At 69.8% G+C, this 56,909-nt stretch carries 51 protein-coding genes (1 of these 51 running past the window's edge); 25 read left to right on the top strand and 26 right to left on the bottom strand.

Annotated elements, in window-relative coordinates; translation table 11 throughout:
- Positions 1-88: 88 nt before the first annotated feature.
- The 4 genes from ACLZOT_RS28295 to ACLZOT_RS28310 all read right to left on the bottom strand — a co-directional run bounded on the left by ACLZOT_RS28295 (position 89) and on the right by ACLZOT_RS28310 (position 4,819).
- On the bottom strand, positions 89-1,255 hold the full coding sequence (locus ACLZOT_RS28295) for a hypothetical protein (protein WP_416971922.1): 1,167 nt from the start codon (positions 1,253-1,255) through the stop codon (positions 89-91).
- A gap of 196 nt (positions 1,256-1,451) precedes the next feature.
- Positions 1,452-3,083: a phospho-sugar mutase gene (locus ACLZOT_RS28300; RefSeq protein ID WP_416971923.1), complete on the bottom strand. Its 1,632-nt coding sequence runs from the start codon at positions 3,081-3,083 to the stop codon at positions 1,452-1,454.
- Between the two features lie 359 nt (positions 3,084-3,442).
- Positions 3,443-4,279, bottom strand: coding sequence for a purine-nucleoside phosphorylase (locus tag ACLZOT_RS28305; protein WP_416971924.1), 837 nt, complete (start codon positions 4,277-4,279; stop codon positions 3,443-3,445).
- A 102-nt stretch (positions 4,280-4,381) separates the two neighbouring features.
- Positions 4,382-4,819 (bottom strand): gamma-glutamylcyclotransferase, encoded by a 438-nt coding sequence (locus tag ACLZOT_RS28310; protein ID WP_416971925.1) that lies wholly within the window; start codon positions 4,817-4,819, stop codon positions 4,382-4,384.
- Positions 4,820-4,873: 54 nt separating this feature from the next.
- Between ACLZOT_RS28310 and ACLZOT_RS28315 the strand changes: the two genes are divergently transcribed.
- Together ACLZOT_RS28315 and ACLZOT_RS28320 are read left to right on the top strand one after the other, a co-directional pair.
- The gene (locus tag ACLZOT_RS28315) at positions 4,874-6,412 is read left to right on the top strand and encodes an NAD(P)H-quinone dehydrogenase (protein WP_416972113.1); all 1,539 of its coding nucleotides are present in this window, start codon (positions 4,874-4,876) and stop codon (positions 6,410-6,412) included.
- A 167-nt stretch (positions 6,413-6,579) separates the two neighbouring features.
- Positions 6,580-7,548: a DeoR/GlpR family DNA-binding transcription regulator gene (locus ACLZOT_RS28320; RefSeq protein WP_416971926.1), complete on the top strand. Its 969-nt coding sequence runs from the start codon at positions 6,580-6,582 to the stop codon at positions 7,546-7,548.
- A gap of 221 nt (positions 7,549-7,769) precedes the next feature.
- Here the strand turns inward: ACLZOT_RS28320 and ACLZOT_RS28325 are convergent, their stop codons facing one another.
- Positions 7,770-9,542 carry an acetyl/propionyl/methylcrotonyl-CoA carboxylase subunit alpha gene (locus ACLZOT_RS28325; RefSeq protein ID WP_416971927.1) on the bottom strand — a complete coding sequence of 591 codons (1,773 nt, stop codon included), beginning with the start codon at positions 9,540-9,542 and terminating at the stop codon, positions 7,770-7,772.
- A 373-nt stretch (positions 9,543-9,915) separates the two neighbouring features.
- Here ACLZOT_RS28325 and ACLZOT_RS28330 point away from each other — a divergent pair, with 373 nt between their 5' ends.
- Entirely contained in the window at positions 9,916-10,386 is a 471-nt protein-coding gene (locus ACLZOT_RS28330) for a hypothetical protein (RefSeq protein ID WP_416971928.1), read from the top strand.
- Here ACLZOT_RS28330 and ACLZOT_RS28335 read toward each other — a convergent pair.
- The 4 genes from ACLZOT_RS28335 to ACLZOT_RS28350 all read right to left on the bottom strand — a co-directional run bounded on the left by ACLZOT_RS28335 (position 10,355) and on the right by ACLZOT_RS28350 (position 12,997).
- Positions 10,355-10,957, bottom strand: coding sequence for a Maf family protein (locus ACLZOT_RS28335; protein ID WP_416971929.1), 603 nt, complete (start codon positions 10,955-10,957; stop codon positions 10,355-10,357). The two genes, ACLZOT_RS28330 and ACLZOT_RS28335, sit on opposite strands and share 32 nt — an antisense overlap.
- A 32-nt stretch (positions 10,958-10,989) precedes the next feature.
- Positions 10,990-11,118, bottom strand: a complete 129-nt coding sequence (mmpB, locus tag ACLZOT_RS28340; protein WP_416971930.1) for a morphogenic membrane protein MmpB — start codon at positions 11,116-11,118, stop codon at positions 10,990-10,992.
- A gap of 62 nt (positions 11,119-11,180) precedes the next feature.
- On the bottom strand, positions 11,181-11,384 hold the full coding sequence (locus tag ACLZOT_RS28345) for an acyl-CoA carboxylase epsilon subunit (protein WP_416971931.1): 204 nt from the start codon (positions 11,382-11,384) through the stop codon (positions 11,181-11,183).
- An 8-nt stretch (positions 11,385-11,392) separates the two neighbouring features.
- Positions 11,393-12,997, bottom strand: coding sequence for an acyl-CoA carboxylase subunit beta (locus ACLZOT_RS28350; RefSeq protein ID WP_416971932.1), 1,605 nt, complete (start codon positions 12,995-12,997; stop codon positions 11,393-11,395).
- A 109-nt stretch (positions 12,998-13,106) separates the two neighbouring features.
- Here ACLZOT_RS28350 and ACLZOT_RS28355 point away from each other — a divergent pair, with 109 nt between their 5' ends.
- Together ACLZOT_RS28355 and ACLZOT_RS28360 are read left to right on the top strand one after the other, a co-directional pair.
- Positions 13,107-13,961, top strand: coding sequence for a biotin--[acetyl-CoA-carboxylase] ligase (locus ACLZOT_RS28355; protein WP_416971933.1), 855 nt, complete (start codon positions 13,107-13,109; stop codon positions 13,959-13,961).
- 301 nt (positions 13,962-14,262) lie between these two features.
- Positions 14,263-15,378, top strand: a complete 1,116-nt coding sequence (locus tag ACLZOT_RS28360; protein ID WP_416971934.1) for an adenylate/guanylate cyclase domain-containing protein — start codon at positions 14,263-14,265, stop codon at positions 15,376-15,378.
- 6 nt (positions 15,379-15,384) lie between these two features.
- On the opposite strand, the gene ACLZOT_RS28365 is transcribed toward ACLZOT_RS28360, so the two are convergent.
- Positions 15,385-15,951, bottom strand: coding sequence for a hypothetical protein (locus ACLZOT_RS28365; protein ID WP_416971935.1), 567 nt, complete (start codon positions 15,949-15,951; stop codon positions 15,385-15,387).
- Between the two features lie 191 nt (positions 15,952-16,142).
- Here ACLZOT_RS28365 and ACLZOT_RS28370 point away from each other — a divergent pair, with 191 nt between their 5' ends.
- From ACLZOT_RS28370 to hutH, 3 genes are all read left to right on the top strand, one after another.
- Positions 16,143-16,946: an enoyl-CoA hydratase/isomerase family protein gene (locus ACLZOT_RS28370; RefSeq protein ID WP_416971936.1), complete on the top strand. Its 804-nt coding sequence runs from the start codon at positions 16,143-16,145 to the stop codon at positions 16,944-16,946.
- Between the two features lie 196 nt (positions 16,947-17,142).
- On the top strand, positions 17,143-18,294 hold the full coding sequence (locus tag ACLZOT_RS28375) for a diguanylate cyclase domain-containing protein (protein ID WP_416971937.1): 1,152 nt from the start codon (positions 17,143-17,145) through the stop codon (positions 18,292-18,294).
- Between the two features lie 57 nt (positions 18,295-18,351).
- Complete coding sequence (hutH, locus tag ACLZOT_RS28380; protein WP_416972114.1) at positions 18,352-19,890, top strand: histidine ammonia-lyase; 1,539 nt, start codon at positions 18,352-18,354, stop codon at positions 19,888-19,890.
- 78 nt (positions 19,891-19,968) lie between these two features.
- Here hutH and ACLZOT_RS28385 read toward each other — a convergent pair whose 3' ends face one another.
- Positions 19,969-20,751 (bottom strand): hypothetical protein, encoded by a 783-nt coding sequence (locus ACLZOT_RS28385; protein ID WP_416971938.1) that lies wholly within the window; start codon positions 20,749-20,751, stop codon positions 19,969-19,971.
- Between the two features lie 44 nt (positions 20,752-20,795).
- Positions 20,796-21,080, bottom strand: a complete 285-nt coding sequence (locus tag ACLZOT_RS28390) for an LPXTG cell wall anchor domain-containing protein (RefSeq protein ID WP_416971939.1) — start codon at positions 21,078-21,080, stop codon at positions 20,796-20,798.
- Positions 21,081-21,188: 108 nt separating this feature from the next.
- On the opposite strand from ACLZOT_RS28390, the gene ACLZOT_RS28395 reads away from it, so the two are divergent.
- From ACLZOT_RS28395 to ACLZOT_RS28435, 9 genes are all read left to right on the top strand, one after another.
- Positions 21,189-21,533, top strand: coding sequence for a hypothetical protein (locus ACLZOT_RS28395; RefSeq protein ID WP_416971940.1), 345 nt, complete (start codon positions 21,189-21,191; stop codon positions 21,531-21,533).
- A gap of 207 nt (positions 21,534-21,740) precedes the next feature.
- The gene (locus tag ACLZOT_RS28400) at positions 21,741-23,006 is read left to right on the top strand and encodes a L,D-transpeptidase (RefSeq protein WP_416971941.1); all 1,266 of its coding nucleotides are present in this window, start codon (positions 21,741-21,743) and stop codon (positions 23,004-23,006) included.
- Between the two features lie 142 nt (positions 23,007-23,148).
- Positions 23,149-24,609, top strand: a complete 1,461-nt coding sequence (locus tag ACLZOT_RS28405; protein ID WP_416971942.1) for an ABC transporter permease — start codon at positions 23,149-23,151, stop codon at positions 24,607-24,609.
- 44 nt (positions 24,610-24,653) lie between these two features.
- Entirely contained in the window at positions 24,654-25,337 is a 684-nt protein-coding gene (locus ACLZOT_RS28410) for an ABC transporter ATP-binding protein (RefSeq protein WP_416971943.1), read from the top strand.
- Between the two features lie 140 nt (positions 25,338-25,477).
- On the top strand, positions 25,478-36,073 hold the full coding sequence (locus tag ACLZOT_RS28415) for a LamG-like jellyroll fold domain-containing protein (RefSeq protein ID WP_416971944.1): 10,596 nt from the start codon (positions 25,478-25,480) through the stop codon (positions 36,071-36,073).
- A gap of 24 nt (positions 36,074-36,097) precedes the next feature.
- The gene (locus tag ACLZOT_RS28420; RefSeq protein WP_416971945.1) at positions 36,098-36,697 is read left to right on the top strand and encodes a hypothetical protein; all 600 of its coding nucleotides are present in this window, start codon (positions 36,098-36,100) and stop codon (positions 36,695-36,697) included.
- Between the two features lie 145 nt (positions 36,698-36,842).
- The gene (locus ACLZOT_RS28425) at positions 36,843-37,466 is read left to right on the top strand and encodes a hypothetical protein (protein WP_416971946.1); all 624 of its coding nucleotides are present in this window, start codon (positions 36,843-36,845) and stop codon (positions 37,464-37,466) included.
- A 143-nt stretch (positions 37,467-37,609) separates the two neighbouring features.
- Positions 37,610-38,173, top strand: a complete 564-nt coding sequence (locus ACLZOT_RS28430) for a hypothetical protein (RefSeq protein WP_416971947.1) — start codon at positions 37,610-37,612, stop codon at positions 38,171-38,173.
- A 4-nt stretch (positions 38,174-38,177) separates the two neighbouring features.
- Complete coding sequence (locus ACLZOT_RS28435; RefSeq protein ID WP_416971948.1) at positions 38,178-38,732, top strand: hypothetical protein; 555 nt, start codon at positions 38,178-38,180, stop codon at positions 38,730-38,732.
- On the opposite strand, the gene ACLZOT_RS28440 is transcribed toward ACLZOT_RS28435, so the two are convergent.
- Entirely contained in the window at positions 38,719-39,087 is a 369-nt protein-coding gene (locus ACLZOT_RS28440) for an ATP-binding protein (RefSeq protein WP_416971949.1), read from the bottom strand. The genes ACLZOT_RS28435 and ACLZOT_RS28440 overlap by 14 nt on opposite strands.
- Positions 39,084-39,305 carry a hypothetical protein gene (locus ACLZOT_RS28445; RefSeq protein ID WP_416971950.1) on the bottom strand — a complete coding sequence of 74 codons (222 nt, stop codon included), beginning with the start codon at positions 39,303-39,305 and terminating at the stop codon, positions 39,084-39,086. The genes ACLZOT_RS28440 and ACLZOT_RS28445 overlap by 4 nt, the downstream gene beginning before the upstream one ends.
- 127 nt (positions 39,306-39,432) lie before the next feature.
- On the opposite strand from ACLZOT_RS28445, the gene ACLZOT_RS28450 reads away from it, so the two are divergent.
- Positions 39,433-40,296: a helix-turn-helix domain-containing protein gene (locus ACLZOT_RS28450; protein WP_416971951.1), complete on the top strand. Its 864-nt coding sequence runs from the start codon at positions 39,433-39,435 to the stop codon at positions 40,294-40,296.
- Entirely contained in the window at positions 40,268-40,483 is a 216-nt protein-coding gene (locus tag ACLZOT_RS28455; RefSeq protein ID WP_416971952.1) for a DUF397 domain-containing protein, read from the top strand. The genes ACLZOT_RS28450 and ACLZOT_RS28455 overlap by 29 nt, the downstream gene beginning before the upstream one ends.
- Positions 40,484-40,487: 4 nt before the next feature.
- Here ACLZOT_RS28455 and ACLZOT_RS28460 read toward each other — a convergent pair whose 3' ends face one another.
- A complete protein-coding gene (locus ACLZOT_RS28460; RefSeq protein ID WP_416971953.1) occupies positions 40,488-41,393 on the bottom strand; it encodes a helix-turn-helix domain-containing protein in 906 nt (301 codons plus the stop codon).
- A gap of 181 nt (positions 41,394-41,574) precedes the next feature.
- On the opposite strand from ACLZOT_RS28460, the gene ACLZOT_RS28465 reads away from it, so the two are divergent.
- Complete coding sequence (locus ACLZOT_RS28465; protein ID WP_416971954.1) at positions 41,575-42,615, top strand: NAD(P)-dependent alcohol dehydrogenase; 1,041 nt, start codon at positions 41,575-41,577, stop codon at positions 42,613-42,615.
- An 80-nt stretch (positions 42,616-42,695) separates the two neighbouring features.
- On the opposite strand, the gene ACLZOT_RS28470 is transcribed toward ACLZOT_RS28465, so the two are convergent.
- The 6 genes from ACLZOT_RS28470 to msrA (ACLZOT_RS28495) form a co-directional block, all read right to left on the bottom strand.
- A complete protein-coding gene (locus ACLZOT_RS28470) occupies positions 42,696-43,751 on the bottom strand; it encodes a FecCD family ABC transporter permease (protein WP_416971955.1) in 1,056 nt (351 codons plus the stop codon).
- The gene (locus ACLZOT_RS28475; RefSeq protein WP_416971956.1) at positions 43,748-44,740 is read right to left on the bottom strand and encodes a FecCD family ABC transporter permease; all 993 of its coding nucleotides are present in this window, start codon (positions 44,738-44,740) and stop codon (positions 43,748-43,750) included. Before ACLZOT_RS28475 ends, ACLZOT_RS28470 begins: the two co-directional genes overlap by 4 nt.
- Positions 44,737-45,789, bottom strand: coding sequence for an ABC transporter substrate-binding protein (locus ACLZOT_RS28480; protein ID WP_416971957.1), 1,053 nt, complete (start codon positions 45,787-45,789; stop codon positions 44,737-44,739). The genes ACLZOT_RS28475 and ACLZOT_RS28480 overlap by 4 nt, the downstream gene beginning before the upstream one ends.
- Before the next feature lie 131 nt (positions 45,790-45,920).
- A complete protein-coding gene (locus ACLZOT_RS28485) occupies positions 45,921-46,505 on the bottom strand; it encodes a hypothetical protein (protein WP_416971958.1) in 585 nt (194 codons plus the stop codon).
- A 64-nt stretch (positions 46,506-46,569) separates the two neighbouring features.
- Complete coding sequence (locus ACLZOT_RS28490) at positions 46,570-47,664, bottom strand: serine hydrolase domain-containing protein (protein WP_416971959.1); 1,095 nt, start codon at positions 47,662-47,664, stop codon at positions 46,570-46,572.
- Positions 47,665-47,733: 69 nt separating this feature from the next.
- On the bottom strand, positions 47,734-48,384 hold the full coding sequence (gene msrA / locus ACLZOT_RS28495) for a peptide-methionine (S)-S-oxide reductase MsrA (protein WP_416971960.1): 651 nt from the start codon (positions 48,382-48,384) through the stop codon (positions 47,734-47,736).
- 147 nt (positions 48,385-48,531) lie between these two features.
- Here msrA (ACLZOT_RS28495) and ACLZOT_RS28500 point away from each other — a divergent pair, with 147 nt between their 5' ends.
- Positions 48,532-49,197, top strand: a complete 666-nt coding sequence (locus ACLZOT_RS28500) for a hypothetical protein (RefSeq protein ID WP_416971961.1) — start codon at positions 48,532-48,534, stop codon at positions 49,195-49,197.
- A 19-nt stretch (positions 49,198-49,216) separates the two neighbouring features.
- On the opposite strand, the gene msrA (ACLZOT_RS28505) is transcribed toward ACLZOT_RS28500, so the two are convergent.
- Positions 49,217-49,882: a peptide-methionine (S)-S-oxide reductase MsrA gene (gene msrA / locus ACLZOT_RS28505; RefSeq protein WP_416971962.1), complete on the bottom strand. Its 666-nt coding sequence runs from the start codon at positions 49,880-49,882 to the stop codon at positions 49,217-49,219.
- Between the two features lie 235 nt (positions 49,883-50,117).
- Positions 50,118-51,236, bottom strand: coding sequence for a hypothetical protein (locus ACLZOT_RS28510; protein ID WP_416971963.1), 1,119 nt, complete (start codon positions 51,234-51,236; stop codon positions 50,118-50,120).
- 130 nt (positions 51,237-51,366) lie between these two features.
- Between ACLZOT_RS28510 and ACLZOT_RS28515 the strand changes: the two genes are divergently transcribed.
- Positions 51,367-52,521 carry a cystathionine gamma-synthase gene (locus ACLZOT_RS28515; protein ID WP_416971964.1) on the top strand — a complete coding sequence of 385 codons (1,155 nt, stop codon included), beginning with the start codon at positions 51,367-51,369 and terminating at the stop codon, positions 52,519-52,521.
- Between the two features lies 1 nt (position 52,522).
- Here ACLZOT_RS28515 and ACLZOT_RS28520 read toward each other — a convergent pair whose 3' ends face one another.
- The 3 genes from ACLZOT_RS28520 to ACLZOT_RS28530 form a co-directional block, all read right to left on the bottom strand.
- Entirely contained in the window at positions 52,523-52,774 is a 252-nt protein-coding gene (locus tag ACLZOT_RS28520; protein WP_416971965.1) for a hypothetical protein, read from the bottom strand.
- A complete protein-coding gene (locus ACLZOT_RS28525) occupies positions 52,771-53,220 on the bottom strand; it encodes a sigma factor-like helix-turn-helix DNA-binding protein (RefSeq protein WP_416971966.1) in 450 nt (149 codons plus the stop codon). Before ACLZOT_RS28525 ends, ACLZOT_RS28520 begins: the two co-directional genes overlap by 4 nt.
- A gap of 104 nt (positions 53,221-53,324) precedes the next feature.
- Positions 53,325-53,831 (bottom strand): MarR family winged helix-turn-helix transcriptional regulator, encoded by a 507-nt coding sequence (locus ACLZOT_RS28530; protein ID WP_416971967.1) that lies wholly within the window; start codon positions 53,829-53,831, stop codon positions 53,325-53,327.
- 163 nt (positions 53,832-53,994) lie between these two features.
- Between ACLZOT_RS28530 and ilvA the strand changes: the two genes are divergently transcribed.
- The 3 genes from ilvA to ACLZOT_RS28545 all read left to right on the top strand — a co-directional run.
- Positions 53,995-55,224: a threonine ammonia-lyase gene (ilvA, locus tag ACLZOT_RS28535; RefSeq protein WP_416971968.1), complete on the top strand. Its 1,230-nt coding sequence runs from the start codon at positions 53,995-53,997 to the stop codon at positions 55,222-55,224.
- A 208-nt stretch (positions 55,225-55,432) separates the two neighbouring features.
- Positions 55,433-56,431: an ATP-binding cassette domain-containing protein gene (locus ACLZOT_RS28540; RefSeq protein ID WP_416971969.1), complete on the top strand. Its 999-nt coding sequence runs from the start codon at positions 55,433-55,435 to the stop codon at positions 56,429-56,431.
- Positions 56,428-56,909, top strand: partial view of an ABC transporter permease gene (locus ACLZOT_RS28545; protein ID WP_416971970.1) — the 5' portion only. It continues 373 nt past the right edge of the window; 482 of the gene's 855 nt are visible here — the first part of the coding sequence; the start codon lies at positions 56,428-56,430; its stop codon lies off the right edge, out of view. The genes ACLZOT_RS28540 and ACLZOT_RS28545 overlap by 4 nt, the downstream gene beginning before the upstream one ends.

Genomic DNA, 56,909 nt, shown 5'->3' on the forward strand with positions numbered 1-56,909 from the left:
ACCTGCCCGGCCTCAGCCACCGACAACGAAATGGGCCCCCGACTCCGTCGGCGGCCCATCACGAAAGATCGAGGCTAGTACCACGGAGCTACGGCGCACTCGGCCACACAAGTGCCATGTACGCGCTGAAGTACGCCGATGCTGTTACCGCTGTTCCCAGGGTCAGCCAGCGGAAGCGTCGCGAGGCTTTCGTCAGGTGGACGGCGATCGGAAGGAGCAGCGGGAACGCCGGGAGGAGGAAGCGGGCCCGGGGGAAGTAGACGCCGCCGCTGCCCAGGACGATGGCCAGCATGGCGCCGGTGAAGATCAGGAGCGGCGGCGGTTGGCGGTCCCCTACCGAAAGGGTGTAGAGGGCGGTGGCCGCGATCAGGGTTACCGTCACGCCGATCAGGAACAGTTCCGGCGTCGAGTCCTGGCCCAGGAGTTCGCGGAAGCGGCGGAGGGTTTCCTGGCCGCCGGTCCATTCGTTGTGCCAGAGGCGTTGGACCGCGAAGTAGCCGTCCCAGCGGTGGAGGCGGAGGCCGACCCAGGTGACGTAGGCGCACCAGCCGAGGGGGGCGGCAACAAGAGCGAGGGCGGCGCCGTATGTGCGGTGCTTGCGCAGAGACAGCAGGGCCGTGATCGAGACCGCCGCCGCTACCGCGATGCCCGTGGGGCGGGTGAGGCCGGCCAGGGTCGCCAACGCTGCTGCGGGGAGCCAGCGTTGGGTCAGGGTCAAGTACAGGGACCAGGCCGCCAGGGCTGTGAAGAGGGATTCCGTGTACGCCATCCACTGGACCAGGGCGACCGGCCAGGCCGCCCACAGGACGGTCAGGAGGATGCCGGTGCGGTGGTCGTGGAGGTGGGCGCCGATCGCGTAGATGCCCCAGGCCGCGAGGAGGGAGGACGTGAGGGCTACGGCCAGACCCGTACTGGGGAGGGAGAGGTGGGTGAGCGTCGAGAGGGTTTTCACCGAGTAGGGGTACAGGGGGAAGAACGCCAGGTTGTTCGCGTCGTATGCCGTACCCAGGGTGTGCGTGTAGCCGTGGGTGGCGATACCCCAGTACCACTTCGCGTCCCACTCCTGGGACAGGATCGGGCGGACGCCGTGGTGGCGGCGGTGGGCCCAAGTCGCAAGGAAGGCAAGGGAGATGAGGCGGACCGCGAGGTACGCGGCGAGGGCCGGGGCCGCGTGGCGCAGGGCGGGGGTGCGGGGGCTCGGCGGGGGTTTCGGCGCCGTCGGTGGGGGTGGGGTGGGGGTGATGAGGGCGGTCACGGCGGCGGGCTCCAAGTCGGGCGGTCCGGTACTACCGGTCCACCGTTCACCCGGGGAGGCGCGGGGGGTGGGGCGCGCGGGGGCTGTCGCCGGGAAATCACCCTATGGGAGCAGATGGTTGTGTGAGGGGTGGGGTACGGGGGTCAGCCGCCGGTGCGGGTCTGAACCCCCGTAGTCCCCGTGTACGTCTCAGGTATTAGATGCCCGCCGCCGTCGAGAAGTCCTGCTTGATCTCCGTGAGGAGGCGTGCCGCCTGCTCGCGGGCCGCCGGGAGCGCCGCGTGGTCCGCGACCGGGACCACGACCTCCAGGTAGCACTTGAGTTTCGGCTCCGTGCCGCTCGGGCGGACGATGACGCGGGCGCCGTCCAGGGTGTAGCGCAGGCCGTCCGTGGGCGGGAGCTTGTCCGTGCCCTGCGTCAGGTCCTCCGCCTTCGTGATCGTGAGGCCCGCGAGCTGGGTCGGGGGGTGTTCGCGCAGGCGGGTCATCGCGTCCGCGATCAGGGTCAAGTCCTCGACACGGACCGAGAGTTGGTCCGTCGCGTGCAGGCCGTGCGCCACCGCCAGGTCGTCCAGGAGATCCAGGAGCGTACGGCCCCGCTCCTTCAGCTCCGACGCCAGTTCCGTGATCAGGAGCGCCGCCGTGATGCCGTCCTTGTCGCGGACGCCCTCCGGGTCCACGCAGTAGCCGAGGGCCTCCTCGTAGCCGTATCGCAGGCCCTCCACCCGGGCGATCCACTTGAAGCCCGTCAGGGTCTCCTCGTACGGGAGGCCCGCCTTCTCCGCGATGCGGCTCAGCAGGGACGACGAGACGATCGACTCCGCGAACGTTCCCCGCGCGCCTCGTGTCACCAAGTGGGCCGCCAGCAGGGCGCCGACCTCGTCGCCGCGCAGCATTCGCCAGTCCTCGCCGTCGCGTACCGCCGCCGCGCAGCGGTCCGCGTCCGGGTCGTTCGCGATGATCAGGTCCGGGAGGGTCTCCCTCGCCTTCGCGAACGCCAGGTCCATCGCGCCCGGTTCCTCCGGGTTGGGGAACGCGACCGTGGGGAAGTCCGGGTCCGGGTCCGCCTGTTCGGGGACCAGGACGGGGGTGGGGAAGCCCGCCCTCGCGAACGCCGCCAGCAGGACGTCCTTCCCTACGCCGTGCATGGGGGTGTAGACCGTGCGGGCCGTGCGGGGGGAAGTGGGGGACAGTACCTCGTCCGTACGGGAGAGGTACGCCTCAAGTACTGCCTCGTCCAGGGTCTCCCAGCCCGCCTCCGGGCGGGGGACGTCGTTCAGGGACGCGATCGACTCGATCTCCGCCGCGATCTCGCTGTCCGCCGGGGGGACGATCTGGGAGCCGTCGCCCAGGTACACCTTGTAGCCGTTGTCCCTCGGGGGGTTGTGGCTCGCCGTCACCTCTACGCCTGCCGCTGCGCCCAAGTGCCTTATGGCGTACGCCAGTACGGGGGTCGGGAGGGGGCGGGGGAGGACGGCCGCGCGGAGGCCCGCGCCCGTCATCACCGCGGCCGTGTCCCTGGCGAAGTCCGCGGACTTGTGGCGGGCGTCGTAGCCGATGACCACCAGTGCGTCGGTCTCGCCCTTGCTCTTCAGGTAGGCCGCCAGGCCCGCGGCGGCTCTGATGACGACCGTGCGGTTCATGCGCATCGGGCCGGCGCCGAGTTCGCCTCTCAGGCCGGCTGTGCCGAACTGGAGGGTGCCGGAGAAGCGGGCGGTGAGCTCCGCTACGTCGTTGGCCTCGATCAGTTTCGACAGTTCGTCGCGGGTGTCGGGGTCGGGGTCCTCCGCGAGCCACGTCCTGGCCCGGGCCATGAGGTCGTCTTGCACTGCGGGTCAGCCTCTCGTTGTACGTCGTGGGTGGTACGGCTGGATTTCCTCGCCCCCGCCGCCCCTACCCTCCCCCAAGCTCTTCGAGCAGGGGGGACCCCCACATCCTGAAGGGGTTCCACCCCTTCGACCCCGCCAGGGGCTCTGCCCCTGGACCCCGTTCGGCCCGAAGGGCCTCGTCCTCAAACGCCGGACGGGCTGGAATGTGTGGACCGGTGTTGAGGAAGCGCTGCCTGAGCGCCGGACGGGCTGGAATGTCCGGCCGGCGTTGAGGAGGTGCCGCTGAGTGGTTCTGCGCTCTCAGCCTCAGGTGCCGGACCACCCCCCGCCCGGCACCTCAAGCCACTCCCCCTCAGGTACTACAGCCGGCCCAGTACCTGCGTCAGCAGTTCGCCCATGCGGGAGGCGCTGTCCCGGCCCGCCTGGAGGACTTCCTCGTGGTTGAGGGGCTCGCCCGTCATGCCCGCCGCGAGGTTCGTGACCAGGGAGATGCCGAGGACCTCCGCGCCGGCCTCGCGGGCGGCGATGGCTTCGAGGACCGTGGACATGCCGACCAGGTCCGCGCCGATGACGCGGGCCATGCGGATCTCCGCGGGGGTCTCGTAGTGGGGGCCGGGGAACTGGGCGTAGACGCCCTCCTCCAGGGTCGCGTCGATCTCCTTGCAGAGGGCGCGCAGGCGGGGGGAGTAGAGGTCCGTGAGGTCGACGAAGTTCGCGCCGACGATCGGGGACGTCGCCGTGAGGTTGAGGTGGTCGCTGATCAGGACCGGCTGACCGGGGCGCATGCCCTCGCGGAGGCCGCCGCAGCCGTTGGTGAGGACGATGGTCTTGCAGCCGGCGGCGACGGCGGTGCGGACGCCGTGCGCGACGGAGGCGACACCGCGGCCCTCGTAGTAGTGCGTGCGGCCCAGGAAGACCAGTGCCCGCTTCTCGCCGATCTTGTACGAGCGGATCTTGCCGCCGTGGCCCTCGACGGCCGGCGGCGGGAAGCCGGGGAGTGCCGTGACCGGGAACTCCGCGTCGGGTGCGCCGAGCGCGTCGACGGCCGGCGCCCAGCCGGAGCCCATCACGAGGGCGACGTCATGCGTCTCGGCACCCGTCAGCTCACGCAGCCGCGCGGCGGCGGCGTCGGCGGCGGTGTAGGGGTTGCCCTGAATGTCGTCCGGGATGTCGTCCGGCAGAAGAGATGCGTTCACGCGGATGAGCGTAGCCGGTCTGTGCCTACGCGCGTAGATGACAGACCTTACGGTGCGACGATCGTTGTCTTGTCGTTTCCGGCCAACTCCGGTCGGAGTCGATCAGCAGGGACGCTTCCGCAGCTCCATCACATAGTCGTGCGGCGCCCCCGCCGACTCCGCCGCGTCCGCGATCTCCCCGAGGTAACGGGCGGAGGGGAGACCCCCCTCGTACCCGTTGAGAACGTATGTCCACGCCCCCTCCTCGCCTTCCAGGGTGTGGACGCGAATACGTGTACGGCGGTAGATCCCGAGGCCGGTGGCCTCCCAGCGGTCGAGGGACTCCTCATCCATGGGAGCTACGTCGTACAGGCCGACGAATACCTGAGAGCCAGGCTCCTCGACGATCGTCGCCAGCGCGCCCTCCCAGCCCATCTGCTCGCCGCCGAAGGTGAGCCGCCAGCCGTTCAGCCAGCCCGTCGCACGCAGCGGGGAGTAGGGGGCGCGGCGGGTCATCAGCCGCGCGTCGAGGTTGCCGGCGTACGCGGCGTAGAGCGACATGGGGGAGAGGGTACGGCAGTGGCGCCGGGGGTCTGATGCGATGCCGTGGTGGCTGTGGCTCCCCGGTATCAGCACCGCCGGTCATACCGGGGTCGTAGTCCACCCGGCCCCCCGAATCCCACCTCTCCCGTCGCGTACGGGACAATGGGGTATGTGACTCGGATCGTGATCATCGGTGGTGGGCCCGGCGGGTATGAGGCGGCGCTGGTGGCCGCGCAGCTCGGGGCGGAGGTGACCGTCGTCGACTGCGACGGTCTGGGCGGTGCGTCGGTGCTTACCGACTGCGTGCCGTCCAAGACGCTCATCGCCACGGCGGAGGTGATGACGACCTTCGACTCCTCGTACGAGGAGCTGGGGATCATCGTCGCCGACGACACCCCGCCCCTGGAGCAGGCGGCCCGGGTCGTGGGTGTGGACCTCGGCAAGGTCAACCGCCGGGTGAAGCGCCTCGCGCTGGCCCAGTCGCACGACATCACCGCGTCGGTGACGCGCGCGGGCGCGAAGGTGATGCGCGGCCGGGCCCGGCTGGAGGGCATGCAGTCCCTCGACGGCTCGCGCCAGGTCGTCGTCGCGACTCCGGACGGCAACGAGCAGACGCTGACCGCGGATGCCGTACTCATCGCGACGGGGGCTCACCCCCGAGAGCTACCGGACGCGCAGCCCGACGGCGAGCGGATCCTCAACTGGACGCAGGTCTACGACCTGACCGAGCTGCCCGACGAGTTGATCGTCGTCGGTTCCGGTGTCACCGGCGCGGAGTTCGCGGGGGCGTACCAGGCGCTCGGCTCGAAGGTCACCCTCGTCTCGTCGCGTGACCGGGTACTGCCCGGGGAGGACCCGGACGCCGCGGCCGTCCTGGAGGAGGTCTTCCGGCGGCGCGGCATGAACGTCATGGCCCGCTCGCGCGCCGAGTCCGCGAAGCGCGTCGGCGACCGCGTCGAGGTGACCCTCGCGGACGGCCGGGTCATCACCGGCAGCCACTGCCTGATGGCCGTCGGCGCGATCCCCAACAGCGCCGGGCTCGGTCTGGAGAAGGCCGGCGTCAAGGTCCGCGAGTCCGGGCACATCTGGACCGACAAGGTGTCCCGCACTACAGCTCCGGGGGTATACGCCGCCGGTGACGTCACCGGTATCTTCGCCCTCGCCTCGGTCGCCGCCATGCAGGGCCGTATCGCCATGTACCACTTCCTCGGCGACGCGGTGGCCCCCCTCAACCTCAAGACCGTCTCCTCGAACGTCTTCACCGACCCCGAGATCGCGACCGTCGGCTACAGCCAGGCCGACGTCGACGCGGGCAAGATCGACGCACGCGTCGTCAAGCTGCCGCTGCTGCGCAACCCCCGCGCGAAGATGCAGGGCATCCGCGACGGCTTCGTCAAGATCTTCTGCCGGCCGGGTACGGGGATCGTCGTCGGCGGCGTCGTCGTCGCGCCGCGAGCTTCGGAACTGATCCACCCCATCTCGATCGCCGTCGACAACAATCTGACGGTCGAACAGATCGCGAACGCGTTCACCGTGTACCCGTCCCTGTCGGGCTCGATCGCCGAGGTGGCACGGCAGCTGCACACGCGGAAGGCGGCGGGCGAGGGCTGACGGCCGAAACCAACTCCCCGTCGGTCACGGGGAGTTGCCAGGGTTGGTGACGGCGTGGGGTGGGTAGCCGAGCCCCTATACCACTTCACCCACTCCTGTGCGAACAACTTCGTTTATTCGGCGCAAACACCTGAAAACAGACGGTCGCCCGCGTTACTGTCAGTTTCGTGTTCGCTGCTGAACGTCGCCAATTGATCCTCGAAATGGTGCGAGCGAACGGGGCCGTGTCGCTCCGTGAGCTCGCCCGCGTCGTCCAGACCTCCGAAGTGACCGTACGGCGGGACGTGCGCGCGCTGGAGGCAGAAGGACTCCTCGACCGCCGGCATGGCGGTGCGGTACTGCCGGGTGGATTCACGCGAGAATCCGGCTTTCCGCAAAAGTCCCATCTCGCGACCGCCGAGAAGACGGCCATCGCCGATCTCGCGGCGGGATTCGTCCAGGAGGGCGAGGCCATCGTCGTCGGGGCCGGTACGACCACGCAGGAGCTGGCCCGCCGGCTCGCGCGGGTCCCCGGTCTGACCGTGGTCACCAACTCCCTGCTCGTCGCCCAGGCGTTGGCCCACGCGAATCGGGTGGAGGTCGTCATGACCGGTGGGACCCTGCGCGGGTCCAACTACGCGCTCGTCGGGAGCGGGGCGGAACAGTCCCTTCAAGGGCTGCGCGTCTCCCGGGCGTTCCTCTCCGGGAGCGGGCTCACCGCCGAGCGGGGGCTCTCCACGTCCAACATGCTGTCCGCGTCCGTCGATCGTGCGCTGGTGCAGGCCGCCGCCGAGGTTGTGGTCCTCGCGGATCACACGAAGCTCGGTACCGACACGATGTTCCAGACGGTGCCGACGGATGTCATCACCCGCCTCGTCACCGACGACCCTCCCGCCCATGACGACCGTGCGGCAACGGAGTTGCAGGCGCTCGCCGATCAAGGGGTGCAGATCGCTGTTGCCGGTTCCCCGGGAGCCTCCGGCGGGGAGGCGGTTCCTGCGCGTCAGCATCCGCCGCAACGGCGGGATGTCGCGCTGCCCACGCCCCGGAGGGGGCAACTGCCCGGTTCCGCCGGGGGGTTGAGGGCGGCTGCGGTGATGGGGGAGCAGCCGCAGAATGAGAGGGCAAGGGTCGCGGATCTCAGGCGGAGCAGGTAAGTGTGCGGCCGACCGTCGTGGGTGGCTGGTCGCGCAGTTCCCCGCGCCCCTAAAAGCCATGCAGTCACCTGAAGTTGAAACACTTCCCTGGGCAACACCTACGCCCCTGAAGGGGGCTGCGTAGCAGCCATCCTTCAGGGGCGCGGGGAACTGCGCGACCAGCCACGACGGCGGGGCAGACTCGTACGAATCCGAGCCCACCCCCCGCCGGCGAGCCGTGCTCAGTCCTTGATCTCGCAGATCGCCGCCCCCGATGTCAACGACGCCCCGACCTCCGCCGACAGCCCCTTGATCACGCCCGCCTTGTGCGCGTTCAGCGGCTGTTCCATCTTCATCGCCTCAAGGACGACGACGAGGTCGCCCTCCTTGACCTCCTGCCCCTCCTCGACGGCGACCTTGACGATGGTGCCCTGCATGGGAGAGGCGAGCGTGTCGCCCGAGGCGACCGGCCCCGACTTCTTCGCCGCCCGGCGCTTCGGCTTGGCGCCGGCCGCGAGGCCCGTGCGGGCCAGGGACATGCCGAGGGAGACGGGCAACGACACCTCAAGCCGCTTGCCGCCGACCTCGACGACGATCGTCTCGCGGTCGGTGTCGTCCTCGGCCTCCGCCTCGGCCGGCGCCGAGAACGCGGGGATCTCGTTGACGAACTCGGTCTCGATCCACCGCGTGTGGACGGTGAACGGCTCGGCGGAGCCGGTGAGTTCGGGCGCGAACGCCGGATCGCGAACTACCGCGCGGTGGAAGGGGATCGCCGTGGCCATGCCCTCGACCTGGAACTCCTCCAGCGCGCGGGCGGCGCGCTGCAACGCCTGTTCGCGGGTGGCGCCCGTGACGATCAGCTTCGCGAGCAGTGAGTCCCACGCGGGGCCGATGACGGACCCGGACTCGACGCCGGCGTCGAGACGGACACCGGGGCCTGACGGCGGCGCGAACGTCGTCACCGTACCCGGCGCGGGCAGGAAGCCCCGGCCGGGGTCCTCGCCGTTGATGCGGAACTCGAAGGAATGGCCCCGGAGTTCGGGGTCGCCGTAGCCGAGTTCCTCGCCGTCGGCGATGCGGAACATCTCGCGGACGAGGTCGATGCCGGCGACCTCTTCGGTGACCGGATGTTCCACCTGGAGACGAGTGTTGACCTCCAGGAAGGAGATCGTGCCGTCGAGCCCGACGAGGAACTCGACGGTACCGGCGCCGACATAGCCGGCCTCGCGCAGGATCGCCTTGGACGACGAGTACAGCTCGGCGACCTGAGCCTCCGTCAGGAACGGCGCGGGCGCCTCCTCGACGAGCTTCTGGTGGCGCCGCTGGAGCGAGCAGTCACGGGTCGAGACGACGACGACGTTGCCGTGCGAGTCGGCGAGGCACTGCGTCTCGACGTGCCGCGGCTTGTCGAGGTACCGCTCGACGAAGCACTCCCCGCGCCCGAACGCGGCGACGGCCTCGCGGACGGCGGAGTCGTACAGCTCCGGCACCTCTTCGAGCGTACGGGCGACCTTCAGCCCGCGCCCGCCACCGCCGAACGCGGCCTTGATGGCGATCGGCAGCCCGTGCTCCTCGGCGAACGCGACGACCTCGTCGGCGCCGGAGACCGGGTCGGGCGTACCGGCGACGAGCGGGGCGCCCGCGCGCTGCGCGATGTGGCGGGCGGCGACCTTGTCGCCGAGGTCGCGGATGGCCTGCGGCGGCGGGCCGATCCAGACCAGGCCCGCGTCGAGGACGGCCTGCGCGAAGTCGGCGTTCTCGGAGAGGAAGCCGTACCCGGGGTGGATGGCGTCCGCGCCGGACTCCCGGGCGGCGTTCAGCACCTTCTCGATGTCGAGATAGCTGCTCGCCGGGGTGTCACCACCCAGGGCGAACGCCTCATCCGCGGCGCGGACATGCAGCGCGTCCCGGTCCGGGTCGGCGTAGACGGCGACGCTGGCGATACCGGCATCCCGGCACGCGCGGGCCACGCGGACTGCGATTTCGCCACGGTTGGCGATGAGCACCTTGCGCACGATTGAGGCTCCCTCCTGGAAACAAGCCGAGTTTAGGGACTGCCGACACGGCGCATCGACCCGTCCCCAAAGGTGAGCTTGCCCACACAGAGCGTGACGCCAGGCTCGCTCGACCCGCGAAATCCCTTGTCGTACGGCCGTACGCAGGACTCCTCGGAAAACCCTAGCCCGCTCATGTGGTCAAGGTCTCTGTGAAGGCGTGCTGCGGCCCACTCCGTTTCTTTGTTGGATCCCTACGAACGGCGCGGCGGATCTTTGCGCCGGCACGAACCATTGTCCAGAGCTTTACCAGTCAGTAGCGTCTCTGATGGCCCGAACGTACGTCGGGCCGGAGCAGAATCGCTCCAGCACGGGTCGAAAGCAGGTGGTGACGGTGGTCCGCAGACCGGTGGCATGGGTGGTCGCGGTCGTCCTCCTCGTGGAGGCGTTCGGCGTCGCCCTCCTGAACTGGATCCTCGGCACGTTCGTCGACCGCCAGCACATGTCCCTCGCGGGCCTCGACCCGGACGTGATGGCGAACTCCTCGAAGATCTCCGGCTTCGTCTTCGCCGCGTACTTCGCCTTCTGCGCGTTCGTCGCGCTCCTGGTCGCGGTCCGCGGTCACCGGCCGGCGGGCCTCGGCCGCGTCCTGCTGATCAGCGCGGCCGTCGTCCACGGCCTGCTGGCCGCCGTCTCCTGGGGCCTGCTCGGCGCCACGGCCTTCGTCGCGATGATCGCGGTCATGGCCCTGATCGTGTTGCTGCTGATGACGCACGACGAGTACGACGGGTACGAGGACGGCGTGCCGAAGGCCGAGAGCGGGCCGGGGCCGCTCACGCCTCCGTCGGTGCCCACAACTCCGTGATGCCGATGCCGAGTTCGCCGAGCAACCGGCGAACGAGCGGCAGGCTGAGGCCGATCACGTTCCCGTGGTCGCCGTCGATGCCGTCGATGAACGGCGCCGAGCGGCCGTCGAGCGTGAACGCCCCGGCGACGTAAAGGGGTTCACCCGTCGCGACGTACGCCGCGATCTCGGCGTCGGTCGGTTCGCCGAAGCGGACGACGGTGGAGGCGACGGCGGACGTCCAGCGGCCGTCCGCGTACACGCAGTGCCCCGTCTGGAGGGTGCCCGCGCGGCCGCGCATCGACTTCCAGCGGGCGGTGGCCTCCTCGGCGTCGGCGGGCTTGCCGAGTGCCTGGCCGTCGAGGTCGAGGACCGAGTCGCAGCCGATCACCACCGCCCCCTTGGTCTCCGGGCGGGCGGCGACCACCGACGCCTTCGCCTCCGCGAGGGCCCGCGCCAGCTCGGCGGGGGTGGGGGCGGTGATCGCGTCCTCGTCGACGCCGCTGACGATCTTCTCGGGCGCGAAACCGGCGTCCCGCAGCAGCTTGAGGCGGGCCGGGGACTGGGAGGCGAGGATGAGGCGGCGAGTCATGGGGGTCAGGTTATCCGTGGCCGGTCAGCCCCTCATCTCAGGCCGATGACGAACATCGCCAGCACCATCGCGACGGCCATGAGGAACCCCAGTCTGCGCAACATGCCCTGCATGTCGCGCAGTTCCTTGGGGGGTTCGTTCTCAGGGTCGGACCACAGCATGGTGTCCAGGGTGCGACGGAAAGGTGGAGAAGACCTGAGTACTAGTACTCAAGTCTTCCGTTTCACCTCGGCCAGTAGGTCCGCGCCCACGCCGTGGCCCCCGCTCGGGGTACCCCCCGCTCGGCGATCCGCGCCGGATCCGACCACGCGTCCTTCGCCTGCGCGACGTCGGTCTCAGGAGCTACCGACGCCCTCGCTCTCACCACCGCGAGTGCGGCGGCCAACTCCTCCGGGGTCGGGTTTCCCCGGACGACCCTGATGTTCATAGCGACTCCTACAGGGGGATGTTGCCGTGCTTCTTCGGCGGGAGCGACTCCCGCTTCGTACGGAGCTGACGCAACCCCCGTACGACGTGCCGCCGCGTGTCCGACGGCATGACCACCGCGTCGATGTACCCGCGCTCGGCGGCGATGTACGGGTTGAGGAGGGTGTCCTCGTACTCCTGGATGAGCCGCGCCCGTACCGCCTCGACGTCCTCGCCGTTCGCCTCCGCCTCGGCGATGGTCCGCCGGTGCAGGATGTTGACGGCGCCCTGTGCGCCCATGACGGCGATCTGCGCGGTCGGCCAGGCCAGGTTGAGGTCGGCGCCGAGGTGCTTGGACCCCATCACGTCGTACGCGCCGCCGTACGCCTTGCGGGTGATGACGGTGATCAGGGGGACCGTCGCCTCCGCGTAGGCGTAGATCAGCTTGGCGCCCCGGCGGATGATGCCGTCGTGCTCCTGGTCGACGCCGGGCAGGAAGCCGGGGACGTCGACGAAGGTGAGGACCGGGATGTTGAACGCGTCGCAGGTCCGCACGAACCGCGCGGCCTTCTCGCTCGCCTTGATGTCCAGGCAACCGGCGTACTGCATCGGCTGGTTGGCGACGATCCCGACCGGCTGCCCCTCCACCCGCCCGAACCCGGTGAGGATGTTCGGCGCGTACAGCGGCTGCGTCTCGAAGAACTCCGCGTCGTCCAGGACGTGTTCGACCACCGTGTGCATGTCGTACGGCTGGTTCGCGGAGTCCGGGACGAGGGTGTCCAGCTCCAGGTCCTCGTCGGTGACGGCGAGATCGGCCTCCTCGGGGAAGACCGGCGCCTCGGAGAGGTTGTTCGACGGCAGGTACGACAGCAGCTGCTTGACGTACTCGACCGCGTCCTTCTCGTCCCCGGCCATGTGATGGGCCACGCCCGACACGGAGTTGTGGGTCCGCGCGCCGCCCAGCTCCTCGAAGCCGACGTCCTCGCCGGTCACCGTCTTGATGACGTCCGGGCCCGTGATGAACATGTGCGAGGTCTGGTCGACCATCACCGTGAAGTCGGTGATCGCCGGGGAGTAGACCGCTCCACCCGCGCACGGGCCGACGACCAGGCTGATCTGGGGGATGACCCCGGAGGCATGGGTATTACGCCGGAAGATCTCCCCGTACGCCCCCAGCGAGGCGACGCCCTCCTGGATCCGCGCGCCGCCCGAGTCGTTGATCCCGATCACCGGGCAGCCCGTCTTCAGCGCGAAGTCCATGACCTTCACGATCTTCTGGCCGTACGTCTCGCCGAGCGCGCCGCCGAACACGGTGAAGTCCTGCGAGAACACGGCGACCGGACGGCCGTCGACCGTGCCGTACCCGGTGACGACCCCGTCCCCGTACGGCCGGTTCCGCTCCAGGCCGAAGTTGGTCGAGCGGTGCCGGGCGAACTCGTCCAGCTCGACGAACGAGCCTTCGTCCAGCAGGAGTTCGATCCGCTCACGGGCCGTCAGCTTGCCCTTGGAGTGCTGCTTCTCGACGGCCCGCTCCGACCCGGCGTGTGTCGCTTCCCCGACACGGCGCCGGAGATCCGCGAGCTTCCCCGCGGTCGTGTGGATGTCGGTCTCGTGACGCGTTTCCGGCTCGGACATCGGGATGCGGCTCCCTGCCTGCTCAAGAGGGGGACGGTTACTCGTTCGTAGAGTAGTGGTGCGCCTACGGGTCAGCAGTGCGGCGTTGGCCACACCTAGGGTGGGTGGTATGACACCCCGCGAGCCGGCAGACCCGAGCCCCTGGTCCGACCTCGAACGCCCCCCGCTGAACGCGACAGCCCTCCGCCGGGGGCTGATCCGCGAAGGGGGGCTGTGGCGCGAGGTGAAGGTCGTCCGCAGTACGGGCTCCACGAACACGGACCTCGCGTCCTCCGCAGACGGGACGGCCGAGGGCACGGTCCTCATCGCCGAGGAACAGACCGCGGCGCGGGGCCGCCTGGACCGCCGCTGGACGGCACCCCCGCGCTCGGGCCTCTTCTTCTCGGTACTGCTCCGTCCCTCTCAGGTACCGGTCCACCGCTGGGGCTGGCTCCCCCTGCTGACCGGCGTGGCCGTCGCGACGGGCCTCGCGAGGTCGGCCGGCGTGGACACGTCCCTGAAATGGCCCAACGACCTGTTGGTAAAGGTCGGGGGCGAGGAACGCAAGGCGGGCGGCATCCTCGCGGAGCGCGCGGGCAAGGACGCGGTGGTCATCGGCGTAGGCATCAACGTCACCCTCAAGGCTGACGAACTCCCCGTACCCCAGGCGGGCTCCCTGGCCCTTGCCGGAGCGGTGAGCACGGACCGTGACCCCCTCCTGAGGGCCGTACTCCGCTCCCTGGAGGAGTGGTACGAGAAGTGGAGGCAAGCGGAGGGCGACCCCGCGACGAGCGGCCTCCAGGAAACGTACGCGGCGGGCTGCGCGACGCTGGGCCGCACGGTGCGGGCGGAGCTGCCGGGGGACAGATCGGTGGTGGGGGAGGCGGTGGCGGTGGACGGGGACGGCCGCTTGGTCCTGGCGACGGAGGACGGGGTGAGGGAACCGGTGGGGGCGGGGGACATCGTGCATTTGAGGCCGGCGTAGAGGGCGGAACTTCTTGGCGGGCGCTGGGGAGACGTACCCAGGGGCGCGGGGCTGTATCGATATGCGGCTCCGCCGCGTGGGCGCGACAAGCCACAGCGGACCGGTGGTCGACAACGGACCCATCCCGGCGGGGGTTCAGGGGGCAGAGCCCCCTGACTGGACGCCCAGACCAACACCGGCCACCAGAAACCCGGCGTTCACTGTGCACCCGGTTCCTCCTCCCAGCGTGAGCTACCGCACATCTGCCGTAAAGTTGACCCCGGTCGATACCTGACCGTGGCAGACCGGAAGGGCAGCAGGCGTGACCGTCGACGACACCGGCTCCGACGTGGGCGAGGACGCTGCCGACCCCGGCGAGGACCCCCTCGCGCTGCGCCTGGAGGGCCTGATCCTGGGCGCGGAGCGTCGGTACACCCCGTTCCAGGCGGCCCGCAGCGCGGGCGTGTCGATGGAACTGGCGTCCAGGTTCTGGCGGGCGATGGGCTTCGCGGACATCGGCCAGGCGAAGGCGCTGACGGAGGCGGACGTCCTGGCCCTGCGCCGCCTCGCGGGCCTCGTGGAGGCGGGCCTGCTGAGCGAGGCGATGGCCGTCCAGGTGGCCCGTTCGACGGGCCAGACGACGGCCCGCCTCGCGGAGTGGCAGATCGACTCGTTCCTGGAGGGCCTGACCGAGCCCCCGGAGCCGGGCATGACCCGTACGGAGGTCACGTACCCGATCGTCGAACTCCTCCTCCCCGAGCTGGAGGAGTTCCTCGTGTACGTCTGGCGCCGCCAGCTCGCCGCGTCGGCGGGCCGCGTCGTGCAGACGGCGGACGACGAGGAGATGGTGGACCGGCGGCTGGCCGTCGGCTTCGCCGACCTCGTCGGCTTCACGCGGCTGACCCGCCGCATGGAGGAGGAGGAACTCGGCGAACTGGTCGAGGCGTTCGAGACGACGGCCGCCGACCTGGTCGCCGCGCACGGCGGCCGGCTGATCAAGACGCTGGGCGACGAGGTCCTGTACGCGGCGGACGACGCCGGCACGGCCGCGGAGATCGGCCTGCGCCTGATCGAGACGATGGCGAACGACGAGACGATGCCGGAACTCCGCGTCGGCATGGCCTTCGGCACGGTCACCACCCGGATGGGCGACGTCTTCGGTACGACGGTCAACCTCGCCTCCCGCCTCACCTCCATAGCCCCCCGGGACGCGGTCCTCGTGGACTCGGCGTTCGCGGAGGACCTGATCCGCAGCGGCGACGCGCCCGCCTCGGAGGCGCAGGCCGCGGAGGAGGCGGCGACGGCGGAGAAGGAGGGCGAGGAGCCTCCGGCGTACCGGTTCGCGCTCCGGCCGATGTGGCAGCGGCCGGTGCGGGGTCTGGGCGTGGTGGAGCCCTGGCTGCTGAGCAGGCGGGACGGGGAGGAAGAGGAACGCTGAGGGGGCTCAGGGGCCCGGTTCGATGAGGGGCGTGTCCACGCAGAGGCCGATGACCGGTACGCAGATGTCGTGAGGGGCGTCGGGGGTGGGAGTAGTACTCGGGGTGTGGCTCTCAGGGGGTACGACCGTGGGGGGAGGGGTCGGCGAGGGGGACGCGGCGGGGGTGGGCGTGTCGGGGGTCGAGGTAGGGGATACCGGTAGCTCCTGAGAGGGATCCGAAGGGCGGGGTACGCCGGAGATACCGGGGGTGCTGCGAGGGTCCGGGATCTTGGAGACGGTTCCCCCTGAAGGACGGCGGGTATCAGTGGCCGCACCCGAGGGGACCGGTGCCGCGTTCGTCGCGAGTTCCGTGACGCCACCGGCGTACCCCTCACGGCCGACCTCACCCGCCCCTACCCCCGAGGTACCCCCGCCGCCCCCGTCCGGCATCACCCGCAGCAGCCCCAGCACCCCCGCCGCGAACGCCAGCCCGCCCGCCGCGAGGACCACCTTCCGGGGCCGGGGGCGTCGATGCCGCCCCCGGGGGCGGAACGTGCCTGAGCGTGCCGTCGCCGGATCGTCTCCCTCGTACATGTCCCCTCCCGATGGGCCGCAGTGACGGTATGCGGCGGGGTAGGAGTCGGGGTGGTGGTCCGCAGGTATGTCACTCGAACGGGTAGCCGGAGGCCGAAGCCGCCACCCTTTCCCGGGCGGGGGATGTACTGCGATGATCGCCCTGGACGAGGCGGTTAACCACCGTTAACGACGTGATTCCGGAGGATGCGATGAGCAGCGAGGAACGGTTCGGCGAGCATGTTGTGGTCCGCCGTCACGCCGACGGACACGTGGCGGAACTGGTGCTGGACCGGCCGAAGGCGATGAACGCGGTCTCGACGGACATGGCGCGCGCAATCGCGTCCGCGTGTACCTCTCTGGGGGTGGACCCCGAGGTGCGGGCCGTGGTCCTCACGTCCTCCAACGACCGGGCCTTCTGCGTCGGCGCCGACCTCAAGGAGCGCAACTCGTTCACCGACACGGACCTGCGCCTCCAGCGTCCGACGACCCGCGCCTCGTACACCTCCGTCCTCGACCTCCCCGTCCCCGCGATTGCGGCGGTCAACGGCTTCGCCCTGGGCGGTGGCTTCGAACTGGCCCTGTCCTGCGACGTGATCGTGGCGGACGGCACGGCGGTGGTGGGGCTGCCGGAGGTGTCGGTGGGGGTGATCCCGGGGGGCGGGGGCACGCAGTTGCTGCCGCGCCGGGTGGGAGCGGCTCGCGCGGCCGAGCTGATCTTCACGGCGCGGCGCGTGGAGGCGGCGGAGGCAAGGGAGTTGGGGTTGGTGGACGTACTGGTGGAGACGGGGAGGGTGAGGGAGGAGGCGCTGGCGCTGGCGGGCCGGATCGCCGCGAACTCGCCGGTGGGACTGAGGGCGGCGAAGAAGGCACTGCGGCTCGGCCAGGGCCTGGACATCAGGGCGGGCCTGGAGGTGGAGGACGCGGCGTGGCGGACGGTGGCGTTCTCGGGGGACAGGGCGGAGGGGGTGCGGGCGTTCAACGAGAAACGGAAACCTGTGTGGCCGGGTGAGTGAAGGCATGCATCGAGGGCTGCCGTCTTGGATGCCGGGTGACGGGTCTGTTTTTCAGGGGCGCGGGGCTGTATCGATTTGCGGCTCCGCCGCGTGGGCGCGACCAGCCACGACGCACCCGCACCCCGAACACCCCAGACCCCCCCACTCGGACCGCCCCGAACCCCCCTTTCACCCCAAATATCCCTAGCCTGAATCAATGGGCGACGAAAGACACCTCGCGGCAGTAGTGACGCTCGCGCAGGGACTCGCAGCCGCACGCACCCCCAGGGACACCTGGGCCGCCGCGGCGGCAGGCGCATGCCACGCCCTGGACGGCACCTTCGCGGCCCTGTCGGTGTGGGAGCGGGAGCTAGGGCGACTACGGGTACTGGTCAACGTGGGAGACAGGGCCCCGGACGAGGAGCAGTACCCCGAGTCGGAGTCGTACCCGGTCCACCAGTTCCCGGAGATCACGGAGTTCCTGCACGAACGCTGGGCGACCGGCGGCGAGCCGAACGCGTGGGTGGAGACGGCGGCGGGCCCGACGACCGGCGCCCCCGGCTACGTACACCAGCGCGTCGCGGCGCTACGCCGCAGGGGCCGGGGTTCCTGCGTGGTCGCCCCGATCGTCCTGCACGGCAGAGCCTGGGGCGAGCTGTACGTCGCGAGACCGACCCACTCGCCCCCTTTCGAGCGCGCGGACGCGGACTTCGCGACGGTCCTCGCCTCGGTCGTCGCGGCCGGCCTCGCGCAGACGGAACGCCTGGAGGAGGCCCGCCGCCTCGCGTTCACGGACGCGCTGACGGGCCTGGCGAACCGCAGGGCCGTGGACGTCCGCCTGGACGAGGCGATCGAGCGCCACCGCGAGGACGGCGTGACCGTCAGCCTCGTCGTCTGCGACCTGAACGGCCTGAAGAGGGTGAACGACACGCAGGGCCACGCGGTGGGGGACCGCCTGCTGGAACGGTTCGGCTCGATCCTGTCCCTCTGTGGAGCCATGCTCCCGGGCACCCTCGCGGCCCGCCTCGGCGGCGACGAGTTCTGCCTCCTCGCGGTGGGCCCGACGGCCGACGAGGTCGTGTCGGCGGCGACGGAACTGTGCCGCAGGGCGGGCGAGTTGGAGCTCGGCGAGGGCGTGGCCTGCGGGGTCGCGTCCACGGCGGACCCGATCGGCCCGATCCGTACGGCCCGCCGCCTCTTCCGCCTCGCGGACGCGGCCCAGTACCGGGCGAAGGCGGAACGCGCCGGGTACCCGGTGGTCGCGGGGCGCAAGGGCCCCGAGGACCCCGTAGTACTTCTGGCGGACACCCCACCCCCTACCGGCGCCGAGCGCCGCCGCTTCCGGGGGGAACGCGAAGGTAAGGGGTGAAACGCCGCTCCGCTAGTGACACGGTCCTCTTCAGTGCGTACGCTCCTGAATATGGATATGCACACTGTGGTGGTGGGGACCTCCGGGGTCACCGCGTCCGACGTCCTCGCCGTGGCCCGGGGCGGAGCCCGGATCGAGCTGTCGGCCGAGGCGGTCGCGGCGCTCGCGGCGGCGCGGGAGATCGTGGACGCGCTGGCGGCCAAGCCGGACCCGGTCTACGGGGTCTCCACCGGCTTCGGGGCCCTGGCCACCCGGCACATCGGCCAGGAGCTGCGCACCCAGCTCCAGCGCAACATCGTCCGCTCGCACGCCGCCGGCATGGGCCCGCGCGTCGAGCGGGAGGTCGTCCGGGCGCTGATGTTCCTGCGCCTGAAGACGGTCTGCTCGGGTCATACCGGAGTACGCCCCCACGTCGCCCAGACCATGGCCGACATCCTGAACGCCGGTATCACCCCGGTGGTCCACGAGTACGGCTCCCTCGGCTGCTCCGGCGACCTCGCCCCCCTCTCGCACTGCGCCCTGACCCTCATGGGCGAGGGCGACGCGGAGGGCCCCGACGGCACCGTACGCCCGGCCGGCGAGCTGCTCGCGGCGCACGGTATTACCCCTGTGGAGCTACGCGAGAAGGAGGGCCTCGCCCTCCTCAACGGCACCGACGGCATGCTCGGCATGCTGCTGATGGCCCTCGCCGACCTCGACGCCCTCTACAAGGCCGCCGACATCACCGCGGCCCTCTCCCTGGAGGCGCTCCTCGGCTCCGCGAAGGTCCTCGCGCCCGAGCTGCACGCGATCCGCCCGCACCCCGGCCAGGGCGACTCGGCCGCCAACATGCTGGCCGTGCTGGACGGTTCGGGGCTCACCGGGCACCACCAGGACGACGCGCCGCGCGTCCAGGACGCGTACTCCGTGCGGTGTGCTCCGCAGGTCGCCGGGGCCGGGCGGGACACCATCGCGCACGCGCGCCTCGTGGCGGAACGGGAGTTGGCGTCCGCCGTCGACAACCCGGTTGTTCTTCCGGACGGTCGTGTCGAGTCCAACGGCAACTTCCACGGTGCGCCCGTCGCCTACGTCCTCGACTTCCTCGCCATCGCCGCCGCCGACCTCGCGTCCATCGCCGAGCGGCGGACCGACCGGCTGCTCGACAAGAACCGCAGCCACGGTCTGCCGCCGTTCCTCGCGGACGACGCCGGCGTCGACTCCGGCCTCATGATCGCCCAGTACACGCAGGCGGCGCTGGTCAGCGAGTTGAAGCGGCTCGCCGTACCGGCGTCCGCCGACTCGATCCCGTCCTCGGCGATGCAGGAGGACCACGTGTCGATGGGGTGGTCGGCGGCGCGCAAGCTGCGGACGGCCGTCGACAATCTGACGCGGGTGATCGCGGTGGAGCTGTACGCGGCGACGCGGGCCGTGGAGTTGCGCGAGGGCCTGACGCCGGCACCGGCGACGCAGGCCGTCGTCGAGGCCGTACGCGGGGCGGGTGTTCAGGGGCCTGGGCCCGACCGGTTCCTCGCGCCGGACCTGGCCGCGGCGGACGCGTTCGTGCGGAGCGGGGGGCTGGTGGAGGCGGTGGAGAAGGTGACGGGGGCGCTGCGGTAGGGGGTGGCACAAAGGGTTGGGCCCCTGTCCCTCGTACATGTGAGGGTCAGGGGCCCGTAGTGCCCGAGTACTACCCGGTTACTTCAGCTTGGCGAGCTGGGCCGTGATGAGGGCCGGCGGGTTCATCGGCATCTTGCCGTCGCCCGCGAAGGCGGAGAAGTTGATGGTGTAGAAGGTGGCGACGGTGTTGCCCTTGCGGATCACCTCGCCGTGGACGGTGGCGGTCTCGCCCTCCACGTCGACGGTCTCGACGAAGGCCAGCGCCTCGTCCCCGCCGCCGGCGCCCTTCTCCGAGGCGACCTTGGTGATCTTGCTGGCCTCGCCCTCGCTGTCGGTCGAGGTGTAGCCGGTCGCGCAGGTGGTGATGCTGTCGGAGACCGCCTTCATGGCCTTCTGCGCGCCGTCACCCTCGTAGGAGGACAGGCCCACGAGCGTCCGGGTGGCGTCCAGGAGCGCTGCGGCGTCGAGGCTGCCCGAGGTGGGGGCGGCCTTCTTCTCCTTGAGGGAGTTGCTGGCGGAGATGGTGGTGTCGCCCGGAGGCAGGGCCACCGAGGACCAGACGAGCGGCCCGCACGCCGCCTTGTCGATCTTCGCCTCGCTCTTGGCCTTCGGTACGAGTCCCTCGGTCGCCTCGACCTCGTACCCGGTGACGTCCCCCGCCACCAGCAGCAGCTTCTTCAGCTCCTCCGCGGTGTGCGTCTTCCCCGCAGGCGCCGCGGCAGCGGTCGGCGTCGACTTGGCGTCCGCCGCGGTGTCCTTCTTGCCCTCGTCGGAATCCGACGAGCAGCCCGTGATGAATGCGAGCGAGAGCGCGCTCGCGGCGGCCGTCATGGACAGCCGCACCCCCCAGGAACGGTTCATGACGCGAACTATGAAGTTCAAGCCAAGGGACAGTCAAATGAGGCTCAAAAATCCAGGCGTTCCCGGCGAACCGAATAAAGCACGAATCCCGCACCCAAAGTGAGGAAAAGGCCCCCGCCGACGACATAGGGCGTCGTGTCGAAACTGCCGGTGTCGGCGAGCTGCGCGCCGGACGAGGTGTCGGCGGCGGGTACGGCGCGCGCCTGCTGGGAGGCGCCGGGCGTCTGGGGCGAGACCGTGTCCGCCTTGGCGGACGGGACGAACCACAGGGCGCACAGGAGGGTCCCCGCGGCGGTGGCGGTCAGCAGGGGGCGGCGAGCGGTGGACACGGAATATCGATCTCCTTGTGCGCGGGAGAATGCGGCCGTGGGGGCGAGCTTAGTGAAAGGCGAGGGTCACGGGAAAGTCACGGTGGAAAGAGATCGTACGCTCCCCGCATGAGCACTGAAGAAACCTCGCGCTTTGTCCGCCTTCGCGTGGATATCGTGCTGGAACTCGACGACGAAGGCGCCGTGACCGGCGCCGCACTGGAACGCCTCGCGGAGGATCCGGAGCTTCCGGACGCCGAGCGCGCGCACGCCGAGAGCGCTGTGACGGAAGACACCGCCGAGGCGCTCGCCTATCTCGTCGACCCGTTCGGCCTGGTCAGCGGCGTGCCCGGGGTGGAACTCGTACAGGCTTCCTGGTCCACGGAACGGATCGACTACGACCCCGATTCGCCGGAATGGGACCTCGACGAGGATGATGACGAGGAGGGCGACGCCATGGACCGCAACGGTTGAGCGTCCTGGGGAACCAGTGAAATCCGCGGCCCCGGACGGAAACCGCGTCCGGGGTTTCGTCGTCTCAGGCAGTGTTGACGTGGTGTCCCCCACATGACGGGAACGTGTGGAACGCGGGGCGATGGTTGAAGCGTTAACTGGGAAGAGGGTCCCGGGGATGGGGGCAACCCTCGGGGAGATGTCCGGGTTCCGGGTAATCGGCAACGTATGGAGAAGCGAGTGATAGCGAACAGTAAGCGGCGCAAGGGTCTGATGGCCGCGTCCGCACTGCTCGGGGGGGTCCTGGTGCTCTCCGCGTGTTCCGGTGGCGACGACAGCGCCTCCGGCGGCGGGAGCGGCGAGTCCTCGCAGGCCAAGGCCGACGAGGCGGCCGCCCAGAAGGCGTCCGTGGCGGACATCAAGATCACGCCGGCGGACGGCTCCGACAACGCCTCCATCAACAACTCCGCGGCCGTCACGGTCAGCAAGGGCACGCTCACGTCGGTCGCGATGACCACGGCCGACGGTACGGCCGTCAAGGGCGAGCTCTCCGCCGACAAGCTGACCTGGAAGCCCAGCGACCAGCTGGAGCGCTCCACCACGTACAAGGTCGCCGCCTCGGCCACCGACTCCGACGGCCGTGTCGCCCACGAGAACGCGTCGTTCACGACCGTCTCCCCGGCCAACAGCTTCATCGGCAACTTCACCCCGGACAGCGGCTCCACGGTCGGCGTGGGCATGCCCGTCTCGATCAACTTCAACAAGTCGATCACCAACAAGGCGGCCGTCCAGAAGGGCATCACGGTCACCTCCAGCAGCGGCCAGGAGGTCGTCGGCCACTGGTTCGGCGCCAACCGCATCGACTTCCGCCCCGAGCAGTACTGGACGGAGAACTCCACCGTCACGCTGAAGCTCGCGCTCGACGGGGTCGAGGGAGCGCCGGGCGTCGTGGGCGTCCAGCAGAAGACCGTCACCTTCAAGATCGGCCGCAACCAGGTCAGTTACGTCGACGCGAAGACCAAGCAGATGAAGGTCACGCAGGACGGCAAGACCATCAAGACCATCCCGATCTCCGCCGGTTCGCCCGACAACAAGACGTACGAGGGCACGATGGTGATGTCGGAGAAGTTCAAGGAGACGCGCATGAACGGCGCGACCGTGGGCTTCACCGACGACGACGGCAAGGGCGAGTACGACATCAAGGACGTGCCGCACGCCATCCGGCTGACCAACTCCGGGACGTTCATCCACGGCAACTACTGGGGCGCGAAGTCCATCTTCGGCTCCACCAACACCAGCCACGGCTGCGTCGGCCTGTCGGACACGAAGGGCGCCAACGACACGGGTACGGCGGGGTACTGGTTCTACACGAACTCGATCGTCGGTGACGTCGTCGTCGTCCAGAACACGGGTGACAAGACCGTCGCACCGGACAACGGGCTCAACGGCTGGAACATGAGCTGGGCCGACTGGAAGGCCGGTTCTTCCGCCTGACGTACGGCAGTTGACCGATGCCGCCTCCCTCGCCGGGGGCGGCATCGGTGTTTTTACCGGCACTTGGGTTCACAGCGCCTTCTCATGCCGCTCTTATCCACGGCTTATGGAGTCATCACGCGCCGTCCCTACTTTTCGGCGCATGTTCTTCACCTACCTGAGGCGCGAGCTGCGCCGCCGCAGAAAGGCGGCCCTCGTCGTCGCCTCCGGGCTCGCGCTGGGTATCGCGCTGGTCATCGTGGTCAACTCCGTGTCCTCCGGCATGGGCAAGGCCCAGGACAAGGTCCTCCAGTCGCTGTACGGCCTCGGCACCGACATGACCGTCACCAAGGCGGCGGCCGCCGGCGGCACCGGCGCCGAGCGCCCGCGCTTCCAGTTCGACGCGCAGGACAGCGACTCCGACGCGTCGCAGAGCAGCGACGTCGTGATGGTGCGCGGCTTCCAGACGCTCGCCACCTCCACCGTCACGCAGGTCGGCAAGCAGAGCGGGGTCGCCGACGCGGTGGGCGGGCTCAGCCTCCAAGTCATCAAGGTGGACGGGCAGTTCACGCGCGGGCAGTTCCAGCAGGGCGGCGGTGGAGGCGGCCGTGGGGGCGCCGGTGGCGGTCAGCCCCAGGGTGAAGTCCAGGGCGGCGGCGCCAACTTCGACGTCAACAACTACTCCGTGTACGGAACCGACGTCGCCAAGCCCGAGTTGGGGCCGCTGACCTCCTCGAAGATCACCAGCGGGCGCACTTTCAAGACGTCCGAGACCGCCGCGAAGGTCGCCGTCGTCGACGCCTCCTACGCCAAGGAGAAGTCCCTCAAGGTCGGTTCGACCCTCACCATCAAGACGGTGAAGTTCTCCGTCATCGGCATCGCGACCGCCGACAGCGGCGATGCCGCCGCCAACGTGTACGTCCCCCTCGCCCAGGCCCAGACCCTCGGCGACGCGAAGGACAAGGTCACCACGGTCTACGTCAAGGCCACCGACTCCCAGCAGATCGACGGCGTCAAGTCGGCCATCCAGAAGAACATCTCGGGTACGACCGTGACGACGTCGGCGGATCTCGCGGACACGGTGTCGGGGTCGCTGTCGACGGCGTCCTCCCTCGCGACGAACGTCGGCAAGTGGCTGTCGATCGCGGTGCTCGTCGCGGCGTTCCTCGTCGCCGGGCTCCTCACCTCCTCCGCCGTCTCCCGCCGGGTCCGCGAGTTCGGCACGCTCAAGGCGCTCGGCTGGAAGTCGGGGCGGGTGACCCGGCAGGTGATCGGCGAGGCGATGGTCAACGGGCTGCTCGGGGGTGCGCTGGGCATCGCGCTGGGCCTCGCGGGCGCGTACGTGGTCACGGCCATCAGCCCCACGCTGCAAGCCCAGTTGGGCGGCGGCAACGGGGGCGGTGGCGGTGGCGGCGGGATGGGCGGCGGCGGTTTCGGGGGCGGCGGTCCCGGCCGTGCGGCTGCCGCGCGCACCCTCGACGTCGCGCTGACCGCGCCGGTCAGCGTCTCGACGGTCGCGCTGGCCGTGGGGCTCGCGGTGGCCGGTGGGCTCATCGCCGGGGCGTTCGGGGGCTGGCGGGCGTCCCGGCTGCGGCCCGCTGACGCGCTGCGGCGAGTCGAGTAGTCGGTTTACGAACCCCCGTACCTCATCGAGGAGTTGCTCACCCCATGTACGAACTCAGAAACGTCACCAAGCGCTACACCCGGGGCAAGGACGCCGTACTCGCCCTCGACTCCGTCGACTTGACCATCCCCGACGGCGACCGCCTCGTCATCCAGGGCCCCACGGGCGGCGGCAAGTCGACCCTGCTCCAGATGCTGGGCGGCCTCGACCGGCCCACCTCCGGTGAAGTCGTCCTGGACGGCACGGACTTGGCGAAACTCTCCGAGGCCAAGCTGACGAAGGTCCGCAGCGAGAACATCGGCTTCGTGTTCCAGTCCTTCAACCTCATCCCCACCCTGACCGCCCAGGAGAACGTAGAGACGGCCCTGGTCCCCTTGGGCCTCAAGGTCAAGGAACGCCGCGAACGAGCTGCCGAGGCACTGGAGTCGGTGGGTCTCGGCGAGCGCTTGCGGCACCTTCCCTCGGAGTTGTCCGGTGGCCAGCAGCAACGCGTCGCGATAGCACGGGCGTTGGTGAAGCGCCCCAAGGTGTTGCTGGCCGACGAGCCCACCGGCAACCTCGACGAAGGCATGCGGGACGAGATCATGGACGTGCTGGAGACCCTCTGGAAGGAGCACGGCCTCACTTTCATCATGGTCACCCACGACTCCTCCATCGCGAAGAAGGCGCCACGCCTGGTGACGATCAGGAAGGGGCGGATCACGGTGACGGAGAAGACACCCTCCTGACCCACCTTCAGACACCTCCCGGCGCACCACGCCGGGAGGTGTCCGCCTTCTCGTGATCATTACAGGATGATCACAACTCTTGCCCATTGTTCGATTTTGTCTATCTACTAACCCCTCTTGGTTTTTCTTTGGGGGGCTTTATGCGTTTCGTGCGGCCGTTCGCCGTGGCTGTCGCCTTGCTGATGACCGGCTCCGCCGGCACGGAAGGCGCGGTCGCTGCCAACACACGTGAGCGTGCACGTGTGTTGGCAGCGGACGCCCCCGACCAGCTCTGGGGATCCGCCGCCGGACGTGCCCACCGCTCCGCTCCCGGTGACACATCCGCCGAGGCGGCCGGCGGCGGTGCGGGACACAAGCCCTCCGCCGGGGAGTTGCCTCCGGAAACCGCCACCTCGTCGACACCTCTCGCCGCACCGGAGCCGGAACTCCCGTCGACCACCGCGATCTCACCCACCCCCGTGGAGCCGGAAGGCTTCGACCCCGGGACCAGCCGCGAGGTCCTCTCCGAACGACAGCGCACGGCCCGCACGTTCCAGAACACGGACGGCACCTTCACCACCCGCTTCTACGACGAGCCCGTCAACTTCCAGGACTCCCAGGGGAACTGGGCGGAGATCGACACGACGCTCCGGCCGCGCGGACAGGGCGGACGCTTCGGCCACACCATGAGCACCTCCACAGGCGGCTGGCAGATCACCGCGGGAGACAGCGAGACCACGTTCGCCGAACACGCCGACGGCACACCGCTCATGTCCCTCAGGACGGGTGAGGGCACGTCCGTCGGCTTCTCTCTCCAGGACGCCGCGCACGTGCCCGGCGAGGCGGACGAGAGCACGATCACCTACCGGGCCGTACGGCCTTTGGCGGACGTACGGTTCGTGGCCGGCGGCACGTCCGTCAAGGAGGTGCTGATCCTCAACGACGTGAACGCGCCCACCGAATGGGTGTTTCCCCTGCACACCGTGGGCCTGACCGCACGCGCCGAAGCCACGGGCAGCGTCGTCTTCGTCGACGCCTCCGGTGCGCCCCGGGCCCGGATTCCGGCAGGCTGGATGGAGGACTCCGACCTCGTCCCCAACTCCAACCAGGGGGAGATCTCCAGCGGCGTCCGCTACGAACTGGTCGACACCGACGGTGGACAGGCGTTGAAGGTCTCCCTCGACAGTGACTGGCTGAACGATCCGGAACGCGTCTTCCCGGTCAAGGTCGACCCCACGGTGGTCACGGTGACATCGACGGTCGCGTCCTCGGGCACCTACGTGCAGTCCCCGTACAACCAGAACTTCTCGGGAGACACGAACCTCAAGGTCGGCACCTACGACAAGGGCGGTCACAAAGCGGCGGCCTTCCTGCGCTTCAACGGTGTCGAGACCTCACTGAAGAACGCCTGGATCGTGGGCGCCAGGCTCGCCCTGTACAACACCTGGTCGTACTCGTGCACGGCCCGCCCGGTGACGGTCCACGCGATCACCTCGAACTGGGCCGAGTCGTCGACGTCCACCTACCCGGGGCCCGCCACCGGTGCCGCGCTGGCGTCCAAGAGCTTCACCCACGGCTGGCGGCCCGAGGGCCAGTCGGCCTACCCGTGCGGCGCGGCGGCCTGGGAATCGATCAGCCTGGGAGCGGCGGGCCGTCAGCTCGTCGACGACTGGACGCACAGCAGGAAGAAGAACTACGGCCTGGCCGTGAAGGCGTCCACGACGGACTCCGCGGCATGGAAGAACTTCGGCTCCGACGACTACCCGAACGGCAAGCCGTCCCTCGACGTGACCTGGACCAAGTACGGGGCGACCTACAAGCTCGGGGAGTTCGTCACCCCGATCACGGCGACGGCCGAGGGCGCGTTCCGTGTGACCGTCACCAACCGAGGCCAGGAGACCTGGCCCAAGAACGGCAACTACACGCTGCGCTACCTCCTGTTCGACGCCGTGGGCAAGGAGATCACGGACACCTCGAAGATCCTCTGGTCCCCGATGCCGGCCGACGTGCCGCCGGGTGCGGCGGTCACCGTCGACGCCAAGATCGCCCCGCTGACCCCGGGTGACTACACGCTGCTGTGGACGATGAACGACAACGGCGTCGCCACCTTCAGCGGAGCGGGCGTCCCACCGGCCGGGATCAAGTTCTCCGCCGTGAACATCCCACCGGCACTGACGCGTGTCGCACCGGCGAGCGGGGCCGTCGTGAACTCGCTGACCCCCACCCTCTGGGCCGCCGCGACCGACCGCGACCGCTACCCCAAGGCACTTCAGTACCAGTTCGAGGTCTGTGAGGTCGAAGGCAAGAACACCCGCAAGAACTGCCGGACGGGCCCCCGCGGTACGTCTCAGCAGTGGGCCGTCACGAGCGGCTGGCTGTCCTGGGCGAAGACCTACGCCTGGTACGCGTACGCCTATGACGGAAGCAGTACCTCCACCCGCCCGGGTCCCTCCTTCCTGACCCCGGAAGTGCCCCAGCCCGCGATCACCGGGCATCTCGGAGGAGCCGACGAGGGCGACGAGTTCGAGGAGAGGTCCGGCAACTACTCCACCGCCGCCACGGACGCGGCGATACCGACCGTCGGCCCCGAACTCTCGGTGACGCGTACGTACAACTCCCAGGATCCACGCCGCAAGAACGCGTTCGGCGCGGGATGGGCGACCCGCTGGGACATGCGGGCTCTGCCGGAGAGCGACGGAAGCGTCCTAGTCACCCTGTCCGACGGCACCCAGGTCCGCTTCGGCCGCAACGCCGACGGCAGCTATGCCGCGCCGTCCGGCTCGACCGGCACGCTCAAGGCCGAGGCGGGCGGAGGCTGGACGCTCCGCGACGCGAGCGGTGCTCTGTACACGTTCGACTCCGGCGGCCTGCTGACCAGGATCGCCGACGGGCACGGCCGGGTGCAGCAACTCGCCTACACCAACGGCCGGCTGACCAGGGCGACGGACGTGGTCTCGGGGCGGTTCCTGGACTTCGGCTGGTCCGGGGGCCACGTCACCACGGTCGAGACCGCCCCCGTCGGCGCCGTCGGCACCGGCCTCAGATGGTCGTACACCTACGACGGGGACAGCCTCGTCAAGGTCTGCCCGCCCGCGTCCACCACCGCGTGCACCGGATACACCTATGAGGACGGCAGCCTCTACCGCAGTACCGTCCTCGACGCGAACCCCTCCTCCTACTGGCGCCTGGACGAAGCCGAAGGCGAGAGCGCCGCGAGCCAGGCGGTCTCCCGCACCGGTATGAACGCGGCCCAGTTCCGGGACGTCACCAGGGGTGCGACCGGTGCCCTGGCCGGAACTCCCGACAAGGCGGGCTCCTTCGACGGCACGGACTCCCACCTCGCGCTGCCCGACGACGCCCTGGGATCCTCGCCGTTCGCGTCGGTGGAGCTGTGGTTCCAGACCACGAAGCCCGGCGTGCTGCTCTCCCAGGCCGACGAGCGCATGGAGGACGTCGACCCGTCCGTCAGCCAGTCCACCCCGCTGCTGTACGTGGGTACGGACGGCAAGCTGCGCGGCCAGTTCTACTTCCCCGGCACCACCTGGACCCCGCTCACCTCAACCGGGACGGTCAACGACGGAGCCTGGCACCACATCGTGCTCTCCGGCGCGGGCACCTCCCAGACCCTCTACCTCGACGGCGTCGCGGTCGGCTCCAAGACCGGCGCCATCGACCACCTCGAACAGCGCTACACCTACGTCGGTCTGGGCTGGACCGCCGTGCCCTGGGCGGGCATCGACAAGACCGACAAGCTAGGCCACTTCACCGGCCTCGTCGACGAGGTCGCCGTCTACGACCACACCCTCGACCTCGCGACGGTCGCCCAGCACTTCGCGGCCAGGGGAACCGTCCCGCGCGTCACCAAGGTGACGCTTCCCTCGGGAAGGACCGACGCCGAAGTGACCTACGACGCCGGTACCGAGCGCGTCACCGAGTTCAAGGACTCCGACGCCGGTGTGTGGAAGGTGTCCGCCCCGTCGTACTCGGCGGGATCGGCGGCCTACGACACCGTGGTACGCGGCTCCGGCCCCACCGAGTACTGGCGCCTGGGCGAACGCCGTGGCGTCACCGCGTCCAGCGCTCTGCCCGAGGGCTCGGACGGCTCCTACGGGGACGGTGTCGCGCTGGGCACCTTCGGCGCCTTCTCGGACGGCGACGACACGGCCGCCGGACTGAACGGCGACTCCTACATCCAGGTCGCCGACGGCTCCCTGTCCGGTACGAGCCTGTCGGCCGAACTCTGGTTCCGTACCGACAAGCCGGGCATCCTGCTGACCGAGTCCAACGCGGACATCAGCGAGAACACCGTTCCCTCCCGCGCGACACCGCTGCTGTACGTCGGTACGGACGGCAAGCTGCGCGGCCAGTTCTACTCGGAGACGACGAACTGGACACCCCCGGTCTCCAAGAACGTGGTCACCGACGCGCAGTGGCACCATGCCGTCGTCACCGGCTCCGGCACCACCTCCGCCCTCTACGTGGACGGAGTCCTCGCCGGCACGGTCTCCGGCACGATCACCCACCTCGACCAGAGTCAGATCTTCCTCGGCAAGGGCCGTACCGGCTCCCGCTGGACCGCCCTCGACTCCACCGACCCCTGGGGTCACTTCAGCGGCGCCCTCGACGAAGTCGCCTTCTACCCCAAGGCTCTGAGCGCCGCCGAGATCCGTGACCACTTCCGCTCCCGTACTGGCATGGTGTCCGGTGACAGCCCGCACTACCGCGGTGCCGTGACCGCCGACGCCCCCGCCGGTTACTGGCGCCTGGGGGAGACGTCCGGGACCCAGGCCCGCAGCCAGGTCGCCGCCATCGACGGACAGGGCACCTACACCAACACGGCCCTCGGTGCCGACGGCATCTTCGGCACCGGCGAGAACACCGCCGTCACCCTGGGCGGCAACGGTTACGCCGAGATACCCGGCGGCATCCTGCGCGGCTCCACGGACCTCGCCGTCGAACTCTGGTTCAAGACCACCAAGGCCGGCGTTCTGATCGGCGACCAGTCCGCCCCCATGGGCTCCACCGCCACCGGCACCTACGCCCCACTGCTGTACGTCGGCACGGACGGCAAGCTCAACGGCAAGTTCTACTCACCCGGCCTGGGCACCGCGAAGGTCGCCTCCGCCGACACCGTCACCGACGACCAGTGGCACCACGCCGTCGTCACCGCCACCGGCACCGCCCAGACCCTCTACCTCGACGGCGTCCAGGCCGCCACCCTCACCGGAGCCGTCAGCCACCAGTCCAACACCCGCACCTACATCGGCACCGGCTTCGCCAAGAACTGGCCCGCCGCCCCCGCCGACGCGAGCTACTTCACCGGCCAGATCGACGAAGTCGCCGTCTACCAGCATGGTCTGACGGCAGATCAGGTGGCCGAGCACTACAACGCACGCCAGTACTCCGGAGTCTCGGCGCTCGCCTCCACCGTGACGGTCACCGACCCGAAGGGCGCCACGACGAACACCACCTACGACGCCCTGCGCGGCGGACGCCGGATCACCTCGACCGACGCGAACGGCGGCCTCACCACCTACGCGTACGACACCGGCGGCTTCCCGCACACGGTCACCGACCCGAACGGCCACGCCACCATCACCGGTCACGACGCCCAGGGGAACCCGGTCTCCCGGACCACCTGCCGGGACGCCGGATCCTGCTGGACGTCGTACGAGGAGTTCTTCCACAACGCCGCGAACCCGCTGGACCCCCGCAACGGGAAGACCGTCGCGACCCGTGACGCCCGCAGCACCGGAGCGGCCGACAACCGCTACCGGACCACCATGAGCTACACGGCCCTGGGCCTGCCCGAGAAGATGACCCTCGCCGACGGCCGGACGTCGTCCACGACGTACACCGCGGGAACGGAACCGGCGACCGGCGGCGGAACCACTCCGGCGGGGCTGGTGGCGACCACGGTCACCCCGCAGGGCGCGGTCACCTCCTACGCGTACTTCTCCGGCGGAGACCTGGCCAGGACCACGTCCCCGTCCGGACTCGTCACCACGTACACGTACGACGGGATCGGCCGGAACACCTCCGAGACCCAGGTGTCCGACACCCACCCGAGCGGTGTCACCACCACGTACGCCTATGACGACCGCTCCAATGTCGTCGCCGAGACGGGTGCCGGGACGAAGAACGAGATCACCGGCACCACCCACACCGCGAAGACCGTCCGGACCTACGACGCGGACGGAAACCTCCTCACCGAGACCGACAGCGACCTCACCGGCGGCGACCAGGCCGGCACCACCACCTACCACTACGACAGCCGCGGCCAGAACGACACCGTCACCGACGCCGAGGGCAACGTCACGACGTACGCATACGACACCCTGGGCCGGCTCACCGGCGAGAAGGACCCGCTCGGCAACGAACTGGCCCACCGCTACACACCGATCGGCGACCCGGCCGAGACCGTCCTGAAGAACTGGACCGGAAGCCCCACGGGCGAGCCGCGCGACCTCGTCATGGAGTCGAACGCCTACGACCCGGCCGGCCGTCTCGCCTCGACCACCGACGCCATGGGCGCGACCACCGCCTTCACCTACTTCGACGACGGCCTCCCCGCCACGACCACCGCGCTCCAGGTGGAGCAGCCGGACGGCACGCGCCGTGACATCGCGACGGAGGCCAACACCTACGACGGTGCCGGTCACCTCACCCAGCAGGTCACGGGCGGCGGAACGAGAACCGAGTCCCACACCGTCGACGCCACCGGGCGCGTCGTGCGTTCCGTCCTCGACCCGAACGGGATCAACCGCTCCGCCGACTACGTCTACGACAACGACGACCGCGTCACCGAAACCGCCCTCCGCGCCTCCGGCACGGAGACGGTGACCGAACGCTCCACCTACGACAAGGCCGGCAACGTCACGGCCGCCTCCCTGTCCTCGGCGACCACCACGCTGACCGCACGGCACACCTACGACGCACGCGGCCTCCTGCTCAGCAGCGTCAGCCCGCGAGGCACCAAGACAGGCGCGGACCCGGCGACGTACACCACGAACTACCGCTACGACGCCCTCGGACGCCTGGTCGAACAGACCTCCCCTGCGGTGACCACCGAAACGTACGGAACCACCCCGCAGACGAAGCGGCCCACCGTCACCATCGGCTACAACACCTACGGGGACACCACCGACTCAAGGGACGAGAACGGCGAGACGACCCGGTCGGCCGTCGACAGGCTGGGCAGGACCGTCGCGCTGACCCTCCCGCCGTACACACCCTCGGGAGGAACCGCGACAACTCCCGTGTACCGCACGGCCTACGACGCCCTCGGACGCGTCTCGACCACCACCGACCCGCTGGCCCGCACCACGCGGTACACCTACGACCAGCTCGGACAGCTGTCGCAGCGGACGGACCCGCCGGCCACCGGCGCGACCCTGCCCCCGGACGGCACCACCCTCCTGCTCGAAGGCGGCACCACCCGGTACACCTGGACCCCCACAGGTCTTGCGCTCTCCATGACCACACCGACCGGCGCCCGCACCGAGGCCACCTACGACCGGCTCGGCAGGCAGCTCACCCAGACAGAGGTCGAACGACACCCCTCCCCGCAGAACCTGATCACCCGCTACACCTGGGACGACGCCGACAACCTGACCGCCACCACGTCACCGTCCGGACTCGTCAGCTCCGCCACCTACAACACGGCCGGTGAGGCACTCACGACCACCCAGCCCGGTGGGGCCGTCACCCGGTACACCTACGACGGACTCGGACGCCAGACCCAGGTCGTCGACCCCACCCAGCGCCGCAGCACCTTCACCTACGACCTGCTGGACAACGTGACCGAGGCCACCGACCACGGGACCGGCACGACCGCGCTGCGCACGTTCAGGTCGGCGTTCGACGAGGAGGGGAACCAGACCTCGGCCACCTCCCCGACCGGCGGTCAGACCTCGTTCGTGCACGACGCGCTGGGACGCCTCACCCAGCAGACCGAGAAGCTCACCGGCGACGACGCGATCACCACGGGCTTCGGCTACGACCCCCGGGGCAACCGCACCCGCCTCACCGACGGCAACTCCCGCTCCGTGTACTACACGTACAACGCCTGGGGCCTCCAGGAGTCCACCGTCGAACCTGCCGCAGGGCAGCACCAGGCCGCTGACCAGCGCACCTGGACGACGGTCTACGACGCGGCAGGACAGGCGGTCGGCGAACTCCTCCCCGGCGGCGTCAAGCGCCAGAAGACCTACGACGGACTCGGCCGGCTGATCCGCGAGACGGGCTCCGGCACGACCGCGGCCACCACGCCGCGCGCCCTGTCGTACGACCTCGACGGCAGGCTCACCGGCGTGGGCACCGACGGACTCTCGCCCGGCAACACCTACACGTACAACGACCGCGGCATGCTCCTGCGGGCCCAGGGCCCCTCCGGCACCTCCCAGTACGCCTACGACGCCGACGGCAACATGACGACCCGAACCGACGCGGCGGGAACCACCCGCTTCGCCTACGACTCCACGGGCCGCCTCGACTCCGCCGACGAACCGCTCACCGGTACACAGATCCAGTTCGACCACGATGCCGCGGGACGACCCACGAAGGAGCGCTTCGCCCGGGTCACGGACACCGGGCAGACCGTGATCAACGCGGAGCGTACCTACGGCTACGACAGCCTGGGCCGGACGTCCTCGGACACCGTGACCCGCACCGCCACCGGTGCGTCCGTCACCGGCATCACCTACGGCTACGACCTCGCCGACCGACTGCTGACCAAGACCACCACCGGAACGGCCGGCGCGGCGGCCAACACGTACACCTACGACCTGGCCGGCCGCCTGACCTCCTGGACCGACGGCACCACCACGACGCCCTACGAGTGGGACAAGGCCGGGAACCTCACCCGCCGGGGCAGCGCGACAGCCACCTACGACGCGCGCAACCGCCTGGAGAAGTGGGGCACCGACACCTACACCTACAGCGCCCGAGGCACCACCGAAACCGTCACGAAGAGCGACGGCACCTCCCGCGTCACCGCCTCGGACGCCTTCGAGCGCACCGTCTCCCACGGCACCGACTCCCTCACCTACGACTCGCTGGACCGCGTCCTGACTTCCGGTTCCACCTCCTTCACGTACGACGGCGGCTCCAACAACCTCGTCACGGACACGGTCACGGCCTACACGCGCACACCGGACGGCGAACTCCTCGCCGGAGAGTCGCCGACGACGACCGGCACGGAACAGCTCGCCGTCACCGACCAGCACACCGACCTCGTCGCGGGCCTCAACGCGGACGGCACCACCGTCGTCGGTTCCCGCGCCTACGACCCCTTCGGCCGGACCACCGCGAAGACCGGCAGCACCCCGACGCTCGGCTACCAGTCCGGCTGGACCGACACGGCCAGCGGTGAGGTGAACATGGCCGCCCGCTGGTACCAGCCCGGAACCGGCTCCTTCACCTCCCGCGACACCTGGCAACTCGACCCCACCCCGTCGGTCAGCGTCAACCGCTACACCTACGGCGACGCCGAGCCCCTCAACGGCACGGACCCGACGGGCCATGCCTACGACCCCCGCAGCGGCGGTGGCGGCGGGCGCGGCGGCGGCGCCTCCGCGCCCAAACCCGCGCGGGGCGGAGGTTCCAGCGCCAAGAAGCCGAAGTCGTCGAAGAAGCCGAGGAAGGTTCCGGGGCGGCAGCCCGGCAACGCCCGGAGCCAGGAGTGCTCCTCGTACTCCGCCCGCTGCCGGACGAAGCCGACGGCTCCCGCGCGCACATCGAAGCCGAAGCCCTCCACACGCCCGACGAGACCGGCGACGTCCTCTTCCGCTTCGAAGAACACAAGCTGCTCCTACCGAGGCACCTGCCGCAGCACGAACACCCCCACCCGCCCCCGCTACAACTCCCCGTCCCGCACCACAACCAACAAGCCCGGCACGGGCAAGACGACTCCGACCGCACCGAGGGTCGTGCAGAACCCGAACGCGGGGAAGAACCCGAGACCGGCGACCACTCGACCGAAGCCTCGGCCGGAGGTGAATGTGGGGAGGGTGGAGCAGAGGTCCCTCGACACTTCTCTGCAGTTCAGAGACATGGTTGACCGAGCCGCGATAGCTGCAGCCCAGCAGCTCATTCCGGTAGCCGTAGAAGGCTCTGCTGGGGGTAACGGGGGGACGTCGGACAGTCGAAAATCGAAAGACTGCCGACGTGGAGGTAAGGGGTGGGTTTCCTACGGAGATCTAGACCTGTCTAATGGCGGGCGCGCGACCGGTATGGAAGTGTGCTTGGACAGCGCTTATCTGGAGGAAAATAAAGGAAGCCCGGTTGGCGACGAGAAGCCGCCAGGATATCTTTGGGCTCGAAGCTATGCGGGATATCTGGGTAATCGGCCGCCCGGCGATTGGGTGAATGCCTGCCACCTGTTGGCAGAGAGCCTAAGCGGCGACGGTCGCAATATGCAAAACTTGGCTACTTGCTCCCGCGCGACAAATAATGTGCCAGTTAGTCGTGAAGACCCCGGTTTCAAAAGACATATGTATTACTACGAGAAGCAGGTTAAGCGAGCCGTCGATGAGGGGCAGGTGGTGCACTATCAAGTAATTCCGAAGTATATAGGGTCGAGAACTGTTCCAATCTCCTTCGAGATGACGGCTCGTGGCACGCTGGATGGTAAGCCTGCCCTCGCGTTCGGGGCGCCCGTGCCGAATATGATGTATAGTAACAAGTTTGAGTATTGGTCCAATATTGGCACAGTTGTTCACGAGGGTGTATCTGTGCCGACCGCAGGCATGAAATAGAACCTCCAGGAAGGGGAGCTGTTCATGACTCTTGAATCTTTGGGCAGACTGATGATTCTTGTCTCGCCGTTTCGGTCAGAGGAGGGCAATGGCGAGGTAGTCGATTGGGTGGCTGCCGCGAGCGATCTTGCCGTTCCTGGATTCCCCGCAGACTATCGTGAATTTGTTACGCACTTCGGCGCCGGTTCGCTTGAGGACAGCCTATTCTTGCGTATTCCACGTCCCGGCAAGCCGACCGAGGCGTTGACTGTGGGTCGCATTCCTCAGGATACTTTGGAGTCCGACATATTGGACAGCTGGAGTGCCTCCGATGTCCTTCGTAAGCCTGATCTGCGAGATATGCTTCTCTGGGGTGGAACCAATGCGTCAGATTCGCTGTTCTGGATCACTGCGGGCGCTGATCCTGAGCAGTGGCCTGTGGCGGTATGGGGGCGCCAAAAGGGAATGTGGGCAATTTACGAATGCGGCATGGTCGAATTCATCATTCGCCTCCTGCGGGCCGATTTCGATGAATGTCCGATCAGCGTCACTACGCTATGGGGGAGGGGGGCGGCGCGGTTCCTGAATCTTAGGGATGAGAATCGGCTTTGGGATGAGGGAATCGATCCGTGGGAGGATCTTTGAGTGGAGCTGAATCAGAGAATGAAAGAGAACTACCTCGCACTCATGCTGGAAGCACTGGGCGAACCGCTACGGCGCTACCAGGACCCTGGAGCTTCACGTCTGTCCGTAGCCGGAACTTGCATCGTCCCACCTGTCCTGGGATGCGATGACGATGCTGGAAGGGAACATGTCGGTGTTGGATGAGCTGAGGGCCCTTCTGGGGGAACCCGTCGATCGGCAAGTGGCCCCGCCCCCGGGTGACTGGAGTGAAGTCGAGGAGTACGTGGGTTCTGCTCTTCCGGTCGACTTCAAGGCGTTCCTCGATGCCTACGGCAGCGGGGCGGTCTCCGGTGAGCTTGCTGTTTTTCATCCGCGGGGATCGAGTCCGTTGCTGGAGCGGATGCGTGAGACGCATCAGATGTTCACCGCGCGTTGGGAGAGGGCGCTGAGCGAGGGGCGCTCCGATCATGTCCCGTATCCGTTCCACCCGGAACCCGGCGGGCTGATCTCGTGGGGGTACGACCAGAGTGGCGACGAACACTTCTTTCTGCCCTGCGATCCGGATCCGGATCGGTGGAAGGTTGTCACGATGGTTCATGAGGAGGGCTGTGTGACCTTCGACGGGACGTTCTCCGCTTTCGTGCTGGCCTTCGTGCAGCGCCTGCTCGATGTGGACCGGTACCACGGCATCGACCCGGACGCTCTGGAGTACCTGGAGCCCGAGGATCTCGAAGAACTGGTCGCGGCAGGCGAGATCGGTCCCGTACAGCCGAGCTTCGAACCGTTCTGAGCGGGCGAGTGGCCCGTACGGCTTCCGGGGCGTACGTCTGGAGGGTTCGGCCATCCGGGTGGGAACCGTAGCGATCGGCATCTTGCGGGTGCCGTCCGCCTCTACCGTCGGTCTCCCTTTCCCCTCACCTGCCGGCCGGTTCCATGAACGTTGTGACGATGGTCGCGCTCGCCACCGCGACAGCCACGGCTCTGCTGCTGACCAACTCCCCGCACACGCACCGCGTACCCGCGGCGGCGTGCGTAGCGGGCGAGTCGGAGACCCGCTCTCGCTCCGCCGTGGACGACGGCGAGATCCGTTTCACCGAGTCCACCAAGTACGACGAGGCCCGCATCCATGCCGCGAAGGTGTGGCAGTCCTCCTCCGGCGCCCTGTCGAAGATCAAGGTCCGCGCCGACTCGGCGACCACCGTCAACGACCTCGAATGGCGTGACTACGACCGCGCTGACGGACGTGCCGCGTACTACCACTACCGTGGCGGCGTCGCGGAGACCGACTACATCTACTTCAACAAGCGGGTCCTCGACAGCCGCGAACACGGCACCCGGGACTACCGGCGGGCGACCGCCGCGCATGAACTCGGGCACGCGCTCGGGCTGTGCCACAAGTCGGGGCGTGTGCTGTCGCTGATGTGGACGTCCGTCGATCCGGTGATCACCGCGCCCACCGAGATCGACCAGGCCAACTACCTTCGGCTGTGGGGTTGATGACGTGAGGCATACCCGTCTTCTGGCCGTCGCCGCAGCCGCGACCGGCGTGGTCTGCGCGACGGCCGCCGGTGTCTGGTACGCCGTCCCCTCCGGGGGCGACGAGATCGCCAGTGTCTGTGTGCCCGCGTACGAGCGGGACGTCGACAAGGCCGGTTACGCCGATGTCGTGGCCGTCGTCACCGTCACCCGTACGGACGGATACCTGGAGGAGGAACCCGAACTTCCCGGTGGGGTTCTCATGTCCACGCTGCGCATCGACGAGGCGCTCAAGGGGGCGCCGGCTGGTGAGATGACCGTCGGGCAGGGGGTCGGTCGTACCTCTGCGGGGGGATATGCGACCGGGAAACCTGAGAGTTACCCCGTCCTGGTGCCCGGTCATCGGTACGTCGTGGGTACGACGCCCAGCGCCTCCTATCGCGACGGCTGGGTCTGGTTCGCCGTCCCTGCGGATACGGGGCTCGATGTGCAGCGGAGTCGGTGGGTGAGTGCTGTTGCTCGTCAGGTCGCGCCTCATCCCGATCCCCGCTGCACCGGCGACGTCGTCACGAGTCGCTGATCTCGCACCACACCGTCTTGCGGCCCGCCGTCCACTCCACGCCCCAACGCCGGGCGAGGGCGGTGAGGAGGGCGAGGCCCCGGCCCGACTCGGCGTTCTCGTCGGGGTGTTGGAGTATCGGCAGGGTTCTCGGCTCGGGGTCGGTGACCTCGACTCGGGTGTGGCCGTGGGGTGTTGGGACGACGCGGATCGTCACGGGGGTGCCGTCGCCGACGTGGTCGATCACGTTCGTGAGGAGTTCCGTCGCACACAGGCGGACGTCGTACGAGTGCTCGCGGAGGCGGTGCCGGAGGTCGGGCACCGCTTTCGACGTTGCCAGCAGGCTGTGCTCGAACAGGCTGTGCTCGAAGGTCACTTGTCCGCGGCCTCGCGGAGGATGGCGGCGAGGGCCAGGGCGGTGGTGGTGGGGCAGTTGCCGAGGGAGAGGAGGTTGAGGGGCGGGTTGTAGCGGCCGGCGTAGCTCGGGAGGTCGAGGCCGAGGGAGGGGAGCTGGAGGCCGTGCAGGGCGAGGGCCTGGCGGATCTCCTCCACGCAGGCGGGGACGTCGTTGGGGGAGGGAGGGGTGTGGGACATGTGGGGGAGTCGCTTTCTGTGCGGTGTGTGACGAACGCCTCACAGAGTGTCGGTTCCGGCGCTACCGTGAAAGGGGTTTTGAGTCCGCAGGGCACGCTGCGGAGCTGCCGGTCAAGGGGTGAGGAACATGGCGCGAGGCAAGGACATCGACGGTTCCGAGGGCGTTTCGACCTTCTACGGCAAGGAGTTGAGGTGGAAGCGGGAGCAGGCGGGGATGTCGTTGGACGAGCTGCTCATCGGGAGCTTCTACGGCAAGACGCACCTCAGCGACATCGAACGGGGAGAGCGGAGCATGCCGCTCGACTTGGCGCGGCACGTGGACCAACGGCTCGGTACGGACGGGTACTTCGAGCGGAACTGTGAGGACGTGCGGAAGTCGAGGCGGAAGGGACACGCCAAGTACTTCGAGAAGGTGCTGGAGGCGGAGAAGCACGCGCTGACGATCGAGGAGTGGTGCCCGATCCTGATCCCGGGGCTGCTTCAAACTCCGGCCTACGCACGGGCTGTTGTCCTGGCGGGGTTTCCGCACTCCTCCGACGAGGAAGTCGATGAGAAGGTCACCGGTCGGATGGAGCGTGCGGTTCTCTTCGCGCCGGGACGCCGGACTCCGGAGTACTGGGCGATCATGCATGAGTCGCTGATCACCGACCCGATCCTGCCGTGCCAGGAGATGGCCGAACAGCTGGACCAGATCGTAGGGTTGGCGGAGCGGCGCCGAATTGTTCCGCAACTCATCCTGCGGAAGTACGGCGCGCATCCCCTCATGACCGGCCCGACGATGATCATGACCTTCCCTGACGCGCCGCCCTTGTTCTACACGGAGGCGCTGCACAGCGGTGACACCATCGATGATCCGACACTCGTGGTGCAGTACCGCAGGTCGTACGATCTGCTGAGGGCCGCCGCGCTAGCACCGAAGACGTCCCTGGCCATGATCAAGACAGCCGCAGAGGAATACCGAAATGGCAAGCAGCCGGGTCGACTTGAGTGACGCGCACTGGTTCAAGAGCAGCTACAGCAACGCAGGCGGCGGCAACTGCGTAGAACTCGCCACCAACCTCCCCACCCTCATCCCCGTCCGCGACACCAAACTCCCCCACAGCCCCACCCTCCTCCTCCCCGCCACCGCCTGGACCCCCTTCCTCGCCTCCCTCAAGGAATCCGGCCCTCTCTCCTGATCGCTCAGCCCTGTTCCACCCGAGTCGCATCCACCCCCCAACTTGCCAGCAACCGCAGCGCCTCCGCGCTGGCCGACCCCGGCTCCGCGTGGTACGTCACCAGCGTCTGCTCCGGATCCGCCGCCAGCTTGAACCCCTCGAAGTACAGGGAGAGTTCGCCAACCAGCGCATGGTGCATGCGCTTTACACCGCTCCGCTTCTCCTTGACGTCGTGCGCGGCCCACAACCGCCGGAACTCCTCGCTCTTGACGGAGAGTTCACCGACGAGCGCGGACAGGCGAGGGTCGTCGGGATAGCACCCGGCCTCCCAGCGCAGCGTGGCGACGATGTCGCTGGCCTTCTCCTCCCAGGGGATGAAGAGGTCACGGTAGTCGGGGCGCAGGAAGGTCAGGCGGGCCCAGTTGCGCTCGGCGGCGGGTACGTCGGCCCAGTCGCCGAAGAGGGCCGCGGCGAGCCGGTTCCACGCGAGGATCTCGGAGCGCCGCCCGATGATGTACGCGGGGACGCCGTCCATGGCGTCGAGGAGATGGTGCAGGGGGACCCGGACCTGCTGGGCCCGCCCACCGCCCGCTTTCTTCTTGTGCTGCTTGGGCTTCGCGAGGTGCATGAGGTGCGCGTGCTCGGCCTCGGTGAGCCGTAGGGTCCGCGCGATGGAGTCGAGGATCTCGGCGGAGACGTTGCGTCCGTTGCCCTGCTCAAGACGCGTGTAATACGCAACGGACACACCCGCGAGCTGCGCCAGCTCCTCGCGCCGCAGCCCGGGCACGCGCCGGTGCCGCCCGTACCCCGAAAGTCCTACGTCCTCCGGCTTCAGCCGGGCCCGCCGGGTTCGCAGAAACTCACTCAGCTCGGCCCGCCGGTCGAGTCCTGCCGGCTCACCCGGCCGCGCGGCCCGCTGCTCCTCGTCCATACACCCAGTATCGGCGACCCCTCCCCGTCGTACGCCCCCGAGCCTGTCCCCGCCAGTAGTACGAACGGTGGACGTAGGCAGAGCTGTGACCTGGGTGGATACCCGGACCCGTGGCAGGCTGAACACCGTGCCCGGCCCGAAGGCAGGCCGGGACGCATCCCCCCGCTAGGAGAACCTCGGCATGACCACCGTCGCCGCGTACGCCGCACCCGCCGCCAAGGCGCCGCTCGCCCGCACCACCATCGAGCGCCGTCCGGTCGGCGAGTTCGACGTCCAGATCGACATCAAGTTCGCCGGAATCTGTCACTCCGACATCCACCAGGCCCGCGAGGGCTGGGGCACGGCCATCTTCCCGATGGTCCCGGGCCACGAGATCGCCGGCATCGTCTCCGAGGTCGGCCCCGGCGTCACGAAGTACCAGGTCGGAGACCGGGTCGGCGTCGGCTGCATGGTCGACTCGTGCGGCGAGTGCGACAACTGCAAGGCCGGCGTCGAGCAGTTCTGCGCGCAGGGCAACGTCGGCACGTACAACGCCATCGGCAAGGACGGCGAGCCCACGTACGGCGGCTACTCGCAGCAGGTCGTCGTCAAGGAGGGCTTCGTCGTCCGCATCCCCGACGGCCTTGCTCTCGACGTCGCCGCGCCGCTGCTGTGCGCCGGCATCACCACCTACTCGCCGCTGAAGCACTGGGGCGCGGGCCCCGGCAAGAAGGTCGCCGTCATCGGCCTCGGCGGGCTCGGCCACATGGCCGTCAAGATCGGTGCCGCGCTGGGCGCCGAGGTGACGGTCCTCTCGCAGACCCTCAGCAAGAGGGACGACGGCCTGAAGCTGGGCGCCACGCACTACTACGCGACCAGCGACGCCGACACGTTCAAGCAGCTCGCGGGCTCCTTCGACCTGATCGTCTCGACGGTCTCCGCGCCGCTGGACTTCGGCGCCTACCTCTCCCTCCTCAAGACCGGCGGCGCGCTCGTCAACGTCGGTGCCCCCGAGGAGCCCATCTCCCTCAACCTCTTCTCCCTCATCGGCGGCAACAAGACCCTCGCCGGCTCGATGATCGGCGGTATCGCCGAGACGCAGGAGATGCTCGACTTCTGCGCCGAGCACAACCTCGGCTCCGAGATCGAGCTGATCTCGGCGGAGGAGATCAACGAGGCGTACGACCGGGTCGTGAACAGCGATGTCCGGTACCGGTTCGTGATCGACACGGCGACGATCTGACGCGGCTGACCGGTCGTACGACCATCTGATCGTGCTGGTGTGACGCACCCCCCTGCGTGAAGAACGTGCAGGGGGGTGCGTCAGTTCCGTCTCCCCAGCAGCCACAGCAGGTACGGCCCCCCTACCAGCGCGGTGAGCGCCCCCACCGGTATCTCCAGCGGAGGTACCAGTACCCGCGCCACCAGATCCGCCGTCACCAGGACGACCGCCCCGGTCAGCCCCGACGCGACGAGCGGCAGATGCGGGGTACGGGTGAGCCGCCGCGCCAGCTGGGGAGACGTGAGAGCTACGAAGCCGATCGGCCCGGCGGCACCGGTCGCGGCGGCGGCGAGTACTACCCCCAGGACCGTCAACCCCAGCCGCATCCGGTCCACCCGTACCCCTAGCCCCGCAGCGGTATCCGCGTCCAGCCCCAGCGGGCGCACCGCCCGGCTCGCCCACACCAGCGCCGGAAGCGCCAGCACGAGTACGGCGGCCAGGGGCCGCGCCTGCTCCCAGCCCCGCCCGTTGAGGCTCCCCGTCAGCCACAGCTTGAGCTGCTCGGCGGCATCCAGCTCACTGTCCGCCAGGTACAGCTGGACCACGGCGGACAGGGCGACCCCGATCCCGACGCCGGTCAGCACGAACCGGTTCGGCTGCAACCCGTTCCGCCAGGCCAGGGCGTACACGAGAGCCGCCGCCGCGAGACCGCCCAGCACGGATACGACGGGCATCGCGGACGGCGACGGGACGACGCCGGTCGCCAGCGCGCCCACGGTCGCGGCGGCCGCCCCGTGCCCGACGCCGATCACGTCGGGACTGGCGAGCGGGTTGCGGGTCACCGTCTGCACCAGCGCCCCCGAAACCCCGAGCGCGAGCCCCACGAGGGCGCCCACGACGATCCGGGGGACCCGTAGCTCCATCACCACCAGGTCGTACGGGCCAGGCGTCCCCCTGAGGGCGGCCCACACCTCACCCGGGGGTACCAGAGTCTGACCCAGACAGGCGGAGGCGAGCATCGCGGCCCCGAGCAGGGTGAGGAGGACGACGGCGACGGCGAGGGAACGGCGGTGGACGAGGAGGGAGAGGCGAGGGGTGGGTCGTAGTACCAGGGAGCCAGGGTGTACGCCGTTGGTGGGAGTACCGGAGAGCCTCATGCCACCGCCTTCTTCCGCCGCACCAGCATCACCAGCACCGGCACTCCCACCAGCGCCGTCATCACCCCGGCCGGCACCTCGGCGGGCGCCCGCACCACCCGCCCCGCCACGTCCGCGAGGACCAGCAGCGCCGCACCCACCAGCGCCGACAGCGGCAGCAGCGTCCGATGCCCGCCCCCGCGCACCAGCCGCCGCGCGACATGCGGCACCACCAGCCCCACGAACACGATCGGCCCCGCGGCGGCGACGGCGGACGCGGTCAGCAGCGTCGCCCCCAACGCCGCGGCGCCCCGCACGAGTTGGACCCGGTGCCCCAGCCCCCGAGCCGTCTCGTCCCCCAGCGCCAGCGCGTCAAGACCCGGCGCGCACACCATCACCAGCACCGCCCCCACCAGCAGGAACGGCAGCATCCGTACGACGCTGCCGGCGTCCCGCCCGCTGAGCGCGCCGACCTGCCAGAACCGGAACTGGTCGAGCGTCGCGGACGACGAGGTGAGGACGACGGTCGTCCCGCCCGCCGTCATCGCCGCCAACGCCGTTCCCGCGAGGGCGAGTTTGACCGGCGACGCGCCACCCCTGCCGCGCGAGGCGACCGCGTACACGAGACACGCGGCGACGACGGCACCCGCGAACGCGAACCACACGTACCCGCTGAAACCGTCCGCCCAGCCGAACGCGATCGCGACGACGACACCGGCCGCCGCGCCCTGGCTGAGACCGAGGATGCCCGGGTCGGCCAGCGGATTGCGGGTGACCGCCTGGAGGGACGCCCCCGCGAGGCCCAGCGCCGCACCGGCCGTGAGCCCGATCTCGGTGCGGGGCAGGCGCAGGGACCGGACCACCAGGGCGTCAGGGGAGTCGCCGCGCCGCAGCAGCGCGTCCAGGACCGCCGCCGGGGGTACGGCTCTGGTACCCACGGCGAGGCTGAGCACGACGGCGGCGGCCACCACGAGGGTGGCCGCCGGCCAGACGATCAGGCGCCGGGTCACTTGGCCAGCTGCTCCGCGAGTTCGCCGACGACCAGGCGGGCGGCCGTGGGGCCGGCGTTCAGGTACCAGGGGTCGTCGTCGACCTGCACCGCGTGACCTGCCGTGACGCCCTTCATGCCCTTCCACAGCGGGCCCGCGACCGTGCTCGCCGCGTCCGTCTTCGCCGCGTCGCCCTGCACCGAGTAGAAGATCCAGTCGCCGTCCGCCGTGTCGATCTTCTCGCTGCTGATGTCCTGCGAGATCGCCTTGAACCGCTGCGACGCGGGACGGCTGAGGCCCATGTCGACGGCGAGCGAGCCGGTGAAGGAGGAGACGCCGAACATGCGGGTGCGGTCGGGGGTGAAGCGGACCATGGAGACCGTGGGGTCGCCCTTGACGCCGGACCCCTTGGCTTTGGCGTCCGCGACGATGCCGTTCAGCAGGGTCCGCGCCGCCTGGCCCTTGCCGACCGCGTCCCCCACAAGTATGAGGTCGCGCTTCCAGTTGATGCCCTGACCTGCGGTGACGACGGTCGGCGCGATCTTCGACAGCTTCGGGTACAGGTCGGCGAGGGACTTGTTGACGAGGATCAGGTCCGGCTTCGCCGTCGCGAGGGACTCCAGGTTCGGGGCCTGCCGGGTACCCGCGTCGGCCATCTCGGCCAGCTCCGCCTTGTACTGCGGGAACGTAGCGCTCAGGTAGTCAGGTACTAGTCCCGCGTTCGTAGCGCGCGTCGAGGCGGTCGGTACGACACCGAGGGTGAGGAGGTCGTCGAGCTGGCCGGTGCTGAGGACGGCGATCCTCTTCGGCTGGGCCTTGATCGTCGTACCCCCCGAGTAGTGCTTGACCGTCCTCGGGAAGCCGCCGTCCTCGGCGACGTCCGAGCCCATGCCGGCGGCCAGCGCGCTCGGCGCGGCGGCGGGGCCCTCGGAGGCGCCGGCGACCTTGTTGACGCCGCCGGGGGTCTTCGGGTCGCTCGCCTTGCCGTCCGTGCCGGTCGAGCAGCCGGCCAGGACGATGCCTCCGATCAGGGCGGCGGTCAGGACTGCTGTCGGCTTGGACGTGCGCACGGGGGTACTCCGAGGGGGCATAAGGGGCTTGCCCAGGCAAGGGGGTCTTGCTAAGGCAAGGCTTACCTTAACCTCTCTTTTTGTGGCGGGCCCCTGCGGGGGTCCGGCAAGGGGCCTGGTCAGGGGCCTGGTCAGGCGGCCCCGTGGTCCTCGGGGCGCTCGACCGGAAGGTTCGTGATGCCGAGGTCGCGGCGCATGTGCTGGCGGACCTCGTAGAGACCCTCGGACGCCTTCTGCAGCCGTTCGAGGAGGGCGTCCAGCGGCTCCCGCGTACCGGGAGACTGCTGCTCGTGCCGCTCCAACTGGGTGTGGACGCGGTTGAGTTGGTGCACGATGCGGCCCGCCGCCTGCAACACCTCGTCCGTGACGACCAGTTGGGCCGTCGCGTACGCCTCCCTCAACTCCCGCCGGGCGTCCGCGCGTTCGGCGGTCTGGGCGGACGCGTCGTCCGTCCCGGCCGCCAGCCCCTCCCGGTGCTGCCACAGCAGCAGGTGCAACTCCCTGATCGCCCGGTTGAGTTGCACGTACGACGCCCTGCGCGCCTCCACGTTCTCCCGCCGCTCCGTCGCCGCCCGCTCCGCCTCCCGCTCCAGCCGCGCGTGCTCCAGCTCCATCGACGTGGAGCGCAGCGCGCCGCGGTGGGCGAGGACACCGGACAGGAGGGTGCCGGCGACACCGACGACGGCGACGACGAGGGCACTGGTCGAGGGGGACATGGAGGGACGGTAACTCAGGGGAGCGGGCGGTGGTTTGGGTGCACGGAGGTGGAGGTGTGGTGATTCAGTGGCCCAGGCCCTCGTACGCCGCCGTCACCATCTCCAGCCCCCTGTTGTCGTCGCCCGGCCGGCGCATCTGGTTCGTCACGTACGCGACCGTCATACCCGCGTCCGGATCGACGAGGACCAGCGAACCTCCCCAGCCGCCCCAGCCGAGGGTGTTGCCGAAGAGGCCGTACCCCAGGCCGTACTGGACCGGCATGCCGAGCAACCTGTCCTCGCCGGTGAACTGGGTCCGGCGCGCTAGGTCCAGGACGGGGCCGGTGAGGCGGCGCGACTGGACGAGAGCGACGGAGCGGGCGTTCCCGAAGCCACTCGCCGCGGGGATCTGGGAGCGGCGCCAGGAGAGGGAGTTGCCGTGGCGGACACGTACGGGGGTGGGGGCGGGCGGGGTCGAGGTGTCGGGGGCGGTCTCCGCCGCGTCCGTGTTGCCGCTGCCGCTCCCCGGCGCGCTCGCGGCGTACTCCTCCGTCTCACCCTCGGGAGGGACGCTCGCGGCGACCCGGTGGTCGTGCTCGGCGGCCAGCCCGATGTGGAAGTCCGCGCCGAGAGGGCCCGCGATCTCCGTCGCGAAGTAGTCCCCGAGAGGGACCCCGGTGATCCTCCGGACCAGCTCGCCCACCAGGTACCCCTGGGTCAGCGAGTGATACCCCGCCTCCGTCCCCGGCTCCCACTGCGGGGTGAGGCCCGCGAGGCGTGCGGTGGCGGCGTCCCAGTCGTACAGCTCCTCCACCGTGCCCGGCCAGTCGGGGAGCCCGGCGGTGTGCGAGAGGACATGCCGCACGAGGACGTCCTTCGCACCGAACTCCGGCCAGTACCGGGCGACTTCGGCATCCGGATCCAGCAACTCCCGCTCTGTCAGCGTCAACGCCGTCAACGCGGTCATCGTCTTCGTCACCGACCACACGTTCGTGATCGTGTCCCGCTGCCAGGGGACGGTGCGCGCGGCGTCCGCGTACCCTCCCCACACGTCCACCACCGGCTCGCCGCCCACGAACACGGCGACCGAGCCGCCCGCGTCACCCTCGTCAAGGAGCCGGGCGAGGAGGTTGGGGACGGCGGGGAACAGGTCGTCGTAGGTGCCCTGGATGTCGGCCATGCACTGCATTAGCGGGGCCGGGGCGGGGCGAGGGCAAGCGAATTTCGGGACCGGGGTCCCTCTCAGGTACTACGCCCGGTACGACACCCCCGTACCCCCCAGCCCGCAGTACCCGCCCGGGTTGTGCGCCAGATACTGCTGGTGCAGCGAGCTCGCCGGATAGAACGGGTACTCCTCCGCCGCCAGGATCTCGGTCGTGATCTCCCCGTACCCCGCCTCCGTGAGAGCCTTCTGATAGGCGTCCCGTGACGACTCGGCGGCCTCCGCCTCGTCGGACGTACGGGTGAAGATCAGTGAACGGACGTGCGTGCCCACGTCGTTGCCCTGCCGGAAACCCTGCGTGGGATCGTGCCCTTCCCAGAAGACCCGCAACAGCGCGTCGTACGGCACCCGTTCGGGGTCGTACACGACCCGCACGGTCTCGGCGTGCCCGGTCAGCCCCGTCCGCACCTCGTCGTCGACGGGAAACGGCGTGAACCCGCCCTGGAATCCGACGACCGTCGTCCACACCCCCGCGGTCATCTGCCAGTACCGCCGCTCCCCACCCCAGAAACACCCCAACGCGAACTCCGCGACCCGACACCCCTCCGGATACGGCCCCGCCAACGAAGTCCCCAACACCGCATGCCTCTCCGGCACTTCGTACGCCAACGCCCCCCTCCCCACCGGCGCCTCCTCCCGAGCCGGCATCCGCAACTCCCGCCCACGCCCGAACACCACGCCAACCCCTTCCACCGAACCCGACCCACCCATTCTGGACACGAACCCTTCCCCTGCCCAGAGCCCGACCGGCCGCGAACCACCACCTTTCGGCCGTCGCCGCCCGGAGGATTGAACATCCCGCCGGGCAACCACTTCAATGGCCGGATGACGACGGCACCGATGCCCGCCGCTGCGACCGTGGCCGGCCGTATCGCACTCGACGAGGTGATGACCCGCCTGGGCCGCGGCAGGCCCGTCTTCCACTCCGAGGCCGATCTCCAGCACGGGTTCGCCCGGACGTTGTGGGAGCTGGCGCCGGACGTGGGGGCCAGGCTGGAGGTACCGCAGCGGGGGGAGGCCGGGAAGAGGGAGTACCTGGATCTGCTGTGCGTCGGCCGGGCCCGTACCGCGATCGAGTTCAAGTACTTCACCCGCGGCTGGGCGGGTACCGTCGGGGTACCCCCTGAGGACTACGCCCTGAAGGACCACGCCGCGACGGACCTCGCCCGCCTGTACTTCGTCCGGGACATCGCCCGGCTGGAGCGCTTCTGCGCGGGGCGGGAGCAGAACGGTCTCGCCGTCATGGTGACCAACGAGCCGTCACTGTGGAACCCCCGTCCGCCCGGCCGCAGGCCGACCCGCGACGAGGACTTCCGTCTCCACCAAGGGCGCACACTCACCGGCACGTTGCTGTGGGCCGAGGGCACCTACAAGGACAACACCTGCGAACTGCTCGGCACTTATGACCTCGCCTGGCAGCCGTACGCCCAACTCGGCGGCCCGGGAGGGGAGTTCCGCTATCTCGCCGTACAGGTGGGCCCCGCCGCGTGATGCGACGGGGCCGTGGCGCTCAGCCGTCCGCCTTCGCCACCCCGATCGGGCACGACACCCCCGTACCCCCGATGCCGCAGTACCCCGCCGGGTTCTTGTCGAGGTACTGCTGGTGGTACGCCTCGGCCGGGTAGAAGGGGAGGGTGTCGGCGGGGAGGATCTCGGTGGTGATGTCGGGGTGGCCGGCGTCGGTGAGGACCTTCTGGTAGGAGACGCGGGAGGATTCCGCCGCCGTGGCCTGGGCGGGAGAGTGGGTGTAGATCGCCGAGCGGTACTGGGTGCCGACGTCGTTGCCCTGGCGGAAGCCCTGGGTCGGGTTGTGGGACTCCCAGAAGGTGCGGAGGAGGGTGTCGTACGAGATGAGCGCGGGGTCGAAAACGACGCGGACGACCTCCGTGTGGCCGGTCATGCCGGAGCAGACCTCTTCGTAGGTCGGGTTCTCGGTGTGGCCGCCCTGGTAGCCGACGAGGGTCGTCCACACGCCCGCCGGAAGCTGCCAGAACTTCCGCTCGGCACCCCAGAAGCAGCCCAGCGCGAAGTCGGCGACCTCGTACCCCTCGGGGTAGGGGCCCTGGAGGGGCGTGTCCAGCACGGTGTGCCGCTCCGGAACCTGGTACACGGGCGCGGGCCGGCCGGGGAGCGCCTGTTCCGGGGTGGGCAGTTGAGGCGTACGGCCGAAGAGCATCGCGTCTCCCTGTCGATCTGGGGCGGGTCCGCCGTCGCGGGTGGCGGCGCCCGGTACAACGTCCGGGACGCCGCGCGCATTCCGCGCGAGGACGGGGCGGGGAGGGCTGGGGTGGGGCACCGGCCGGGGTCCGCTGCGAGACGTATGCCCCGGGGGCGGACGGATACGCCGACGCGGGATCCGTACGTCCGTGGAGTTACGCCACGTACGCCTCCGCAGCCACCCCCGTCACCCCTCACGCACGCAGCGTCGCCGGGCTCCCCCCGTTCGCCTCGTACCCCGCCACCGCCAGCGCCCGGTACACCGCGAACTCCCCCGCCGGATCCTCCGACAACGTCCACGGCAGCGCCCCCACATGCCCGTCGACATGCACGAGCTGGTTCATCGCCTCGGCCCAGCGCTCGCCGCGGACCAGGAAGAACACCAGCAGATGGCGGACGTGCGCGAGCATCGGGTCGCCCTGCCGCGCGGAGTGCACCGCGTGCAGCGCGCCGTGGATCGCCTTGGTGACGACCTCGCTCTGGTAGAAGCCCCGCACGAGGTTGACCTCGGGGAGGTGCTCGAAGACCGAGAACAGGGGCATCGCGGCGAGCAGCGAACCCTGGGGCGCGCGGGCGGCGGCGGCCTCCGTGAAGGACTGGGCGAGGTCACGCGAGCCGTGCCACTTCTCGCACCAGTAGTGCAGGGCCGCGAGATGCGCGCCCATGTGGTTGGGGGCGCGGTCGAGGATCTTCAGCCAGAGCTGCTCGAACTCCTCGCGGGAGTAGTCCAGCCCGCGCGCGATGGACAGCTCGACGATGTACGGGACCGGGTCACCCGGCGACAGCAGCGCCGCCTGTCCGCACGCCGCCTTCGCCTCCTCCATGATGATCCGGAAGTCGTCGGTCCCCGGCGCGGACGTCCGCCACGCCTGCTGCACCAGGAACTCGGCGTGCACCGCCGCCCCGCCCGCGTCCTTCGGCTGCTCGGCCCGCCACACGCGCAGCCACTGCCCGCCGGGGCTGTCGGTGACCCCGCCCGGCCGCTGCTGCAGCTCCAGCGCCGCCGCCCCCGCGAACGCCTGCACCCGCTGCCAGCGGACCTCGCCGTCCTTCTCCGTCCCCGCCAGCAGCTGCTGCGCCGCCCGGTACTCCTGCGAGCGCTGCACGACGTCCAGCACATCGACCAGGTCCCGGTCGGGGCCCGGCATCCGGATGTCCAGCTCCTCTTCCCGCACGAAGCCGTAGTCCGCAGGGTCCGCCGCGTCCGGATGCCCCGGCGAGACCAGCTCGATCCCGCCTCGCCGGCGCCGCAGGAACGGCAGCAGCGCGAAGCTCAGTAGCAGCGCCGCGATCAGGACCAAGAGAATCTCCATGCCACAAGCGAACCAGACCCCACCGACAAATGGCCAACCCCAGCCCTCAGCCTGTGGATAACTTCGCGAAATCCCAGCTCACCCGAGCCCGTACCGCACCACGGCCCCGAGCGCACTACCCTCGGAACCCATGAGCGACAGCCACATCAGTCAGCACTTCGAGACGCTCGCCATCCACGCGGGCAACACGGCGGATCCCCTCACCGGTGCGGTCGTCCCGCCGATCTACCAGGTCTCGACGTACAAGCAGGACGGCGTCGGCGGCCTGCGGGGCGGCTACGAGTACAGCCGCAGTGCCAACCCGACCCGCACGGCCCTGGAGGAGAACCTCGCGGCGCTGGAGGGCGGCCGCCGGGGCCTCGCGTTCGCGTCGGGGCTGGCGGCCGAGGACTGCCTGCTGCGCACGCTGCTGAGCCCGGGCGACCACGTGGTCATCCCGAACGACGCCTACGGCGGCACGTTCCGGCTGTTCGCGAAGGTCGTCGCCCGCTGGGGCGTGGCGTGGTCGGTGGCCGACACCAGCGACCCGGCCGCTGTACGCGCGGCGATCACCCCGGACACCAAGGCCGTGTGGGTGGAGACCCCCTCCAACCCGCTGCTCGGCATCACCGACATCGCGGCCGTCGCGCAGATCGCGCACGACGCGGGCGCGCGCCTGGTCGTCGACAACACCTTCGCGACGCCCTACCTCCAGCAGCCCCTGGCGCTCGGCGCGGACGTCGTCGTGCACTCGCTGACGAAGTACATGGGCGGCCACTCCGACGTCGTCGGCGGCGCCCTGATCACCGCGGACGAGGCGCTCGGCGAGGAACTGGCGTACCACCAGAACGCGATGGGCGCGGTCGCCGGGCCCTTCGACTCGTGGCTGGTGCTGCGCGGGACGAAGACGCTGTCCGTGCGCATGGACCGGCACAGCGAGAACGCGACGCGGATCGCCGACATGCTGACCCGGCACGCGCGCGTGACGAACGTCCTCTACCCGGGGCTGCCGGACCACCCCGGGCACGAGGTCGCGGCGAAGCAGATGCGGTCCTTCGGCGGGATGGTCTCCTTCCGGGTCACCGGCGGCGAGGAGGCGGCCGTCGAGGTCTGCAACCGCGCGAAGGTGTTCACCCTGGGCGAGTCCCTGGGCGGCGTCGAGTCCCTGATCGAGCACCCGGGCCGGATGACGCACGCGTCGGCCGCCGGTTCCCCGCTGGAGGTCCCGGCCGACCTGGTCCGCCTCTCCGTGGGCATCGAGAACGTCGAGGACCTCCTGGAGGACCTGAAGCAGGCGCTCGGCTGACCTACCAGCCGACCACGGGTGGGGTCGTCTCGGACGGCGGCTCCACCCAGGGCTGGGCCACGCAGGCCCACACGGCGAACGCGACGGCCCCCACGACCAGCAGCGTCCACATCACCCGGCGGGCCAGCCGACGCCACCACAGCAGCCGTCCGCCCCGCCGCACGGCCTCCTTGAGGACGTCCGCCGGCACCACCAGCACCGGCCCCTCCATCGTCCGCCGCACGATCGCCTCACGGTTGGACCGGCCGCTCATGACGGCACCGCCTTCGCCCCGCCCAGCGCGGGCGCGGGACCCCGGGGCGGGTGCAGGAGGGCCGTCATGGCGCGGTGGCAGATCGCGCGGGCGCGCTGAGGGGAGAGCCCGAGGAGGGCGGCGATCTGTTCCTCGGCGACACCCTCGTGGTGGCGCAGGACCAGGACCAGACGCTCCTGGGGGCTGAGCCGGGCCAGCGGGGAGCCGGGGTGGGTGGTGTGGTGGCGCCATGCGGAGTGCGCGAAGCGGGTGGCCAGCTGTCCGCGCGCGTAGTCGTACGGATCGCCGCCCTGGACGCGGTCCCAGGAGGCGTACGTGCGCGCGAGGGCGACCGCCAGCAGGCGTCGCGCGCGCGGGTTGTCGTCCGCGACCTCACCGGTGATGAGCGTGGCCGCCCACAGCAGCCGTCCGCCGGCGCCCGCGACGAACGCCTCGAACTCCCGCACCCCGCACCTCCCCCGCCGACACGCCGACCGCCCTCATCTGAGACCGGCGACCCCTCACCGGTCAACCCCCGTGCCCGGTGAAGCCTCTGGCGGCGGAGGAACCCTCAGGACTCCTGTGCGGGCTCCGCCCCGGGCAGGCCCTGGGACGACATCCGCGCGGACAGGGCGGTGTTGAAGCGGGTGAGCAGGGAGCAGAACGCCTCGCGCTCCTCGGGCTGCCAGTCCTGGGTCAGCTCGGCCATCAGCTGGCGGCGCGAGGAACGGACCTCCTCCAGGCGGGACTTGCCGCGGGGGGAGAGCTGGAGGACGACCGCGCGGCCGTCCTCGGGGTGCGAGGTGCGCTTGACCAGACCGGTGTCGACGAGGGGCGCGACCTGCCGGGTGACCGTCGAGGAGTCGATGCCCATACTCGCGGCGAGCGCCTTCACGCCCATCGGGCCCTCTTTGTCGAGGCGGTTCAGCAGCAGGTAGGCGGCGCGGTCCATGGAGTTGCGGACCTGTCCGACACCCCCGAGCCGGGTCTGTTCGGCGCGGCGCGCGAAGAGGGCCACCTCGTGCTGGAGGGCGTCGAGGAGACCGGTGTCGCCGACGGTCGTCATGTCCATCGACATTTCAGGTGTTGTGGGCATGGCCGGGGGCTCGCTCCATCATGGGGGTGCTGGGTTGGGGGACAGGGTACGCGGCCGGACGGGCCGTCGTACCGGCGCTGCGCAAACCCGTTCCACGCCTCGGTCGGGCGACTCGTTCCCGCCTGTGAACTGCGATGCTGGAGCCATGAACCACCGCACGGCCGACTCCTTGCGGCCCGTCACTCTCGACGACGTCCGGGGCGCCCAGAAGATGCTCTCGGGGGTGGCCCGTACGACGGCCATGGAGGGCAGCCGGCACCTCACCCAGCTCGTCGGCTCCCCGGTGCACCTCAAGTGCGAGAACCTCCAGCGCACGGGCTCGTTCAAGCTGCGCGGCGCGTACGTGCGGATCGCCGGTCTCCTCCCCGAGGAGCGCGCGGCCGGGGTGGTCGCCGCGAGCGCCGGCAACCACGCGCAGGGCGTCGCGCTGGCCTCGGCGCTGCTCGGCGTGCACGCGACGGTGTTCATGCCGCAGGGCGCCCCCCTGCCCAAGATCAGCGCGACCCGGGAGTACGGCGCGGAGGTCCGCCTGCACGGCCAGGTGGTCGACGAGACGCTCGCCGCGGCCCAGGAGTACGCCGCCGAGACGGGCGCGGTGTTCATCCACCCCTTCGACCACCCCGACGTCATCGCAGGTCAGGGCACGGTCGGCCTGGAGATCCTGGAGCAGTGCCCGGAGGTGCGGACGATCGTCGTCGGCATCGGCGGGGGCGGGCTCGCGGCGGGCATCGCCGTCGCCGTGAAGGCGCTGCGCCCGGACGTGCGGATCGTCGGCGTCCAGGCGGCCGGCGCCGCCGCGTACCCGCCGTCGCTCGCGGCCGGGCGGCCCGTGTCGGTGCGCTCCCCGCTGACGATGGCCGACGGCATCAGGGTCGGGCGTCCCGGGGACGTGCCGTTCACTCTCGTCCGGGACCTGGTCGACGAGGTGCGGACGGTCTCGGAGGACGCGCTGTCGGCGGCCCTGCTGCTGTGTCTGGAGCGGGCCAAGCTGGTCGTCGAACCGGCGGGCGCGAGCCCGGTCGCCGCGCTGCTGAGCGAGCCCGGCGCGTTCGCGGGGCCGGTCGTGGCGGTGCTGTCGGGCGGGAACGTCGACCCGGTGCTGATGCAACGCGTCCTGCGGCACGGAATGGCCGCGCAGGGCCGCTACCTCGCCGTACGGCTGCGGCTCACGGACCGTCCGGGTGCCCTCGCGACGCTGCTGGGGGTGCTGTCGGGGGCCGACGCGAACGTCCTCGACGTCAGCCATGTCCGCACCGATCCGCGGCTGGGGCTCGCCGAGGCGGAGGTCGAACTCCACCTGGAGACCAAGGGTCCGGCCCACTGCGGTGAGGTCGGGCAGGCGCTGCGGGCCGCCGGCTACACCGTCATCGACTAGGAATCCGCAGGTCATGGAAAGGGCGTTGACCCGGACGGGTGAAGTGCATTGAGCGACGCGATACATCGCGTTATGGTGTGTCGTGCGTCGCTCGAACGTTCTGTCGGGCGATCCGGATGCCACGAACTTACGCTTCTCGCACGACCCGTTTCACGAGATCCGAAGAATCCCCGAAGCCCCCGAAGACCCCGAAGACGTGGAGAGCCCAATGCCGGGTGCCATCTACGCCGAAGGACTCGTCAAGACCTTCGGTGACGTCAAAGCCCTCGACGGCGTCGACCTCGACGTCCCGGAAGGCACGGTCCTGGGCCTCCTCGGCCCCAACGGCGCGGGCAAGACCACCGCCGTACGCTGCCTGACCACCCTGCTGCGCCCCGACCGCGGCCGGGCGATCGTCGCCGGGCTCGACGTCCTCAAACAGCCCAACGACGTACGCCGCTCCATCGGCCTGTCCGGCCAGTTCGCCGCGGTCGACGAATACCTCACCGGCCGCGAGAACCTCGTCATGGTCGGGCGCCTCTACCAGATGGGCCCGAGGCAGGCGAAGGCCCGCGCCGCCGAACTCCTCGACCGCTTCGACCTCGCGGACGCCGCCGACCGCACCGCCAAGACCTATTCCGGCGGCATGCGCAGGCGCCTCGACCTCGCTGCCGCCCTCGTCGTCTCCCCGCCGGTCATGTTCATGGACGAACCCACGACCGGCCTCGACCCCCGCAACCGCCTGCTCCTGTGGGAGGTCATCAAGAACCTCGTCTCCGGCGGCACCACCCTCCTGCTCACCACGCAGTACCTGGAAGAGGCCGACCAGCTCGCCCACGACATCGCCGTCGTCGACCACGGCCGCGTCATCGCACGCGGTACGTCCGACCAGCTCAAGGCGCGCACGGGCGGCGAGCGCGTCGAGGTCGTCGTCCACGACCGCGCCCGCATCCCGACCGCCGTCGACCTCCTCACCGCCTCCGGCAAGGGCTCCGTCACCGTCGAGGAGCACACCCGCCGGCTCACCGTCCCCGTCACCGGCGGCGCCAAACTCCTCGCCGAGATCATCCGCGAACTCGACCTGCGCGGCATCGAGATCGACGACATCGGACTGCGCCGGCCCACTCTCGACGACGTCTTCCTGTCCCTGACAGGACACATCGCCGAGGAGAAGGACGAGAACGAGGACGAGGGCAAGGCCGAGAAGAAGGGCAGGGCCACGGCATGACCACCACCCAACCCCGCGTCGTCCCCGCCCCGCCGCACCCCGCCGTCCAGTCCTTCCGGGACTCCATGGTCGTCGCCAAGCGGAACCTGATCCGCATGTCCAGAATTCCCGAAATGGTGCTTTTCGGGGTCATCCAGCCCGTCATGTTCGTCGTGCTCTTCGCCTACGTCTTCGGCGGCTCCATGAAGATCGGCGACAGCACCGACCCCGACATCTACAAGAACTTCCTGATGGCCGGCATCTTCGCCCAGACCGTCACCTTCGCCACCGCCGGAGCGGGCGCCGGCATCGCCGACGACATGCACAAGGGCCTCATCGACCGCTTCCGCTCCCTGCCCATGGCGCGCGGCGCCGTCCTCACCGGGCGGACCCTCGCCGACCTCGTCCAGACGGCGTTCACCCTCGTCGTCCTCGCCGTCGTCGCCCTCCTCGTCGGCTGGCGCCTGGGCACCGACCAGCCCACCAACCTCGGCAAGAT

The sequence above is a fragment of the Streptomyces sp. 4F14 genome, assembly GCF_048159485.1.
Taxonomy (GTDB): Bacteria; Actinomycetota; Actinomycetes; order Streptomycetales; family Streptomycetaceae; genus Streptomyces.

What these genes read in the sequence shown, in the direction of transcription:
- ACLZOT_RS28310 (WP_416971925.1), bottom strand. Translation starts at nt 4,819, where the DNA reads ATGTCGCTCTACGCCGCGTACGCCGGCAACCTCGACGCGCGGCTGATG.
- ACLZOT_RS28335 (WP_416971929.1), bottom strand. Translation starts at nt 10,957, where the DNA reads ATGACTCGCCGCCTCATCCTCGCCTCCCAGTCCCCGGCCCGCCTCAAG.
- mmpB (WP_416971930.1), bottom strand. Translation starts at nt 11,118, where the DNA reads ATGCTGTGGTCCGACCCTGAGAACGAACCCCCCAAGGAACTGCGCGAC.
- ACLZOT_RS28345 (WP_416971931.1), bottom strand. Translation starts at nt 11,384, where the DNA reads ATGAACATCAGGGTCGTCCGGGGAAACCCGACCCCGGAGGAGTTGGCC.
- ACLZOT_RS28350 (WP_416971932.1), bottom strand. Translation starts at nt 12,997, where the DNA reads ATGTCCGAGCCGGAAACGCGTCACGAGACCGACATCCACACGACCGCG.
- ACLZOT_RS28355 (WP_416971933.1), top strand. Translation starts at nt 13,107, where the DNA reads ATGACACCCCGCGAGCCGGCAGACCCGAGCCCCTGGTCCGACCTCGAA.
- ACLZOT_RS28365 (WP_416971935.1), bottom strand. Translation starts at nt 15,951, where the DNA reads ATGTACGAGGGAGACGATCCGGCGACGGCACGCTCAGGCACGTTCCGC.
- ACLZOT_RS28370 (WP_416971936.1), top strand. Translation starts at nt 16,143, where the DNA reads ATGAGCAGCGAGGAACGGTTCGGCGAGCATGTTGTGGTCCGCCGTCAC.
- ACLZOT_RS28375 (WP_416971937.1), top strand. Translation starts at nt 17,143, where the DNA reads ATGGGCGACGAAAGACACCTCGCGGCAGTAGTGACGCTCGCGCAGGGA.
- hutH (WP_416972114.1), top strand. Translation starts at nt 18,352, where the DNA reads ATGCACACTGTGGTGGTGGGGACCTCCGGGGTCACCGCGTCCGACGTC.
- ACLZOT_RS28385 (WP_416971938.1), bottom strand. Translation starts at nt 20,751, where the DNA reads ATGAACCGTTCCTGGGGGGTGCGGCTGTCCATGACGGCCGCCGCGAGC.
- ACLZOT_RS28395 (WP_416971940.1), top strand. Translation starts at nt 21,189, where the DNA reads ATGAGCACTGAAGAAACCTCGCGCTTTGTCCGCCTTCGCGTGGATATC.
- ACLZOT_RS28400 (WP_416971941.1), top strand. Translation starts at nt 21,741, where the DNA reads ATGGAGAAGCGAGTGATAGCGAACAGTAAGCGGCGCAAGGGTCTGATG.
- ACLZOT_RS28405 (WP_416971942.1), top strand. Translation starts at nt 23,149, where the DNA reads ATGTTCTTCACCTACCTGAGGCGCGAGCTGCGCCGCCGCAGAAAGGCG.
- ACLZOT_RS28410 (WP_416971943.1), top strand. Translation starts at nt 24,654, where the DNA reads ATGTACGAACTCAGAAACGTCACCAAGCGCTACACCCGGGGCAAGGAC.
- ACLZOT_RS28415 (WP_416971944.1), top strand. Translation starts at nt 25,478, where the DNA reads ATGCGTTTCGTGCGGCCGTTCGCCGTGGCTGTCGCCTTGCTGATGACC.
- ACLZOT_RS28420 (WP_416971945.1), top strand. Translation starts at nt 36,098, where the DNA reads ATGACTCTTGAATCTTTGGGCAGACTGATGATTCTTGTCTCGCCGTTT.
- ACLZOT_RS28425 (WP_416971946.1), top strand. Translation starts at nt 36,843, where the DNA reads ATGACGATGCTGGAAGGGAACATGTCGGTGTTGGATGAGCTGAGGGCC.
- ACLZOT_RS28430 (WP_416971947.1), top strand. Translation starts at nt 37,610, where the DNA reads ATGAACGTTGTGACGATGGTCGCGCTCGCCACCGCGACAGCCACGGCT.
- ACLZOT_RS28445 (WP_416971950.1), bottom strand. Translation starts at nt 39,305, where the DNA reads ATGTCCCACACCCCTCCCTCCCCCAACGACGTCCCCGCCTGCGTGGAG.
- ACLZOT_RS28450 (WP_416971951.1), top strand. Translation starts at nt 39,433, where the DNA reads ATGGCGCGAGGCAAGGACATCGACGGTTCCGAGGGCGTTTCGACCTTC.
- ACLZOT_RS28455 (WP_416971952.1), top strand. Translation starts at nt 40,268, where the DNA reads ATGGCAAGCAGCCGGGTCGACTTGAGTGACGCGCACTGGTTCAAGAGC.
- ACLZOT_RS28460 (WP_416971953.1), bottom strand. Translation starts at nt 41,393, where the DNA reads ATGGACGAGGAGCAGCGGGCCGCGCGGCCGGGTGAGCCGGCAGGACTC.
- ACLZOT_RS28465 (WP_416971954.1), top strand. Translation starts at nt 41,575, where the DNA reads ATGACCACCGTCGCCGCGTACGCCGCACCCGCCGCCAAGGCGCCGCTC.
- ACLZOT_RS28470 (WP_416971955.1), bottom strand. Translation starts at nt 43,751, where the DNA reads ATGAGGCTCTCCGGTACTCCCACCAACGGCGTACACCCTGGCTCCCTG.
- ACLZOT_RS28485 (WP_416971958.1), bottom strand. Translation starts at nt 46,505, where the DNA reads ATGTCCCCCTCGACCAGTGCCCTCGTCGTCGCCGTCGTCGGTGTCGCC.
- ACLZOT_RS28490 (WP_416971959.1), bottom strand. Translation starts at nt 47,664, where the DNA reads ATGGCCGACATCCAGGGCACCTACGACGACCTGTTCCCCGCCGTCCCC.
- ACLZOT_RS28500 (WP_416971961.1), top strand. Translation starts at nt 48,532, where the DNA reads ATGACGACGGCACCGATGCCCGCCGCTGCGACCGTGGCCGGCCGTATC.
- msrA (WP_416971962.1), bottom strand. Translation starts at nt 49,882, where the DNA reads ATGCTCTTCGGCCGTACGCCTCAACTGCCCACCCCGGAACAGGCGCTC.
- ACLZOT_RS28510 (WP_416971963.1), bottom strand. Translation starts at nt 51,236, where the DNA reads ATGGAGATTCTCTTGGTCCTGATCGCGGCGCTGCTACTGAGCTTCGCG.
- ACLZOT_RS28515 (WP_416971964.1), top strand. Translation starts at nt 51,367, where the DNA reads ATGAGCGACAGCCACATCAGTCAGCACTTCGAGACGCTCGCCATCCAC.
- ACLZOT_RS28520 (WP_416971965.1), bottom strand. Translation starts at nt 52,774, where the DNA reads ATGAGCGGCCGGTCCAACCGTGAGGCGATCGTGCGGCGGACGATGGAG.
- ACLZOT_RS28530 (WP_416971967.1), bottom strand. Translation starts at nt 53,831, where the DNA reads ATGTCGATGGACATGACGACCGTCGGCGACACCGGTCTCCTCGACGCC.
- ilvA (WP_416971968.1), top strand. Translation starts at nt 53,995, where the DNA reads ATGAACCACCGCACGGCCGACTCCTTGCGGCCCGTCACTCTCGACGAC.
- ACLZOT_RS28540 (WP_416971969.1), top strand. Translation starts at nt 55,433, where the DNA reads ATGCCGGGTGCCATCTACGCCGAAGGACTCGTCAAGACCTTCGGTGAC.